Annotated in this window: 49 protein-coding genes and 1 pseudogene (2 of these 50 running past the window's edge); 17 read left to right on the top strand and 33 right to left on the bottom strand. The window is 72.2% G+C overall.

All coding sequences use genetic code 11. The annotated features are described in order from the left end of the window. A protein-coding gene (locus ACQEVZ_RS31230) for a DUF4190 domain-containing protein (RefSeq protein ID WP_344501768.1) crosses the window boundary here: on the top strand, positions 1 to 257 show its 3' portion. Its footprint begins 331 nt before the window's first position; only the last 257 of its 588 coding nucleotides appear in the window; the start codon falls outside the window, past its left edge; its stop codon occupies positions 255 to 257. A 67-nt stretch (positions 258 to 324) separates the two neighbouring features. Here the strand turns inward: ACQEVZ_RS31230 and ACQEVZ_RS31225 are convergent, their stop codons facing one another. The 5 genes from ACQEVZ_RS31225 to ACQEVZ_RS31205 all read right to left on the bottom strand — a co-directional run bounded on the left by ACQEVZ_RS31225 (position 325) and on the right by ACQEVZ_RS31205 (position 6,294). Next, positions 325 to 1,605 carry an IS110 family transposase gene (locus ACQEVZ_RS31225; protein ID WP_433370761.1) on the bottom strand — a complete coding sequence of 427 codons (1,281 nt, stop codon included), beginning with the start codon at positions 1,603 to 1,605 and terminating at the stop codon, positions 325 to 327. A gap of 499 nt (positions 1,606 to 2,104) precedes the next feature. Then, complete coding sequence (locus ACQEVZ_RS31220) at positions 2,105 to 3,406, bottom strand: cell division protein PerM (protein ID WP_433373063.1); 1,302 nt, start codon at positions 3,404 to 3,406, stop codon at positions 2,105 to 2,107. 63 nt (positions 3,407 to 3,469) lie between these two features. Continuing rightward, positions 3,470 to 4,357, bottom strand: a complete 888-nt coding sequence (gene sucD, locus ACQEVZ_RS31215) for a succinate--CoA ligase subunit alpha (RefSeq protein ID WP_344501770.1) — start codon at positions 4,355 to 4,357, stop codon at positions 3,470 to 3,472. Positions 4,358 to 4,362: 5 nt separating this feature from the next. Continuing rightward, entirely contained in the window at positions 4,363 to 5,538 is a 1,176-nt protein-coding gene (gene sucC / locus ACQEVZ_RS31210; protein WP_360557971.1) for an ADP-forming succinate--CoA ligase subunit beta, read from the bottom strand. A 351-nt stretch (positions 5,539 to 5,889) separates the two neighbouring features. Further along, complete coding sequence (locus tag ACQEVZ_RS31205; protein WP_344501772.1) at positions 5,890 to 6,294, bottom strand: cobalamin B12-binding domain-containing protein; 405 nt, start codon at positions 6,292 to 6,294, stop codon at positions 5,890 to 5,892. Between the two features lie 259 nt (positions 6,295 to 6,553). On the opposite strand from ACQEVZ_RS31205, the gene ACQEVZ_RS31200 reads away from it, so the two are divergent. Further along, positions 6,554 to 7,240, top strand: coding sequence for a M23 family metallopeptidase (locus ACQEVZ_RS31200; protein ID WP_433373058.1), 687 nt, complete (start codon positions 6,554 to 6,556; stop codon positions 7,238 to 7,240). A gap of 977 nt (positions 7,241 to 8,217) precedes the next feature. On the opposite strand, the gene pcrA is transcribed toward ACQEVZ_RS31200, so the two are convergent. Then, positions 8,218 to 10,629, bottom strand: a complete 2,412-nt coding sequence (gene pcrA / locus ACQEVZ_RS31195) for a DNA helicase PcrA (protein WP_344501774.1) — start codon at positions 10,627 to 10,629, stop codon at positions 8,218 to 8,220. A 161-nt stretch (positions 10,630 to 10,790) separates the two neighbouring features. Between pcrA and ACQEVZ_RS31190 the strand changes: the two genes are divergently transcribed. Both ACQEVZ_RS31190 and ACQEVZ_RS31185 read left to right on the top strand, forming a co-directional pair. Next, positions 10,791 to 11,153, top strand: coding sequence for a chorismate mutase (locus ACQEVZ_RS31190; RefSeq protein ID WP_344501913.1), 363 nt, complete (start codon positions 10,791 to 10,793; stop codon positions 11,151 to 11,153). 204 nt (positions 11,154 to 11,357) lie between these two features. Beyond that, positions 11,358 to 12,074, top strand: a complete 717-nt coding sequence (locus ACQEVZ_RS31185; protein ID WP_344501775.1) for a PIG-L deacetylase family protein — start codon at positions 11,358 to 11,360, stop codon at positions 12,072 to 12,074. Between the two features lie 112 nt (positions 12,075 to 12,186). On the opposite strand, the gene ACQEVZ_RS31180 is transcribed toward ACQEVZ_RS31185, so the two are convergent. The 4 genes from ACQEVZ_RS31180 to ACQEVZ_RS31165 all read right to left on the bottom strand — a co-directional run bounded on the left by ACQEVZ_RS31180 (position 12,187) and on the right by ACQEVZ_RS31165 (position 15,953). Continuing rightward, on the bottom strand, positions 12,187 to 13,293 hold the full coding sequence (locus tag ACQEVZ_RS31180) for a thioester domain-containing protein (protein WP_433373053.1): 1,107 nt from the start codon (positions 13,291 to 13,293) through the stop codon (positions 12,187 to 12,189). A 131-nt stretch (positions 13,294 to 13,424) separates the two neighbouring features. Beyond that, positions 13,425 to 14,078 (bottom strand): response regulator transcription factor, encoded by a 654-nt coding sequence (locus ACQEVZ_RS31175; protein ID WP_360557964.1) that lies wholly within the window; start codon positions 14,076 to 14,078, stop codon positions 13,425 to 13,427. Beyond that, positions 14,078 to 15,304 (bottom strand): PspC domain-containing protein, encoded by a 1,227-nt coding sequence (locus ACQEVZ_RS31170; RefSeq protein WP_344501778.1) that lies wholly within the window; start codon positions 15,302 to 15,304, stop codon positions 14,078 to 14,080. The genes ACQEVZ_RS31175 and ACQEVZ_RS31170 overlap by 1 nt, the downstream gene beginning before the upstream one ends. A gap of 262 nt (positions 15,305 to 15,566) precedes the next feature. Next, entirely contained in the window at positions 15,567 to 15,953 is a 387-nt protein-coding gene (locus ACQEVZ_RS31165; RefSeq protein WP_433373048.1) for a hypothetical protein, read from the bottom strand. A gap of 160 nt (positions 15,954 to 16,113) precedes the next feature. On the opposite strand from ACQEVZ_RS31165, the gene ACQEVZ_RS31160 reads away from it, so the two are divergent. The 3 genes from ACQEVZ_RS31160 (at position 16,114) to ACQEVZ_RS31150 (ending at position 19,236) form a co-directional block, all read left to right on the top strand. Continuing rightward, complete coding sequence (locus ACQEVZ_RS31160) at positions 16,114 to 17,619, top strand: PspC domain-containing protein (protein WP_433373045.1); 1,506 nt, start codon at positions 16,114 to 16,116, stop codon at positions 17,617 to 17,619. Continuing rightward, on the top strand, positions 17,616 to 17,885 hold the full coding sequence (locus ACQEVZ_RS31155) for a hypothetical protein (RefSeq protein ID WP_344501780.1): 270 nt from the start codon (positions 17,616 to 17,618) through the stop codon (positions 17,883 to 17,885). The genes ACQEVZ_RS31160 and ACQEVZ_RS31155 overlap by 4 nt, the downstream gene beginning before the upstream one ends. Before the next feature lie 82 nt (positions 17,886 to 17,967). Further along, on the top strand, positions 17,968 to 19,236 hold the full coding sequence (locus ACQEVZ_RS31150; protein ID WP_344501781.1) for a phosphatidylserine decarboxylase: 1,269 nt from the start codon (positions 17,968 to 17,970) through the stop codon (positions 19,234 to 19,236). A gap of 560 nt (positions 19,237 to 19,796) precedes the next feature. Here ACQEVZ_RS31150 and ACQEVZ_RS31145 read toward each other — a convergent pair. From ACQEVZ_RS31145 to ACQEVZ_RS31125, 5 genes are all read right to left on the bottom strand, one after another. Then, positions 19,797 to 20,756 (bottom strand): CDP-alcohol phosphatidyltransferase family protein, encoded by a 960-nt coding sequence (locus tag ACQEVZ_RS31145; protein WP_433377097.1) that lies wholly within the window; start codon positions 20,754 to 20,756, stop codon positions 19,797 to 19,799. Positions 20,757 to 21,046: 290 nt separating this feature from the next. Then, positions 21,047 to 21,775 carry an NUDIX hydrolase gene (locus ACQEVZ_RS31140; RefSeq protein WP_433373041.1) on the bottom strand — a complete coding sequence of 243 codons (729 nt, stop codon included), beginning with the start codon at positions 21,773 to 21,775 and terminating at the stop codon, positions 21,047 to 21,049. A gap of 99 nt (positions 21,776 to 21,874) precedes the next feature. Continuing rightward, positions 21,875 to 22,810, bottom strand: coding sequence for an NUDIX domain-containing protein (locus ACQEVZ_RS31135; RefSeq protein WP_344501783.1), 936 nt, complete (start codon positions 22,808 to 22,810; stop codon positions 21,875 to 21,877). A gap of 61 nt (positions 22,811 to 22,871) precedes the next feature. Beyond that, entirely contained in the window at positions 22,872 to 24,425 is a 1,554-nt protein-coding gene (guaA, locus tag ACQEVZ_RS31130) for a glutamine-hydrolyzing GMP synthase (protein WP_433373037.1), read from the bottom strand. A gap of 94 nt (positions 24,426 to 24,519) precedes the next feature. Next, positions 24,520 to 26,205 (bottom strand): FAD-dependent oxidoreductase, encoded by a 1,686-nt coding sequence (locus ACQEVZ_RS31125; RefSeq protein WP_433373034.1) that lies wholly within the window; start codon positions 26,203 to 26,205, stop codon positions 24,520 to 24,522. Positions 26,206 to 26,322: 117 nt separating this feature from the next. Between ACQEVZ_RS31125 and ACQEVZ_RS31120 the strand changes: the two genes are divergently transcribed. After that, positions 26,323 to 27,555, top strand: a complete 1,233-nt coding sequence (locus ACQEVZ_RS31120; RefSeq protein WP_433373031.1) for a hypothetical protein — start codon at positions 26,323 to 26,325, stop codon at positions 27,553 to 27,555. Here ACQEVZ_RS31120 and ACQEVZ_RS31115 read toward each other — a convergent pair. Further along, complete coding sequence (locus ACQEVZ_RS31115) at positions 27,533 to 28,792, bottom strand: ABC transporter substrate-binding protein (protein WP_433373028.1); 1,260 nt, start codon at positions 28,790 to 28,792, stop codon at positions 27,533 to 27,535. The genes ACQEVZ_RS31120 and ACQEVZ_RS31115 overlap by 23 nt on opposite strands. Positions 28,793 to 28,994: 202 nt before the next feature. On the opposite strand from ACQEVZ_RS31115, the gene ACQEVZ_RS31110 reads away from it, so the two are divergent. Beyond that, positions 28,995 to 32,252, top strand: coding sequence for a nitrate- and nitrite sensing domain-containing protein (locus ACQEVZ_RS31110; protein WP_433373025.1), 3,258 nt, complete (start codon positions 28,995 to 28,997; stop codon positions 32,250 to 32,252). Beyond that, positions 32,249 to 32,668 (top strand): roadblock/LC7 domain-containing protein, encoded by a 420-nt coding sequence (locus tag ACQEVZ_RS31105; RefSeq protein ID WP_425552176.1) that lies wholly within the window; start codon positions 32,249 to 32,251, stop codon positions 32,666 to 32,668. Before ACQEVZ_RS31110 ends, ACQEVZ_RS31105 begins: the two co-directional genes overlap by 4 nt. Before the next feature lie 120 nt (positions 32,669 to 32,788). Here the strand turns inward: ACQEVZ_RS31105 and ACQEVZ_RS31100 are convergent, their stop codons facing one another. Then, the gene (locus ACQEVZ_RS31100; RefSeq protein ID WP_344501789.1) at positions 32,789 to 33,907 is read right to left on the bottom strand and encodes a GuaB3 family IMP dehydrogenase-related protein; all 1,119 of its coding nucleotides are present in this window, start codon (positions 33,905 to 33,907) and stop codon (positions 32,789 to 32,791) included. 39 nt (positions 33,908 to 33,946) lie between these two features. Then, positions 33,947 to 35,467, bottom strand: a complete 1,521-nt coding sequence (guaB, locus tag ACQEVZ_RS31095; protein ID WP_433377095.1) for an IMP dehydrogenase — start codon at positions 35,465 to 35,467, stop codon at positions 33,947 to 33,949. A 155-nt stretch (positions 35,468 to 35,622) separates the two neighbouring features. Between guaB and ACQEVZ_RS31090 the strand changes: the two genes are divergently transcribed. Continuing rightward, positions 35,623 to 36,015, top strand: coding sequence for a DUF5319 domain-containing protein (locus tag ACQEVZ_RS31090; RefSeq protein ID WP_327008183.1), 393 nt, complete (start codon positions 35,623 to 35,625; stop codon positions 36,013 to 36,015). A 64-nt stretch (positions 36,016 to 36,079) separates the two neighbouring features. Here ACQEVZ_RS31090 and ACQEVZ_RS31085 read toward each other — a convergent pair whose 3' ends face one another. Beyond that, positions 36,080 to 36,841: a helix-turn-helix domain-containing protein gene (locus ACQEVZ_RS31085; protein ID WP_344501790.1), complete on the bottom strand. Its 762-nt coding sequence runs from the start codon at positions 36,839 to 36,841 to the stop codon at positions 36,080 to 36,082. A 180-nt stretch (positions 36,842 to 37,021) separates the two neighbouring features. Here ACQEVZ_RS31085 and ACQEVZ_RS31080 point away from each other — a divergent pair. Continuing rightward, positions 37,022 to 37,360, top strand: a pseudogene (locus tag ACQEVZ_RS31080) (WhiB family transcriptional regulator); the annotation flags it as partial. A gap of 175 nt (positions 37,361 to 37,535) precedes the next feature. On the opposite strand, the gene ACQEVZ_RS31075 reads toward ACQEVZ_RS31080, so the two are convergent. The 3 genes from ACQEVZ_RS31075 to groES form a co-directional block, all read right to left on the bottom strand. After that, complete coding sequence (locus tag ACQEVZ_RS31075) at positions 37,536 to 39,035, bottom strand: molybdopterin-dependent oxidoreductase (RefSeq protein WP_433373018.1); 1,500 nt, start codon at positions 39,033 to 39,035, stop codon at positions 37,536 to 37,538. 105 nt (positions 39,036 to 39,140) lie between these two features. Further along, on the bottom strand, positions 39,141 to 40,787 hold the full coding sequence (gene groL / locus ACQEVZ_RS31070) for a chaperonin GroEL (protein WP_433373015.1): 1,647 nt from the start codon (positions 40,785 to 40,787) through the stop codon (positions 39,141 to 39,143). Positions 40,788 to 40,879: 92 nt separating this feature from the next. After that, positions 40,880 to 41,194 (bottom strand): co-chaperone GroES, encoded by a 315-nt coding sequence (gene groES, locus ACQEVZ_RS31065; RefSeq protein WP_203845131.1) that lies wholly within the window; start codon positions 41,192 to 41,194, stop codon positions 40,880 to 40,882. Positions 41,195 to 41,425: 231 nt separating this feature from the next. On the opposite strand from groES, the gene ACQEVZ_RS31060 reads away from it, so the two are divergent. Beyond that, positions 41,426 to 42,199: a hypothetical protein gene (locus ACQEVZ_RS31060; RefSeq protein WP_433373011.1), complete on the top strand. Its 774-nt coding sequence runs from the start codon at positions 41,426 to 41,428 to the stop codon at positions 42,197 to 42,199. A gap of 4 nt (positions 42,200 to 42,203) precedes the next feature. Next, positions 42,204 to 43,352, top strand: a complete 1,149-nt coding sequence (locus ACQEVZ_RS31055) for a class I SAM-dependent methyltransferase (protein ID WP_433373008.1) — start codon at positions 42,204 to 42,206, stop codon at positions 43,350 to 43,352. On the opposite strand, the gene ACQEVZ_RS31050 is transcribed toward ACQEVZ_RS31055, so the two are convergent. Then, a complete protein-coding gene (locus ACQEVZ_RS31050) occupies positions 43,346 to 44,092 on the bottom strand; it encodes a hypothetical protein (RefSeq protein ID WP_344501794.1) in 747 nt (248 codons plus the stop codon). The genes ACQEVZ_RS31055 and ACQEVZ_RS31050 overlap by 7 nt on opposite strands. Positions 44,093 to 44,109: 17 nt before the next feature. On the opposite strand from ACQEVZ_RS31050, the gene ybaK reads away from it, so the two are divergent. Both ybaK and ACQEVZ_RS31040 read left to right on the top strand, forming a co-directional pair. Beyond that, positions 44,110 to 44,589: a Cys-tRNA(Pro) deacylase gene (ybaK, locus tag ACQEVZ_RS31045; protein ID WP_344501795.1), complete on the top strand. Its 480-nt coding sequence runs from the start codon at positions 44,110 to 44,112 to the stop codon at positions 44,587 to 44,589. Positions 44,590 to 44,591: 2 nt separating this feature from the next. Then, entirely contained in the window at positions 44,592 to 44,915 is a 324-nt protein-coding gene (locus tag ACQEVZ_RS31040; protein WP_344501796.1) for a DUF1707 SHOCT-like domain-containing protein, read from the top strand. A gap of 4 nt (positions 44,916 to 44,919) precedes the next feature. Here the strand turns inward: ACQEVZ_RS31040 and ACQEVZ_RS31035 are convergent, their stop codons facing one another. From ACQEVZ_RS31035 to tsaB, 6 genes are all read right to left on the bottom strand, one after another. Then, positions 44,920 to 46,665 (bottom strand): ABC transporter ATP-binding protein, encoded by a 1,746-nt coding sequence (locus ACQEVZ_RS31035; protein WP_433373002.1) that lies wholly within the window; start codon positions 46,663 to 46,665, stop codon positions 44,920 to 44,922. After that, positions 46,665 to 48,371 carry an ABC transporter transmembrane domain-containing protein gene (locus ACQEVZ_RS31030; protein ID WP_433372999.1) on the bottom strand — a complete coding sequence of 569 codons (1,707 nt, stop codon included), beginning with the start codon at positions 48,369 to 48,371 and terminating at the stop codon, positions 46,665 to 46,667. The genes ACQEVZ_RS31035 and ACQEVZ_RS31030 overlap by 1 nt, the downstream gene beginning before the upstream one ends. 78 nt (positions 48,372 to 48,449) lie before the next feature. Continuing rightward, positions 48,450 to 48,707, bottom strand: a complete 258-nt coding sequence (locus tag ACQEVZ_RS31025; RefSeq protein ID WP_344501918.1) for a hypothetical protein — start codon at positions 48,705 to 48,707, stop codon at positions 48,450 to 48,452. 1,151 nt (positions 48,708 to 49,858) lie between these two features. Beyond that, positions 49,859 to 50,902, bottom strand: a complete 1,044-nt coding sequence (gene tsaD, locus ACQEVZ_RS31020) for a tRNA (adenosine(37)-N6)-threonylcarbamoyltransferase complex transferase subunit TsaD (protein ID WP_433372996.1) — start codon at positions 50,900 to 50,902, stop codon at positions 49,859 to 49,861. Further along, the gene (gene rimI / locus ACQEVZ_RS31015) at positions 50,892 to 51,335 is read right to left on the bottom strand and encodes a ribosomal protein S18-alanine N-acetyltransferase (protein WP_433372993.1); all 444 of its coding nucleotides are present in this window, start codon (positions 51,333 to 51,335) and stop codon (positions 50,892 to 50,894) included. Before rimI ends, tsaD begins: the two co-directional genes overlap by 11 nt. After that, a complete protein-coding gene (tsaB, locus tag ACQEVZ_RS31010) occupies positions 51,332 to 51,994 on the bottom strand; it encodes a tRNA (adenosine(37)-N6)-threonylcarbamoyltransferase complex dimerization subunit type 1 TsaB (protein WP_433372990.1) in 663 nt (220 codons plus the stop codon). The genes rimI and tsaB overlap by 4 nt, the downstream gene beginning before the upstream one ends. Before the next feature lie 124 nt (positions 51,995 to 52,118). Here tsaB and ACQEVZ_RS31005 point away from each other — a divergent pair, with 124 nt between their 5' ends. Beyond that, a complete protein-coding gene (locus tag ACQEVZ_RS31005) occupies positions 52,119 to 54,173 on the top strand; it encodes an Hsp70 family protein (RefSeq protein ID WP_344501802.1) in 2,055 nt (684 codons plus the stop codon). 14 nt (positions 54,174 to 54,187) lie between these two features. On the opposite strand, the gene tsaE is transcribed toward ACQEVZ_RS31005, so the two are convergent. The 4 genes from tsaE to ACQEVZ_RS30985 all read right to left on the bottom strand — a co-directional run. After that, a complete protein-coding gene (gene tsaE / locus ACQEVZ_RS31000; RefSeq protein ID WP_354890835.1) occupies positions 54,188 to 54,682 on the bottom strand; it encodes a tRNA (adenosine(37)-N6)-threonylcarbamoyltransferase complex ATPase subunit type 1 TsaE in 495 nt (164 codons plus the stop codon). Further along, the gene (locus tag ACQEVZ_RS30995) at positions 54,679 to 55,764 is read right to left on the bottom strand and encodes an alpha/beta fold hydrolase (protein WP_344501804.1); all 1,086 of its coding nucleotides are present in this window, start codon (positions 55,762 to 55,764) and stop codon (positions 54,679 to 54,681) included. The genes tsaE and ACQEVZ_RS30995 overlap by 4 nt, the downstream gene beginning before the upstream one ends. Next, positions 55,761 to 56,891 carry an alanine racemase gene (gene alr / locus ACQEVZ_RS30990; RefSeq protein ID WP_433372985.1) on the bottom strand — a complete coding sequence of 377 codons (1,131 nt, stop codon included), beginning with the start codon at positions 56,889 to 56,891 and terminating at the stop codon, positions 55,761 to 55,763. Before alr ends, ACQEVZ_RS30995 begins: the two co-directional genes overlap by 4 nt. A 113-nt stretch (positions 56,892 to 57,004) precedes the next feature. After that, a protein-coding gene (locus ACQEVZ_RS30985) for an NAD(P)H-hydrate dehydratase (protein WP_433372982.1) crosses the window boundary here: on the bottom strand, positions 57,005 to 57,062 show its 3' portion. 1,376 nt of this gene lie beyond the right edge of the window; only the last 58 of its 1,434 coding nucleotides appear in the window; its start codon lies beyond the right edge, outside the window — the gene reads right to left on this strand; its stop codon occupies positions 57,005 to 57,007.

The following is a 57,062-nucleotide window of genomic DNA, read 5'->3' as shown; positions in this document are numbered from 1 at the left end:
ACACGCTCGGCCTCGTCTCGATGATCCTCGGCATCGTGTCGATCCCGTTCGCCTGCTGCTACATCGGCCTCCTGCTCGGCGCCGCGGCGATCGTGCTCGGCTACCTCGGCCAGCAGAAGGTCAAGCAGGGCCTGGCCAACAACGGCGGCATGGCCCTCGCCGGCATCATCACCGGCGCCGTCGGCGTCGTGATCGAGATCGCCATCTGGGTGCTGTACTTCGCGGGCGCGGCGAGCGGCTGGTTCTACACCTACTAGTCCGAAAACTGAGGGTGAGTGGGCGTGCGGCAGCTCCCGGCGATGCCGGGACCTGCCGTATGTTGCTTCACGCTGCTTGTGGTTGGGGTCGTTCGGCGGTGACGGTGTAGCCGAGGGCTTCGAGTTGGCGGATGTGGTTGCGGGCTCGTCGCTCGGGGTTGATCCGGCTGTCGTAGAAGTCGGCGCCGAGGTCATGGAAGGTGGCCTGGGCGTCGCCGAGGATGTGCCAGATGACGATGAGGGTCGACCGGCCGATAGCGACGATGGCCCGTTTCGCGCCGCGTCTTCGGGCGATGCGACGGTAGCGTTCACCGAGGAAGGTCGGGGTCCGGGCGGCGCTGACCGCGGCCTGGCCGAGGGTGCGGGCCAGGTAGGGGTTGCCGTGTCCGGTGGCGCTGCTGCCTTTCTTGCGGCCGGCGGATTCGTTGACCTTGGGTGAAAACCTGGCCCAGGAGGCCAGGTGGGCCGGGGTCGGGAAGCGGCTCATGTCGGTCCCGATCTCCGCGATGATCGCCCGGGCGGCGATCGCGCCGACACCGGGGATCTGCTCAAGCCGGGTCGCCGCTTGCGCGAAAGGGGCGATGCGGACCTCGATCTGGGCGTCGACGTCGGCGATGTCGGCCTCGATCGCGTCGATCCGGGTGAGCATCTTGGCCAGCAGGAACGCGTGATGTTCGCTGAACCGGCCGACGAACGCTTCCTCCAGCGTGCCGATCTTGCGGCGGAGGGTCGAGCGGGCCAGCTGCGCCAGCCGGCCCGGATCGCGTTCACCGGCGATCAGTGCAGCCATCATGGCCCGGCCCGAGACACCGAAGATGTCCGAGGCGACCACCGACAGCTTGATCTGCGCGTCCTCCAGCAGCTTCTCGGCCCGGTTCTTCTCCGCTGTCTGCGCAGCGACGAGATCGACCCGGTACCGGGTCAGGTCCCGCAGCATCCGAATTTCCGGCGGTGGCACGAAACTGGGCCGCAGCATCTGCCGTTCGGCGACCTTGCACAACCACACCGCATCCAACCGGTCGGTCTTGGGCCGTCCCGGCAGATGCTTGACGTCACGGGCGTTGACCAGCCACGTCTGGAACCCGGCCGCCTCGAGGAGGTAGAACACCGGCTTCCAGTAGTCGCTGGTCGCCTCCATCACCACCCGCGTCACACCGAGCTGCCGCAGCCGGTCGGCCATCCGCAGCAACGACCTCGTCATGGTCGAGTAGGTGTCGACCTCCTGCAGCCGCCGACCCGGCCTGGCCGGGTCGGGCAGCCGGGCGCAGCACACGAGCGTGGCCTTACCAATGTCCAGCGCGGCGATCCGCTCGATGATCTCCTCGCGCTCCTGCGTCTCCTCCAACACGTGGCCCTCCCTGCCCACGCCGAACCGTGCCAAGGCGTCGCCCGCGGCGGCCACTGAGGGACAGCGAATCTAGTCCTCGTGCTCGAAGCAACAGTGAAGGGCCCATCAGCGTGACCACCAGCATCCGACTAGCCCACGGCCTGGAACGAACCAAGAAGACACGACGTCAGCGGGCGACCCCACCACGGCACCACCAACCACCCACACACCGCAAGAGACGAATGCAGTTTTCAGCCCGGAACGGGCCGCCAACCGGCGAACGGGACTAGCCCACCCCCTGCGCACGACGCAATCGCCCGGTCCGCTGTCCGCAGCGACCGGGCTGTTTGCGTTTTTTCATCTTGTACCGGTAGCGCGACGCCCGACTCAGGGCGCTTCGCCGAATGGGCGGCCGGGACCTGCCGGCCGGTGCTGCTGATCCGCGTGCCGCACAGGGGAGCTCACACGTCGCCGGCTCGTCCGGGCGGCAACTCGTACCGGCGACGGCAACCGGAAACGGTCAGGGGCTACCCTGCCGGACCCGCAACGCGATCTTCGTGGCGGCCGTGGCGAGGACTGTGCCGATCGTCACCATCAGCATCGCGACGAACGCCACCTCCCCCGCCCGCGGGCCGACCACCTCCAGCCCGCCGGCGCCGACCGACCCGCTCGCCGCGACGGACATCAGCCCGAGCAGCAGCCCCGCGACCGGTCCGGCGAGGGCCGCCGCGCCGAGCAGCGGCAGCCAGCCGCGCCCGGTGTCGCTGCGCAGCGACCGGCGGGCCAGCAGCCAGCCCGCCACCAGCGCCGCGGCGAGGGGCAGGCCGAGCAGCAGCGGCGCCCAGCCGGTCGCGGGCGTGGACGGCAGCCCGGCGAGCAGTGGCACCGCGGGCAGCCGGCCCATCGACACCTCGGCGGCGCTGATCGTCGTCTCCGCGCCGATGTTGAACCCGGGGCCGACGAGGTAGCTGGCGCTCCACGCCGCGACGTCCGGGATGTAGAAGCCGCACAGGACGACGAGCCCGACCTGCCCCGCCACGCCGGTGTGATAGTCGTCGATGATCTGGCCGGCGTCGCTCGCGCTGACCGCGATCGCCATCCCCGCGACCGCCGCGCCCGCGCCGAGGATCAGCAGCGCCGCGACGGCACCGGTGCGGGTCGCGTCGCGCAGGACGCCCGGCAGCCGGCCGGCGAGCCGGGCGATCGCGCGGGCCTCGACGAACGCGCCGAGCCCGCCCGCCACCAGCCCGAACCCGGCGAACGTGAACCCGGCGCCGACGACTGAGACGTCCACGCCCTTGTGACCGGCGACGATCGCGACGATGGCGCCGAGCAGCCCGTACACGACGGCGATGCACCCGGCGGCCCGCGCGGCGGGCCAGGGGCTCCACGCACCGCCGGGCTGGCGGGCCCGGGCACCGACGGCGCGGGCGGTGTGCACGCCGGCCCGGTAGACGCGCCAGACGGCGACGGCGGTCAGCCCGAGCGGCGCCAGGGAGAGCGGGCCGATCCCGGTGTCCAGCGCGACCCAGTGGGCGAGCAGCCAGCCGGCCGCGCCGACGCGCAGGATCTGCATAAGGGGCGCGCCGGAGCTGTCCACGGCGTGCAGGAGCCACACCACGACGAGGGTCGGCACGAGCGTCACCACCGCAGCCCACAGCGTGGTGACGGTGGCGGCGAGGATCAGTGGGGCACGCCGGGCAGGGCGCCGCCCCGGGGGCCGGCCCCGGGTGGAGCGCCGCTGGATCGGCAGGCGGACGGTCTCCCGCTCGGCCAGCCGGGTCTGCGCCCTTTCGTCTGGTTCCTCTGGGGTGGTGGGCATCGCTCTTAACTCTGTCAAAGACAGGACGGCCGGTCACTCACCCCGGCCGTCCTGAATTTGCTTTTACAGTGCCTTGACGAGGTCCCGCATCAGGTTGGCGGTCTCGGTGGGGGTCTTGCCGACGCGGACGCCGGCGGCCTCCAGGGCGAGCTTCTTGGCGTCGGCGGTGCCCGCCGAGCCGGAGATGATCGCGCCGGCGTGGCCCATGGTCTTGCCGGGCGGCGCGGTGAAGCCGGCGATGTAGCCGACGACCGGCTTGCGCACGTTGGCCTTGATGAAGTCGGCCGCGCGCTCCTCGGCGTCGCCGCCGATCTCGCCGATCATGACGATCGCCGCGGTCTCCGGGTCGGCCTCGAACGCGGCGAGCGCGTCGATGTGCGTGGTGCCGATGACCGGGTCGCCGCCGATGCCGATGCACGTCGAGAAGCCGATGTCGCGCAGCTCGTACATCATCTGGTAGGTCAGCGTGCCCGACTTGCTCACCAGGCCGATCTTGCCGGGGCCGGTGATGTCGGCGGGGATGATGCCCGCGTTGGACTTGCCGGGGCTGGCGATGCCGGGGCAGTTCGGCCCGATGACGCGGGTCTTGCTGCCGCTGGACTGCAGGTGCGCCCAGAAGTTCGCGGTGTCGTGCACCGGCACGCCCTCGGTGATCACCACGGCGAGCGGGATCTGCGCGTCGATCGCCTCGAGCGTCGCGGACTTGGTGCCCGCCGGCGGGACGAAGATGACGCTCGTGTCGGCGCCCGTCTGCTCGATCGCCTCGGCGACGCTGGCGAAGACCGGCAGCTTCGTGCCGTCGAAGTCGACCTGCGTGCCGGCCTTGCGCGGGTTGACGCCGCCGACCACGTTCGTGCCCGCGGCGAGCATCCGCCGGGTGTGCTTGGAGCCCTCGGCACCGGTCATGCCCTGGACGATGACCTTGCTGGACTCGGTCAGCCATACCGCCATGGTCGTTACACCCCACTCGCTGCGAGCTCGGCGGCGCGGCGGGCCGCCCCGTCCATCGTGTCGACCCGCTCGATCAGCGGGTTGGCGGCGTCGTCGAGGATCCGGCGACCCTCCTCGGCGTTGTTGCCGTCGAGGCGGACCACGAGCGGCTTCGACACCGTCTCACCGCGGTCCGTGAGCAGCTGCAGGGCCTGCACGATGCCGTTGGCGACCGCGTCGCAGGCGGTGATGCCGCCGAAGACGTTGACGAACACGCTCTTCACGTCCGGGTCGCCGAGCACGATCTCGAGACCGTCGGCCATGACCTGGGCGCTGGCGCCGCCGCCGATGTCGAGGAAGTTGGCGGGCTTGCTGCCGAGGCCCTCGCCGGCGTACGCGACGACGTCGAGCGTCGACATGACCAGGCCCGCGCCGTTGCCGATGATGCCGACGTTGCCTTCGAGCTTCACGTAGTTGAGGTTCTTGGCCTTGGCCGCCTGCTCGAGCGGGTCGGCGGCGGCCTTGTCCTCGAGCGCCTCGTGGTCCGCGTGGCGGAAGCCCGCGTTCTCGTCGAGGGTCACCTTCGCGTCGAGGCACAACACCGTGCCGTCGGTGGTCTTCGCGAGCGGGTTGACCTCGACCAGCGTGGCGTCCTCGGCGATGAACGCCTGCCACAGCTTGACCGCGATCGCCACGACCTGGTCGGCGACCTCGGCGGGGAACTTCGCCTGCTCGACGATCGCGCGGGCGGTGGCCTCGTCGACGCCCTTGACCGCGTCGATCGCGACCTTGGCGACCTTCTCCGGCGCGTCGTGCGCGACGGTCTCGATCTCCATGCCACCGGCGACGCTGGCGATGCACAGGAACGTGCGGTTCGCCCGGTCCAGCAGGTACGAGAAGTAGTACTCCTCGGCGATGTCGGCGGTGGTCGTGACCATCACCTTGTGGACCGTGTGGCCCTTGATGTCCATGCCGAGGATGTTGGTGGCGTGGCTGGTCGCCTCGTCGGCGCCCTCGGCGAGCTTCACGCCGCCGGCCTTGCCCCGACCGCCGACCTTCACCTGGGCTTTGATGACAACCCGGCCGCCGAGTTCCTCGGCGATCGCACGGGCCTCTTCAGGGGTCTCGGCGACGCCGCCGCCGAGCACAGGCAACCCGTGCTTGGCGAAGAGGGCGCGCCCCTGGTACTCGTACAGGTCCACAGTGGTCCCGTTCCGTCAACCGTGCCGCCTGCCCCATCGCGAGGACGGCTCAACGCTCGCAGCCTAACCAGGTCTGAACAGGCTGCGACTTGGCGGGTGCGGGGTGTGCCCGATTCCACAGCCGCTCCCTCTTTAGAGGGACGCCGCCCGGCGCGCGTAACCGGGCCCGGCGGCCGTCGTTGAGTGCAGTGTCGGCCCGCCTGCATGGGTAGGGCCGGCACCAAAAACGGCCGATGCCCTGTCGGTCGAGGGGTGGCGGCGGGGCATCGTGCGATAGAGGGGCCGGACGTGTGAGGGGTGCGTCCGGCCTCTCCCCCTTTTTCCGCACCATTTCCGATTGAATGCCGTCAATCAGGCATGCGCCGGTGCGATGTGCTCGCGGGCCCATTCCACGATCGACTGCGTGGTCGCTCCCGGCGTGAAGATCTTCCTGACGCCGAGCCGCTCCAGCTCCGGCAGGTCGTCGTCGGGAATGATGCCGCCGCCGAACACGAGGATGTCGTCGGCGCCGCGCTCGGCGAGCAGCTCGATGACCTTCCGGAACAGGGTCATGTGCGCCCCCGACAGGACCGACAGGCCGACCGCGTCGGCGTCCTCCTGGATGGCGGTCTCCACGATCTGCTCCGGCGTCTGGTGCAGGCCCGTGTAGATGACCTCCATCCCGGCGTCCCGGAGTGCCCGGGCGACGATCTTGACGCCTCGGTCGTGCCCGTCCAGGCCGGGCTTGGCGATGACGACGCGGGTCCGCGCGCTCATCCTCACGGTCCTTCCCGTTGGAGGCACCGCTCCGTTGCGGCGCACGCCTGGCCCGAAGGTACCGCATGGAGCGCCCGCAACGACCTTGCGGACCCCGGGTTACGCACAACCAACCGCCCGGGCACTCATTGACCTTCGGGCCTGTCGTGGCTTGTGGCGCGTATTCCGTATTGGCTACGGTGGCCTGCGGTTCAGCCATTGCACTCGAATGACGTCTCCGTCATTTCCGTCTTTTTCCAGAATTGCGGGGTGTGCGTATATGGACGACGCCCAGGCGCCTTACGCGTACCGCGGCCATCACCGCGCCCAGTCGGCGCACACCCGCTATGCGGCCGTGCTCACCACCGCCGTCGTGGGCGCCGGCATTGTCGCGCTCGGCGTGTCCACCGCCCTCCCCGAGCCGCGCAACGACCTCTCCCTGGAGGCGAGCGGCAACTTCGACGACGTCAGCGTGCGGGGCACCGCCTCCGACGACCGCGCCAGCCGCTCGCGGACCGGCAGCCCCATGACGACCGTGAACATGCCGGCCCCCGACGTGTGGATCCTTCCCATCCAGCGGTACACGCTGACCTCGTTCTACGGCGAGCGCTGGGGCCGCCTCCACCCCGGCGTCGACCTGGGCGCCCCGCAGGGCACCCCCTTCAACGCCGTCGCCGCCGGCAAGGTCATCCTCTGCCGCTGGAACGGCGGCTACGGCTACAACGTCATGATCGACCACGGCGACGGCATCGTCACCGTGTACGGCCACGCCTCCAAGCTCCTGTGCAAGGAAGGCCAGGTCGTGCGGGCCGGCGACAGGATCGCCCTCACCGGCAACACCGGCCACTCGTTCGGCGCCCACCTGCACTTCGAGGTCCGCGAGCACGACAAGCCGGTCGAGCCGCTCGCCTTCATGCGCAAACACGGCGTCGACATCCAGAAGCACACCGAAGACATCTACGGCTGAGGCGGCAATTCTCCAATTCCCCCCACCGCTGCCGCGGCGGGGCCCGGCGGGGATGCTCACCCGCACCCCAATGCGCCGCTCCGCGACGCACTGCCCGCGCCGAGACGCGAGGCAGGCCAAGCAGCGCATACGCGCCGCATCCGGTGGCCGCCCAACCCGGACGACCAGCACACGACGTCGATCACGACGGCATTGATCCACAGACGGATCTGGCTGTCCAGACGACCAGAATCGTCATTCGATCACGGGGAACGGCGGCACGGTCGCCCCGCCGACGGAACGCCGATCCGCCACCGCTCGGCACCCTCCACAGACGTTGGCCAATGCCCGACTTTGCGGCCTTGCGCATCGACGCTGCGCGATCCACCCCTAATTCAGAGATCAACATGTGGGTGGATTGCGCAATGTCGATCCCCCAAAGGGGGCATTCCAGGGCATTGACCAACGTCTGCGCGCGGCCAACCGGCCGATGGTCGCCCGTGCCGCGCCTGTGAAGTGGCGACACCACTGCCACTGGGCCAAGAACGAGGATCACCGACGGCCGCTTCCCGCAGGCGAGGACAGCCGGGACTGATTAACCGATCGATCGGCGCGGCGATGGGACCGAGCCGGGCTGAACCAATCAAGAGGTCAGGCCACTAGGGGCAGAGCCAGGCCGGCCAAGAGACAGGTCTGGCCAGACAGACCTGGACCAAGTCAGCGCCGCCCCCAGACCGGACCCGAGCCCGACCGGGGCCGAGGCAACCCGGGCCAAACCGGGCCCGAGCCGAATCCGAGACCGACCGGAGCCGAGCCGCACCCCAGTCGAGCCGAGCCGAGCCGGACCCGAGCCGAGCCGAGCCGAGCCGAGCCGAGGCCGAGGCCGAGCGAACCGAACCCGAGGCGGACCCGAGCCGCACCGGGGCTGAGGCGGACCGGGCCGCAGCGGGGTCAGGCTGGGGCGCTTCCAGTCCCGGGCTGGCAGCGGTGGGTGGGTGTCAGAGTTTGTCGATGGGGGCGTGGCGCAGGACGATCCACATGACCTGGTCGCCGAAGTCGACCTGGGCCTGGGTGCGGGGGCCGGTGCCTTCGACGGCGAGGACGCGGCCGAGGCCGTAGCGCTGGTGGTTGACGCGGTCGCCGACGGTGAGAGACGGGATGTCGCGGGAGAGCTCGCTGGCGGTGGAGAGCTTGGAGGCGTCCAGGCCGAGCTTGGCGGCGAGCTGGGCGGCCTTCGGGGTGCCGCCGACGAAGGAGGACGTGCGGGACTGGGCTGGGCCGGTGTTGCGGCCGCCGTGGCCGCCGCCGCCGGACCAGCTGGTGTACGCGGCGTCGGTGCGCTCCCAGCGGACCAGCTCGGGTGGGAGCTCCTCCAGGAAGCGGGACGGCGGGTTGTAGGCGGGCTGGCCCCAGGCGGAGCGGGTGACGGCGCGGGAGATGTAGAGGCGCTGGCGGGCCCGGGTGATGCCGACATACGCCAGGCGGCGCTCCTCCTCCAGCTCCTTGCGGTCGCTCATGGAGCGCTGGTGGGGGAAGACGCTGTCCTCGAGGCCGGTGAGGAAGACCACGGGGAACTCGAGGCCCTTGGCGGTGTGCAGGGTCATGAGGGTGACGACGCCGGTGTGGTCGGGGTCGTCGTCGGGGATCTGGTCGGCGTCGGCGACGAGGGAGACCTGCTCCAGGAAGCCGGCGACGGTGGCGGGCGGGGCGGCGGTGGCGTCGCCCTGCTCGGCGGCGACGGCGATGGTGGCCTCGGCGCGCTCGGTGTATTCGCGGGCGACGCTGACGAGCTCCTGCAGGTTCTCGACGCGGCCGGCCTCCTGCGGGTCGGTGCTCTCCTCCAGCTCGCCGAGGTAGCCGGAGCGCTCGATGGCGGCCTCGAGGACCTCCTCGGGCAGCGCGGTCTCGGCGAGGGTGCGCAGCTCGTCCAGCAGCGCGACGAAGTCGCCGATGGCGTTGACGGCGCGGGTGGAGATGCCGGGGGCCTCCGCGGCGCGGCGCAGGGCGGCGCCGAAGGAGATTCGCTCGCGGGACGCGAGGGCCTCGACGCAGGCCTCGGCGCGGTCGCCGATGCCGCGGCGCGGGGTGTTGAGGACCCGCCGGATGCTGACGGTGTCGTCCTCGTTGACCACGGCGCGCAGGTACGCGAGGGCGTCGCGGACCTCCTTGCGCTCGTAGAACCGGACGCCGCCGACGACCTTGTACGGCAGGCCGAAGCGGATGAACATCTCCTCGAACACACGGGACTGCGCGTTGGTGCGGTAGAAGACGGCGACGTCGGCGGGGCGGACGCCGGCATTGTCGGACAGCCGGTCGATCTCGCGGGCGACCCAGTCGGCCTCGGCGTGCTCGGTGTCGGCGACATAGCCGACGATCTGCTCGCCGGCGCCCTGGTCGCTCCACAGGCGCTTGGGCTTGCGCTCCGTGTTGCGCCCGATGACAGCGTTGGCGGCGGACAGGATCGTCTGGGTGGAGCGGTAGTTCTGCTCCAGGAGGATGGTGCGGGCGTTGGGATAGTCGCGCTCGAACTCGAGGATGTTGCGGATCGTGGCGCCGCGGAACGCATAGATCGACTGGTCGGCGTCGCCGACGACGCACAGCTCGCCGGTGCTGCCGACGAGCTCCTTCACCAGCATGTACTGCGCCTGGTTGGTGTCCTGGTACTCATCGACGAGCACGTGCCGGAAGCGGCGGCGATAGGTCTCGGCGACCTCGGGATGGCTCTGCAGCAGGTGCACCACCCGCATGATCAGGTCGTCGAAGTCGAGGGCGTGGGCCTCGGTGAGCCGCTGCTGATAGAGCGTGTACGCCTCGGCGAGGGCGCGCTCGGCCGGCCCGACCGCCCTGGCCGCGAACGTCTCGGGGTCGACCAGCTCGTTCTTAAGGTTGGAGACCTGGGCGGCGAGGCCGCGGGCCGGATAACGCTTCGGGTCGAGGTCGAGCTCGCGGATGACGAGCTGCATGAGCCGGCGCGAGTCGTCGGCGTCATAGATCGAGAACGTCGACTTGAGGCCGGCGTGGCCGTGCTCGGCGCGCAGGATGCGCACGCAGGCGGAGTGGAACGTGGACACCCACATCAGCCGGGCGCGCCCGCCGACGAGGTTGGCGACGCGCTCCTTCATCTCGCCGGCGGCCTTGTTGGTGAACGTGATCGCGATGATCTCGCCGGGATGCACGTGCCGCGCCGCGAGCAGATAGGCGATCCTGCTGGTCAGCACCTTGGTCTTGCCGGAGCCGGCGCCGGCCACGATGAGCAGCGGGGCGCCCTCGTGGATCACGGCGTCGCGCTGAGGGCCGTTGAGCCCCTCGAGCAGCGACTGCGGGTCACGGCCGCGGGACGGCTGGGCCGGGGCGGCGGGAGCGGTCACGCCGGCCGGCTCTGACTGGGGAAGATCGAAGAGAGCATGCATCGCACCGGCGAGTCTATGCCGCACCACTGACAGAAAACCGGCGGAGGACTTCACGTCGCTCAGAAGACCGTGCCATACTCGGTGACGTGATCGAGCAGGCGCGTCCGTACTTTTTTTACGGCTCCGGGAGTCCGGCAGCCGTAGGTCGCGCCTGAACGCTGATACCTACCGACGCCCCGGGCTCCCGAGCCCGGGGCGTTCCGCGTTCCCGGGGCGGGACCAGAGCCAGAGCTGACAAGGACGAGAGAATGGCCGCCATCACCATGGAACAGCAGCCCGCCGCCGACGAGCACATCGCCGGCCTGCGCAACCGGATCGACGAGATCGACGCGGCGCTGGTCGCGCTCTGGAAGGAGCGGGCCGCGATCTCCCGCGAGGTCGGCGCGACCCGCGTCGCCGCCGGCGGCACGCGTCTGGTGCTGTCGCGCGAGCGGGAGATCCTGGAGCGCTTCTCCGCGGAGCTCGGCGCCGACGGCACCCAGCTGGCCCTGCTCATCCTGCGCGCCGGCCGCGGACCCCTGTAGCCCTCGCACGGACCGCCGAGGTTTCGCGTCCTGGCGTTTGCGGCGTCTGTACCGCCGGAGCCGGCCGGACCGGCGGCGACACGTGGGCCGGCCGACGCAGTGCGGCGTCGTCGGCCCCGATACGGGCAGACCCACTCGCGCCGCCGACCGCGGACCGTGCGGGTGGTTCGCCGGTACCGGCGAAGAAACGGTAAACAGGAAGTCATGAGCTTCCCGAGATCAGCCACCCCGCTTCAGGACGTGCGGCGGGTCCTGTGTGTGTTCGCCCACCCCGACGACGTCGACTTCGGCTGCGCCGGCACCGTCGCCGGCTGGGTCGACGCCGGACTCGAGGTGGGGTATCTGCTGGTGACGCGCGGCGACGCCGGCGGCTTCGACGACACCCCGCGCGCCATGATGCCGGCGCTGCGGGAGGCGGAGCAGCGCGCGGCGGCCGCGGTCGTCGGGGTGGATCACGTCGAGTTCCTCGACGGCTACCGCGACGGCGTGCTCACGGCGTCGATCGACCTGCGGCGCGACATCACCGCGGCGATCCGCCGGTTCCGCCCCGACCGGGTCCTGACCAACTCGCCGCTGCGGCGCTGGGACCGGATCGCCGGGCCGAGCCACCCCGATCATCTGGCGGCCGGGGAGGCGACGACGTGCGCGGTGTACCCGGACGCGCGCAACCCGTTCACGTTCACGGAGCTCGACCTGCCCGCGTGGACCGTCCGCGAGATCTGGTACTCGGGCGGACCGGACCCGGACCACCTGGTCGACATCACCGACACGTACGAGCGGAAGCTCAAGGCACTCAGGGCGCACGTGTCGCAGACGTCGCACCTGGAGGACCTGGACGGCATGCTGCGGGCCCGCCTCGCCGCCACGTCGGGGACGCCGGGCCGCCTCGCCGAGGCCTTCTCCGTGTTCCACACGGCCTGAAGAAGCACGGCCCGAAGAAGCACGGCCTGAAGAAGCACGGCCTGACGAGCACCGCCTGAAACGCGGCGTGCCCGGCCTTCCGAGGAAGACCGGGCACGCGACGTGACAGGAACTAGGCGGTGAAGCGGACCTGCCGGCGGCGGCGGACCACCAGCAGCAGGGCGACGCCACCCGCGACGAGCAGCACGCCGGCGGTGATCGCACCGGTGAGCTTCACACCCGTGACCGGCAGCTCCGGCGGGGCCGGGTTCACGGTGACCGTGGCCTTCGCCTCGAGCTCGGTGCCGGCGACGCCCGCCAGGATCAGCTTCTGCGTCTTGTTCGGGTCCTTCGAGGTGACGAACATGCGGCCGATCGGCACGGAGCCGCTGCCCTTGGCGTCGATCGTCACGGTGCCCACGGCGTCGGCGACGACGTAGAACTTGCCGCCGTTCGGCAGGGACGTGACGGCCTTGCCGTCCGCGTCGACGAGCTTGCCGCCGGTGGCCGTGAGGTCGGCCTCGCCACCACCGGAGACGATGGTGAACGGGCCGATCTTCTTGCCGACCACGCCGGCCAGGGTGGCCGGGTTGATCTCGAGCTTCGGCTGCGGGTCGGCGGCCGGGTTCTTCGACGCCTTCACGAGGTACTCGCTGACGGCGACGATGACGGCGTACTGCTCCGGCGTGTTGCCCGTGTTGAAGCCCTCGTTGTTGTCGCGGAGCGCGAAGATGTCACCGTCGGTGATCGTCCAGATGGCGCTCTGCGTGCCGGCGTAGACCAGCTTGGTGAGCAGCGTGGCGTCGATGCCGGCCGGCTTGGTGCCCTTCGCTGCCGCGAGGAGCGCGTCGGGGCCGACGGTCGGGTACGCGTGGGTCAGCACCCACTGCACCTGGCCCAGCTCCTCCGCCGTCGGCGAGGAGTTCTTGTTGCTCGCCCACGGCGCCTCGACGTAGTTCGCGTCGGTGATGTCGCGGGCGAAGTCGATGCAGTACGCGATGACGGGCTCGGACGCACCGGCGACCTTCAGGCCGAGGCGCGGCGCGGCGGTCTCGTTGCCGTTGGGGTTGGTCTTGGTGTCCTTCGAGTTGATGACCTTGATCGCCGAAGCTTTGTCATCGATGAAGACCTGCGTGCCGGTGACGGTGTCGGCGTAGGCGGCGCCGGCGCCGCTGAGCGCGACGGCACCTCCGACGAGCACCGCTGCGGCCAGACCGGCCAGACGGGTGGTGTGTGACACGGTGACTGGACCACCTTTGACGAGAATCAGGGGACGCTCGTTTGTAGCGGTCGGAGACCCCTCCTGTCACCTCCTGCGCAACAGCAGCCACACCAGTCACACCAGTTTGTCCGGAAATCCCGGGAAAAAAATCAGACCAGACGGCGATCCGCGGCCCAGCGGGACAGCTCATACCGGTTCGACATCTGCAGCTTGCGGAGCACGTTGGACACGTGCGTCTCGACCGTCTTGATCGAGATGTAGAGCTCCTTGGCGATCTCCTTGTACGCGTAACCGCGCGCCAGCAGCCGCAGGACCTCGCGCTCGCGGTTGGTCAGCTGGTCGAGCTCCGGGTCGGCGACCGGCGCGTCGGGGCGCGCGGCGAACGCGTCGAGCACGAAGCCGGCCAGGCGCGGGCTGAAGACGGCGTCGCCGTCGGCGACCCGGCGGATCGCGTCGGCGAGCTCGTCCGGCGAGATGGTCTTGGTGACATACCCCCGCGCGCCGGCCCGGATCAGCCCGATGACGTCCTCGGCGGCGTCGGAGACCGACAGCGCCAGGAACTTCACCTGCGGCCGCGCGCGGCGCATCGCGTCGAGGACGGCCCGGCCGCCGCCGTCGGGCATGTGCACGTCCAGCAGCACCACGTCGGGCTCCAGCGCGCTGATCTTCTGCACCGCCTCCGCGACCCCGCTGGCCTCACCGATCACGTCGACGTGCACGCCGAGCTCGGCGCGGACCCCCGCCCGGAACATGGCGTGGTCGTCGACCAGGAACACCCGCAGGCGCTGGGTCTCGTCAGTCATCACTTCTCCGTATCGATGGGCAGGCTCAACCGCACCTCGGTGCCGTCGCCCGGTGTGCTGCGGATCTCCGCCTTGCCCCCGTGCCGCCGCATGCGGGCCAGGATCGAGCCTCGCACGCCGTGCCGGTCGGACTCGACGGCGGTGAGCTCGAAGCCGACGCCCCGGTCGCGGACGAACACGCTCACGCAGTCGGGCTCGACCTCCGCGTAGAGCGAGACGGTCTGGACCTTGGCGTGCTTGGCCGCGTTGACCAGGGCCTCGCGGGCGGCGGCGACGATCGCCCCGACCCGCTCGTCGACGTCGACGTCACCGACGACGACGGTCTCGACCGCGATCGCGAACGTGTCCTCGACCTCGGCCGACGCCTCCTCCAGCGCGGCGCTGAACTTCTCCGTCGGCGACGCGGTGGGCTTGTACAGCCAGTTTCGCAAGGTCCGCTCCTGCCCGCGGGCGAGGCGCTGGACCTCCTTCAGATCGCCGGCGTTGCGCTGGATCAGGGCCAGGGTGTGCAGCACCTGGTCGTGGATCATCGCGGCCAGCTCGGCCCGCTCCTGCTCGCGCACCCGCGCCTCGCGCTCCGTGCTGAGCTGCGTGAACATGCGGTAGAGCAGCGGGGCCAGGGCGAGGCCGACGCCGGCGAGGGCGACCGCGGCGAAGCCGAGGCCGTAACCGATCGAGGCGAGCGTGGCGCCGGAGATCGGCACCCCCACCACGAACGCGCCGATGATGCCGACGATGACGAGCAGGCCGCCGCCGATGAACCGGACCAGGTAGGACTTGCGGTTGTTGTCCATCACGGCGCCGAGCCAGGGCATCCCGGGCACGGTCGCCGACCAGCGCTCGCGCCGCTTCGGGTCGGCCTGGTGCCAGATGATGCCGGCGCCGAGCGCGATGACGGCGGCCAGCCAGCCGATCACCGCCTGGATGCCGTCGCTGGGGCCGGCCATCAGCACCAGCAGCACCATGCCGACGCCGAGCGCGAGGAACGAGAAGAGCTGGTTGACGTTGCGCCGGCCCGACCGCACATGCGGCGGCATCGGCAGCACCGCCCAGAACGCCGCGTAGAGCAGCGCGCCGAGCCCGTTGAAGGCCGCGAGCAGCACGAACGCCACCCGCACCAGCACCACGGAGGCGCCGAGGTGCGCGGCGATGCCGGCGGCGACCCCCGCGACGACCCGGTCCGCGGGCTCGCGGTAGAGGCGGCGGACGGGCACTGGGCTGGTCATCGGACTCGTTTCGGCTCGCGGTCGGAACTGGGTTCCACCAGATCGTCACACGCCGACCGACGCCCGGACCACTCCGAGCCGCCCCGGAACCGGCAAATCAGGGTGGTGTCAGGGTCGATGCCTGAGGCGCGGAGTGCTCCGGGTCGGCGACGATCGGTGGCATGACGAACCCGCCTGCCGCCGACGAGCCGGCGGCCGCAAGAGCACGTGCAGAAGATCAAGAGCCGGATGGTGTACGAGTGGCGCCCAGCTACGCGGCGGACTACCTGCCCGACGGGTCCGACGACGCCGCCGCCGATGCCGCCACTGCCGCCTCCGACGCCGCCACGTCGCAGGACGCCCCTGCCGCACCCGCCAGCGTGTCGCCCGCCAGCGTGTCGCCCGCCAGCGTGTCGCCCGCCAGCGTGTCGCCCGCCAGCGTGTCGCCCGCCAGCGTGTCGCCCGCCAGCGTGTCGCCCGCCAGCGTGTCGCCCGCCAGCGTGTCGCCCGCCAGCGTGTCGCCCGCCAGCGTGTCGCCCGCCGGCGGCGCCGCCGGGGATCCTGCCTGGGAGGCGGCGACCGTGCCCGCGGAGCCGAAGCTTGATCTGACCAAGGTGGAGCGGGAGGAGCCCGCGTCGGAGGACTTCGAGCCGCCGTCCGGTGGCTTCACGCCCGCCGGTGCCGGACCGGCCGGCCCGCCGCCACCCGGCCCTCCTCCCACCGGCGGCGCCGGTGGTCCTGGTGGTCCTGGTGGTTCCGGTGGTCCTGGTGGTCCTGGTGGTCCCGGTGGGCCCGGTGGTCCTGGGGCGTTCGGAACGGCGGCCGGAGGGGTGCCGCCGTTCGGATTCAGCCGCAGCAACCTCGTGCGGCCGCAGCACGGCCGGTACGTCGCCGGGGTGTGCGCCGCGATCGGCCGGGCCACGAACACCGACCCGACGCTGTGGCGGGTCATCTTCGCCGTGCTCACGCTCGCCGGCGGGGTCAGCATCGTCGCGTACCTGCTGGGCTGGCTCCTGCTGCCCGCCGAGGGCGACACCGGCTCCCCGCTGGAGGCGCTGCTCGGCCGGGGCAGGTCGACCACGTCCGCCCCGGTCGCGATCGTGATCGGCGTCGGCGCGGTGCTGGCGTTCCTGCTGGTCATGTCCCGCAACGTCGGCGCGGCCGCGGTCGGGCTCGCGGTGGTCATCGGGGTGGTGGCGCTGCTCGTCCGCGGGCAGGGCAACCTGCCGCCCGGGCCGCAGCCGGACCAACCGGGCGGCCCGCTGGGGGGCGGCCGGCCCTGGATGCCGCCGATGCCGCCGATGCCGCCGACGCCGCCCGGGCCGTTCGTGCCGGGCCCGGCGGCCGCCGCGCCGTTCCCGCCGTCGGTGCCGCCGTTCCAGTCCGCCGGACCGTCGTACACCGGGCGCGGCGGCGGATCGGTCGGCAAGACGCCGGGCGTACACCCGGCGTGGCTGCAACACCAGACCGCCGTGACCCAGCCCGTCCCGGCCGCCGCTCCGGCGACGCCGGCACCCGCCCGGCCGTCCGGGCCGCCGGCACCGCTCGTGCCACCGCTGCCGCCGTTGCCACCGCTGCCGCCGACCGGTTACCGGCCGCCGTTCGCGCCGCACGGGCCGTTCAGCGGGAGCAGCCCCTACGCGGCGTCGCTCGGCTACCCGGCGGGGGCGCCCGCGTCGCCGTACCCGGGGCTCGCCCCGCAGCCGCCCAAGCCCCCGAAGCCGCCGAAGCCGCGCTCCCGCCTCGGCCGGGTCATCTTCTCGCTGATCTGCCTGTCGCTCGGCGTGCTCGCCGTGCTCGAGGTGACCACGTTCGACCTCCTGGTCAGCACGTACTTCGCGGTGCCGCTCGCGATCGTCGCGCTCGGCCTGATCGTGGGCGCGTGGTTCGGCCGGGCCCGGCTCATGATCCTGCTCGGCGTCGTGCTGAGCCTCGCCCTCGCCATCTCGACCGCGTCGACGATGGACGGCCCGAGCAGGAAGGACGTCGAGAACATCAACATCAACCCGATGTCCGTCACCGAGCTCGACAGCGACTACCGCACCGACTTCGGCAACATCCACGCCGACCTCCGCCAGGTGGACTTCGCCGGCCAGGACGTCAACATCAGCTTCCGCGTCGGGTACGGCGGCAACATGCAGATCATCCTGCCGAAGAACGTGGACGTGTACGTCGACGTCCGGGTCGAGGGCGGCGACTGCCGCGTCCTGGGGCGCGAGTGCGGCGGGTTCAACCAGACCAACGAGTTCACCGACCTCGGCACCGACGGCGCCGGCGGCGGCAAGCTGCACCTCGACCTCGACCTTCGCTACGGCAACCTGGAGGTGACCCGGTGAAGCCGCACCGCACCGATGGCCTCTCCCTCACGTTCGGCCTGATCTTCCTCGGCATCGTCATCGTCTGGCTCTTCAACCAGGCGGTCTCGGTCAATCTCAACGCCGGCTGGATCGTCGCCGTCGGACTGATCGTCTTCGGCCTGCTGGGGCTGCTCGGGGCGCTGCGCTCCGACAAGTCCGACAAGCCGTCCAGTTCGGTGCCCGCCACGTCGGCGCCGCCGGCTTCTTCGGCGCCTCCCGCGTACGACCCGGACGACGCGGACTAGTCACGGAATATGCTGGGCCGGCGGGGCGCGTTCCCCCGCCGGCCTTTTCGTTTGCATGTATTGCTTGAGGAGCCCTTCAGACATGACCCAATTTCCCGTTGGCGGCGCGTCCGGCGTCTCCCGCCGCCCGATCCAGATCGGTGACCGCGCCGCCCGGGTCCTCGCCTCCGAGCTCGCCCGTCACGGCGGGCCCAAGACCGGCCTCCTGGTCGGCGCCGCGGCCGGCTCCGCCACGCTCGCGGCGGCGATCGACGCGCTGCTGCCCGACGACCGCCTGACCATCGTCGCCACGTCCGGCGCCTCGGCGGCCGCAGGGGCCGTCGCGGCACTCCGGGAGCACGTCGAGCGGCAGGGGCGCTGGGTGTCCGACCGGACCCGCGTCGTCGAGTCGCTCACCGAGGCGGAGCCCGCCGACGTGGTGATCCTGGCCGAGCCCCTCGCGGGCAGCGCCGACGACGCCCGGGCCGTCCTCGCCGGCCTGACCAAGCTGGTCACCACCGGCGGCGTCCTCACGGTCGTCGTCCCGGCGACCCGCCTGCCGAGCGGCGCCGCCGACGAGGTGGAGCGCCAGGCCGCGCTGTACGGCGTGGGCAGCGACCTCGTCCTGCGCAACGTGCCGCCGGTCCGCGTGCACCGCCTCCGGCACACCCCGGCCCACCACGCCGCGGCGCACAACCTGCTGCCGGCGCTGCGCCCCTCCAGCGTCCCCCTCACCCGGGGCATGCACATCGACTCCAACGGCGTCGCCGCCGCCGGCATCGCGCTCGGCCTCGCCGCCCTGGCCAAGGCCGCCCGGCCGAAGTCGAAGCTGTGGCTGGTCCCGGCCCTGGCCGCCGCGCCCGTCGCCGCGTTCTTCCGCGACCCGCAGCGCGACGTCCCCGAGGACGCGAGCGCCGTGGTCGCCGCCAGCGACGGCAAGGTCCTCGGCGTCGAGCGCCTGCACGACAAGCGCTTCGGCGACATCGAGTTCCTCCGCATCGCGGTCTTCCTGTCCGTCCTCGACGTCCACGTCAACCGCGCCCCGGTCGCGGGCAAGGTCGTCGACTACTTCGTCGAGGACGGCGGCTACGCGGCCGCGATGAAGCCGGAGGCCGAGCACAACGTCGCGGCGTACACGCTGCTGGAGACCGCCCACGGCCCCGTCGCCGTCGTCCAGCGCACGGGCCTGATCGCCCGCCGCATCGTGCAGCGCGCCCCGGTCGGCTCCCTGCTCGCCAAGGGTGAGCGCTTCGGCCTGATCCGCTTCGGCTCCCGCACCGACGTCTACCTGCCCGCCGACAAGGCCACCCCCGCGGTCGCCCCCGGCGACCGCGTCGTCGGCGGCTCGACGGTCATCGCCACCTGGCTCTGAGCCCGTCCTCGCCGGGGCCGGTGGAGATCACACTCCACCGGCCCCCGGCACGGCGCACCCACCCACGAACCGGTAGCCCCGCGCACGGCGCCAACCACGCGCTCACCCAGCTCCCGGCACACCTGTTCCCAGCACCCCGCCCCACTCGGCAAACGCTGGTCAATACCCGGCTTTACGGCTTTTGCGCCACAGAGCCTGCGCGATCCACCCTCAAGTTGCTCTCCAAAACCGGGGGCGGATCGCGCAACGTCTATCCGCGCGGCACCGAGCGCGGCAGTTGAGCCAAGGGCAGCCAAGCACCCCGCGCACGGCGGCGGCCGCACGGTCGCCCACCTTCCGGCACACCTGTTCCCGGCGCTCCACGCCACTCGGCAGACGTTGGTCAATGCCCGGGTCTGCGGCCTTTGCACCGGATGATGCGTCGTCCGCCCTTGAGTTGATCTCTGGAACCAAAGGTGGATCGCGCGGCGTCTGGCCGGTTGCAGTGTTGGGCCACGGGAAATAGCGAAGCGCCCCGCGTCCGGGGAGCCGGAGGCGGGGCGCTGCGAGGTGCGGGAAGGTCAGACGGCGGCGTGGCGGCGCTGGCGGAGCCAGAGGATCGGGCCGCTCACCAGGTACGCCAGGACCACGGCTACGAACGTCAGGCGGAAGTCCACCAGAGCACCGACCACCGGCAGGGCGAAGAGCCACGGCGGCAGCTTCGCCAGGCGGGCGAGCTTCGCATACGGGAAGCTGGACACCATCGCCAGGCCGAGCAGCGCGACGCCGGCCACGCGGAATGCCGGGGGCATCTCCGGGGCGATCAGCGTGGCGAGGGCGAGCACCGCCGCGCACATGGTGGTCGGCACGCCGCAGAAGAAGCGGCCGTCCTTCGGGGAGACGTTGAAGCGGGCCAGGCGGATCGCGGCGCAGGCGGCCACGAGCCCGCAGGCGGGCACGAGCGCGGCGGCCGGGGCCGAGTCGCTCAGCCAGGCATAGACGACGACGGGCGCGGCCAGGCCGAAGGAGCACATGTCGGCGAGGGAGTCCATCTGCGCGCCGAACGGGCTGGCGACGCCGAGGCGGCGGGCCAGGAAGCCGTCCAGGCCGTCGAAGACGACGCAGGCGATCAGCAGGGTGGCGGCGATGCGGACGTCGCCGTGGTTCACGGCGACGAAGATCGCGCACAGGCCCAGCAGGAGGCTGCTGATGGTGCAGGCGTTGGCCAGGGCGAAGCGGATGCGGCGGCCGACGGTGCGCTCGCCCGGCAGCAGCGGGATGCTGAAGCTCGACGCCTCTTCCGTACCCAGGGAGACCGACGGGACGGCGGGGCTGACCGGCGCGACAGACACCACGTCTCGTGACAGTCCGTCACGGCGGCGCATACGCAGGCGCGGGAGCCGGACCCTGCCCTCGCGGGTTTCGGTCTCGGCGGGCGGCGGCATGAGCAGCGAGGTGGCGCCGGCGACGTTGCCGTCACCGCGACGACCGACCCGCCCGGCGAAGAGCACCTGGCGGGCGAGCGAACCGCTGCGTCGCAGCCGGCCCGCCCACTGTCTGCTGCCACCGGGGCGCGGACTGTCCGTGGTGCGTCGTCGCTGCCAAGGTGCTCTCGGCACTGATCCTCCATGCAGGAACGGGGTTCCCACGGTCGCATTCCAGGGCCCTTTGCCCCACTGTGTCCGTCTTCGCGAGACTGCCTCGCGATCTACACCATCGCATATCGTGTCGCGCTTGGCGATGGCTCAGATAGGAACCAGCCTAGAAACATGCTCGTCGGGTGCTGATGCCGGACTACTCAGCGTAGTACCAAATTCACCTGTAATTTATCTTAACGACCACGATCACTGTCCCGTCGCGGGAGTGAGGCGGCCCACTGGACCACCTCCGTGAGCTGAAGGCCGGGCAGCTCGGCCCGGTCGAACCAGGCCGCGGCCGCGGTCGATCCGCCGGCGGCCTCGGTCACTCTGGGTGTGGTCGGCGAGGGCACCAGGACGCGGTAGAGCGCCCGTACGGCGTGCCAGTTGATCGGGTAACCCTCGGGGCCGATCGCGCCCGGGTTGCGCCGGTGGGTGACCCCGAGCAGCTCGGTGATCTCCCCGTGCTGGGCGGTCTCCTCGACGAGCTCGCGCAGCAGCGCCTCGCCGGGCTGCTCGCCGGGGTCGGTGCCGCCGCCCGGCAGGTGCCACTTGCCGGCGCCGGGGTAGCCGGGGGCGATCTGGGTGAGCAGCACCCTATCGGCGGGATCGGTGACGAAGCCGTACGCGGCGAAGCGCTGCCCGGTCGGCAGCCCGTTGGGATCGGGCCGCTCGGTGAAGTCGCCGACGGCCGCGCCGGGGGCCGGGGCGACCTCGAAGACCACCCGGTCCTCGTGCAGGTCGGGCGTGATGACGGCGTGCACGTCGAGCACCGAGAGCACCACGACGGACAGGTCGGCCTGCTCGACGAAGTGCCGGACCATCGCGGTCGCGGGGCTCTCGCCGTGCCGGACCGGTCCGCCGACGTCGTCGGTCCCTCCGGGTCGACGGCCGTAGACGGTGATCACCCGGGCTGCGCACATGGCGCCAAGCCTAGAACGCGCCCACCGCAGCGCAGGCCCGGGCAACACCGCGCAGCACGAAAACCAGAGCAAACCAAAGCAAACCAGAGCAAACCAGAGCTAGCGGAGGCCCGCCCCGCGCAGCGCCTCCTCGGTGACCTCCGTCAGCTGCAGCTCGTCGAGGTCCTCGGGGTCGAACCAGCGGGCCTCGGCGGTCGAGCCGCCGACGTCGTGGATCACGGGACGGCTGGAGCGCGGCACCTGGACGCGGTAGAACGCGCGGACGCCGTGCCAGTCGATCGGGTACCCCTCGGGCCCGAGCTGGGCCGCGTCCCGGTGCGACGCCACCCCGAGCAGCTCGACGATGTGGCCCTCCTGCCCGGTCTCCTCGACCAGCTCGCGGATGAGCGCCACGCCGGGCTGCTCGCCGAAGTCGGTCCCGCCGCCGGGGAGGTGCCAGGAGCCGCCGCCCGGGTACCCGTCGGAGATGCGGGTCAGCAGGACCCGGTTGCGCCGGTCGGTGCAGACGGCGTAGGCGGCGAAGCGCTGGGCGCGGTGCAGGCCGTCGGGGCCGGGCACGGCGTAGAAGGACGGCACCTCGGGCACACCGTCGGGGCGCAGGTCGACCGCGGCCTCCCGCAGGCCGAGCGCGTCGGCGGTGAAGCGGCGCAGCGGCAGCTGCTCGGCCTCCTCGCGGGTGACCCAGCGGGCCAGGTCGGTGGGCTGGCCGACGCGGTCGCGCAGCGCGCCGCCGCGCACGGTGACCTCGTAGATGAGGCGGTCGGTGTGGATGGTCAGGCCGCGGTCGGGCAGCGCCCGCATGTCGGCGAGCACGTCGCGCAGCCGGGCGACGGCGACGGACAGGCCGGTCTCCGCGGCGGTCTCCCGCACGACGGTGTCGACCGGCTGCTCACCGTGGTCGACGGCGCCGCCGGGCAGCGACCAGACTCCGGGCGTGCCGGCCTTCGCCGACGCCCGGACCAGCAGGAACTCGTCGGAGTCGGCGATGACGCAGTAGGCCGCGATGCGCCGCAGCGGCTGTAACGCAGGAGTCACGACAATAAATTGTCCGGCATTTCCGCCCAGGAGCAAGGGAGACCCACAGGAGGAAAAACATTCACTCCCATTCAATGGTGCCCGGCGGCTTGGACGTCACGTCCACGACCACGCGGTTGACCTCGCGAACCTCGTTGGTGATCCGGGTGGAGATCTTCGCGATCAGCTCGTGCGGCAGCCGGGACCAGTCGGCCGTCATCGCGTCGTCGCTGGAGACGGGGCGCAACACGATCGGGTGACCATACGTGCGGCCGTCGCCCTGGACGCCGACGCTGCGGACGTCGGCGAGCAGCACGACCGGGAACTGCCAGACCGACCGGTCAAGGCCGGCGGCGGTGAGCTCCTCACGGGCGATCAGGTCGGCGGCGCGCAGGATGGCGAGCCGCTCCTCGTCGACGGCGCCGATGATCCGGATCGACAGGCCGGGCCCGGGGAACGGGTGCCGCATGACGATCTCCTCGGGCAGGCCGAGCGCGGCGCCGATCGCGCGCACCTCGTCCTTGAAGAGCGTCCGCAGCGGCTCGACCAGCGCGAACTGCAGGTCGTCGGGGAGGCCGCCGACGTTGTGGTGCGACTTGATGTTGGCGGTGCCGGTGCCGCCGCCGGACTCGACCACGTCGGGGTAGAGGGTGCCCTGGACGAGGAACTCGACGTGCTCCTCCGCGTCCAGGTCGCGGGCGGCCTGCTCGAAGACCCGGATGAACTCCCGGCCGACGATCTTGCGCTTCTGCTCCGGGTCGGTCACGCCGGCGAGGGCACCGAGGAAGCGCGCGGAGGCGTCGACGACCTTCAGGTTGATGCCGGTGGCGGCGACGTAGTCCTTCTCGACCTGCTCGGCCTCGCCGGCGCGCAGCAGGCCGTGGTCGACGAAGACGCAGGTCAGCTGGTCGCCGACGGCCTTGTGCACGAGGGCCGCGGCGACGGCGGAGTCGACGCCGCCGGACAGCGCGCACAGCACGCGCTTGCTGCCGACGCGGGCGCGGATCGCCTCGACCTGCTCCTCGATGATGTTGTTGGACGTCCAGGTGGGCTCGATGCCGGCGATGCCGTACAGGAACCGGCGCAGCACCTCCTGGCCGTGCGGGGTGTGCGCGACCTCCGGGTGGAACTGCACGCCGGCGAGCCGCCGCGACACGTCCTCGAACGCGGCGACCGGCGCGGCCGGCGAGCCCGCGGTGACCGTGAAGCCGGCCGGGGCGGCGGTGACGCAGTCGCCGTGGCTCATCCACACCGACTGGGCGTCGGGCAGGTCGCGCAGCAGCACGCCGCCGCTCCCGGCGATGCTCAGCGGGGTGCCGCCGAACTCGCGCAGCCCCGTGTGGCTCGCCTCGCCGCGCAGCGCGACCGCCATCGCCTGGAAGCCGTAGCAGATGCCGAAGACCGGCACACCGGCGTCGAACAGGGCGGGGTCGACCTGCGGGGCGCCCTCCTCGTAGACCGAGGAGGGGCCGCCGGACAGGATGATCGCGGCGGGGCGCTTGGCGAGCATGTCCGCGACCGGCATCGAGTGCGGGACGATCTCGGAATACACGTGCGCCTCGCGCACCCTGCGGGCGATCAGCTGCGCGTATTGGGCACCGAAGTCGACGACGAGAACCGGCGGCGGCGTGGTCATGCGTCGAGCCTAGTCGGCGCCCCGGGGTGACCTGCGCCTCACTGCCGCTCTTTTCAGCCTTGGCCGCGTCGGTACCGCGGTGCCGCGCACTTCGTCACGAATGGTGCTCCTGTCGCCGTCGCGGCGCCGGCACGGCGGTGACGCGCAACGCCGCCGGCGCGCCGGCCGGGACGGCGGGGTTGGCCGGCGGGACGGGTGGCACCGGGACGTAGGTCTCGCCGAGCGGCGGCCGGGGGTCCTCCTCGCCGCGGTTGGGCCACATGGACATGGCCCGCTCCGCCTGGGCGGTGATCGTCAGGGACGGGTTGACGCCCAGGTTGGCGCTGACCGCGGCGCCGTCGACCACGTGCAGGCCGGGGTGGCCGTAGACGCGGTGGTAGGCGTCCACCACCCCGTGCTCCGGCGAGTCGCCGATCGGCGCGCCGCCGAGGATGTGCGCGGTGACCGGGATGTTGAAGACCTCGGTCCAGCTGCCGCCGGGCATGCCGCCGATCTCCTCGGCCAGCAGCCGGACGGCGTGGTTGCCGGACGGGATCCAGGCCGGGTTGGGCTCGCCGTGGCCCTGCGACGTGGTGAGCTTGCGCCGGCCGGTCCAGCCGCGGCGGAGCCGGACGTTGAGCGAGTTGTCCAGCGACTGCATGACCAGGGCGATCACCGTCTTGTGCGACCAGCGCCGCACGGAGAGCACCCGGGTGTGCCGGATCGGGTGCCGGAAGAACGCCCCGAACCAGCGCAGCGGCCGCAGCGGCCCGCCGTCGGTGAGGACGGTCTGCAGCAGCCCCATGGCGTTGGAGCCGGGGCCGTACCGGACGGGCTCGATGTGCGTGTGCGCGTCGGGGTGGAACGAGCTGGTGATCGCCACGCCGTCGGTGAAGTCGACGTCCTTGCGCAGCGAGCGGGCGCCGAGGATGGACTCGGAGTTGGTGCGGGTGAGCGTGCCGACCTTCGTCGACAGCCCGGGCAGCTGCCCGTCGGCGCGCATCCGCAGCAGCAGCTCCTGGGTGCCGAGGGCGCCGGCGGCGAACACGACCTGCGCCGCGTGGAACGCCCGGCGGTCCCGCCGCCGCCCGGTCCCGCGGGTGTCGATGCGATAGCCGCCGTCCTCAGGTCGTACCGACGCCACCGTCGTCAACTGGTGGACCTCGGCGCCGAGCCGCTCGGCCAGGTGCAGATAGTTCTTCACCAGGGTGTTCTTCGCGCCGACCCGGCAGCCGGTCATGCATGAGCCACAGTGCTCGCAGCCGTGACGCAGCGGTCCGGCCCCGCCGAAGTACGGGTCGACGCCCGACTTGCCGAAGTACACCCCCACGGGGGTCTGGTGGAAGGTGTCGCCGACGCCCATCCGCTCGGCGACGGCCTTGATCGCCAGGTCGGCCCGGGTCATGCGGTGGTAGACGCTGACGCCGAGCATGCGCTCGGCCTGGTCGTAGAAGGGCGCGAGCTCGGCGCGCCAGTCGGCGATGCCGCGCCACTGCGGGTCGTCGTAGAACTGCTCGAGCGGCCGGTAGAGGGTGTTGGCGTAGATCAGCGACCCGCCGCCGACGCCGGCGCCGGACAGCACCAGCACGTTGCGCAGCAGCTTGAGCCGCTGGACGCCGAAGCAGCGCAGGGCCGGTGCCCACAGGAAGCGCTTGGCGTCCCACGACGTCTTGGGGAACTCGTCGTCGGCGAAGCGCCGACCGGCCTCCAGGACCGCGACCGAGTAGCCCTTCTCGGCGAGGCGGAGCGCGGTCACGCTGCCGCCGAAGCCCGAACCGATGACCACCACGTCATATCGCACGCCTCATGGTGACTCACCAGTAAGTTACTGGGAAGTACCCAGTTTCGCATCGGCCGGCGTCAGTCCCGCCGGAGCGCCTCCCCCAGCTACCGGGCGGGGTGCGGCACACTGAGGCGCATGGCGAGACTTCCCGGCGGGCTGGCCGCCTGGCGTGGCCGCCGGCTGCTGCGCGGTGCCGGCCCGGCGCCCATGAAGGAGCACTGGGGCCCCGACACCGCCAAGGTGACCGCCGCCCGCCACACGGTCCTGCACTCGCTCGTGACCGAGGCGGCGAAGTACGCGGACGCGACCCCACCGGTCGCGGTCACCCTCGCCGGGTCCGGCACCGTCCGGTACACCGGCGGCGTGCTGCGCGTCGGGCTGCCCCTGGTGTGGGGGCTGCCCGCCGACCACCTGCGCATCGTCCTGGCGCACGAGCTGGCGCTGCCGGACACGAAGCACCCCGAGCTGGTCCGCGGCCTGCTCGGGGTGGCGGCGGACGCCAAGGTGCACGCCGCGACGGGTCCGCTGCGGGTCGCGGTGGAGCAGGTCCGTGACGCGGCGGCGATCGCCGCGGGCGGTGGCGGGCTGTCCGGCGTCGAGGACGCGGCCGCGGCGCTGCTGCGGGCCGCGACGATCGAGGCGGCGTTCGCCGCGTTCGCCGCGGCCGAGGGCCGCCACCTGCTCACCCCTGGCAGTGCCGCCGAACCGGCCGCCGAACCGGTGCCGGTGCGGATCTCGGACCTGCACGCCGGCTGGCGGCTGCGCCTGTCGCGGTGGGGCGCGCCCGCGGTCGACGGCGGCGCGCTGCTCGACGAGGTGCCGCTGCGGCACCCCGGGCTCGCCGCCGAGCTGCGCGCCATCGGCGAGGTGCCCCGGCCCGGGCTGGCGGGCGACGCCGTCGACGTGGAAACCCTGACCGCCGAGGAGGAGCGCACGCTCGCCGCCGAGGTGATCGGGGGCGACGGGGAGTGGACGCGCTTCGAGCAGCTGCCGGTCGAGGTGTACGGCGCGGAGGTCGAGCGCCAGGCCCGCGAATACGTGCGGGCGGTGCGGGCCGTGCTCGGCCGCGACCCGGACGACCGTGACGAGCTCGCCGGCACGCTGCTGCGCCGGCCGGTCGACGTGGAGCGGGCCCGGCGCGGCGAGACCGCCGCCGACGACCAGCCGGCGCCGCCGTGGATGGGTGTCGTGCTGCTGTCCGTGCTCGTCGAGCACACGCTGCTGCGGCAGGGCTGGCGGCGGGAGCACCCCCTGGTGGCCCGGCGCCTGGTCGCGCCCGGCGGCGAGGTGCTCGACCTGAACGAGCTGTACCAGAAGCCCGACGAGCTGCGGCGGCTGCTCGCGGCTACAGGCTCAGCGTCGGGGTAGCCGCCAGCTCGACGGGGTGGATCACCAGGTAGCCGTTGGGGGCGTGCTGCTCGACGACGCAGGCGCCGAGCTGGTTGTAGCCGGCGCCGTCGAACCGGATCCCGTTCCACGGCATGACGATCTGGGTCGCCGGCAGCGAGAACTGCTGCACCGCGTTGCGGATCGTCGGCGGGCTCAGGTCGGTGGTGACGGTGTTCATCGCCAGCGCGAGCAGCATCGTCGCGGTGAACGCGGCCGCCGCGACCTCGGTCAGCTTGGCGTGGAACGCCTGCTCGTACATGCCGCCGACGACCCTCGCGACGGGGTTGCGCCCCGCGAAGTCCCCGGACCAGCCCGTGGCCCGCAGCACCTGGTTGTTGCCCTTGACCGTGTCGAGCGCCCCGACGCCGGGGCCGAGCGCGATGACCGGCGCCTTGCCCTTGAGCCGGCCTGCGAGCTCCACCGCGGCCGCCGCGTCCTGCGCGTTGAGCACGAAGGCGAGGACGGCGTCGCCCTTCTCGACGAAGCTGCTGTCGCCAGCGCCGCCGGACTCCAGGGCGATCTGCTGCTTGCCGCCGATCTCGTAGCCGGCGGCGAGGCTGAGGTCCTCGATCGAGGCGCGCACGTTGGCGAGCTCCTCGCCGACGGTGCCGCTGGCCTTGCCCATCGCGGTGATGACCCGCTTGAACTCGTCGCCGGTGTCGCGCTCCCGGTACAGCAGCGCCAGCGCGGTCGAGATCGCCTGCCGGTCGCTGGGCTGGATGCGGAAGTGCGCCGCCCGGTTGAGGTCGGCGAACGTGTCCGCGGTGCTCAGCGCGTCGACGAGCGCGACGCCGATGGTGTCGGTCTCGCGGCCGGCGGGGGCGGCGACGTCCAGGGTGTCGGCCAGGACGAGCCCGACGGCGCCGTCGTGCACGAGCCGCGACGCCTCCTTCTCGACCTTCTCCGGCGCGCTGTCGCTGTTGCCGACGACGAGCGTGAGCTTCGTGCCGTTGCGCAGGCCGGCACCGGCGGCCAGCGGCAGGGGCAGCTTCAGGTCCGTGACGTCGTTGTTGACCAGCTCGATCGCGAGCTTCGCGCCGAGCTGCGCCTGCTGGCCGATCGCGGCGTTCGGCCCGGTCGTGGAGACCAGCAGGCCGATCGCGACCGACGCCGGCGGCTTCGGCGCGGGGTTGCCCTTGCTCGTGCAGGCGGTCAGAAGCAGCGCGGTGACCACGGCGAACGCGGCCACGGCGGGCCGGCGGCCGAGGGTGTGCACGACAGGAAGCTCCTTGGGACACGCGGCTGGTCGGACGGTGCGTATCCTTCCCGTCTGGTCGATGCGTTTCAACCCCGAAGTCGAATGCCAAGTAATGTGACCTGGACCACAATGCCGTGGTTGGACAGATGTCGCAACCCTGGTTTGATAAGGCTCGCACGCTGCTCAGGCAGCGCGATGACGCATGCGAAAGGTGTGAGGGGTGCAGACCTTCGCTTCGCCACCTTCATCGAGGGCTCCCGCCGTCGTCATGAAGGTGAACAGCCACCGGCGCCGCAGGCCAGGGGAGCCGCAGCGGCGCAGCGCGTCGCTGTTCCGGGTCCGCGACTGGCGCGTGCCGACCAAGCTCGCCGCCGTCCTCGTGCTGCCCGCCGTGGCCTTCCTTGTCATCGCCGGCGTCCAGATCAACGCCTCCGTCCAGGACGCCTCCAAGCTCGACCAGTTCGCCCAAGGGGTCAAGGTCGGCCGCCAATTGACCAATCTGATCCACTACCTGCAGCTGGAAAGGGACCGAACGGCCGGAGTTCTCGCCAAATCGACCACCGTCCAAGCGCCGAGTGGGTCGACTTCGAGCAACCAGGAGCTGGCCGCGAACTACGCCGCCACCGACGCGGCCCTCGCCGCCTTCTCCAACGCCGCCCGCCCGCTGCTGGCCAACCCGATCTTCAACCAGTCGCAGAACCGGGTCGCCGCCGACTTCGCCGACCTGCAGCTGGTCCGCGAGGGCGTCAAGCAGCGGTGGCTGCGCCAGGACGCGGTCTTCGACCAGTACTCCTCCACCATCCAGCACCTGTTCGGGCTCGTCCCCGACCGCCCCGACATCGGCGGCGACTCCCAGTCGGTCACCGAGGTCGCCTCCCTCATGGACCTCGCCCAGGCCAAGGAGCTCAAGGACCAGCTGCGCGGGCGGATCTTCGCGGCCGCCAGCGCCGGCAAGTTCGCCCCTGACGACTTCGAGACGTTCTCCGAGATCCAGGCGCGGCAGGTGGCCGCCGTCGAGCGCTTCCGCGACTCCGCCAGCCCGCGGCACCTGGCCCTCTACGACCGCAACCTGCGCCAGACCGCCGTCGGCACCGTCGCCCGCCTCCAGCAGCAGGTCATCTCCCGCGCCCGGGGCGCCGCCGTCGGCGTGACCCCCGAGGAGTGGTGGCTCGCCAGCACCAGCGAGCTGGACTACATCCGCACCATCGAGCAGGAGCTGCTCGAGGACGCGATCGAGGGCGCCGCCAACCGCAGTGCCTCGCAGCGCACCGACGCCATCGTCGCCACCTCCGTGATCGTCCTGGTCATGCTGATCGCGCTGCTGCTGTCGTGGCTCATCGGCCGGTCGATGGCGCGCTCGCTGCGGCAGCTGCGGGCCCAGGCGCTCGACGTGGCGCAGCACCGCCTCCCCGAGGCCATCCAACGCCTGCGGACCCTCCCCCGCGGCGAGACCGTCACCGTCGACACCACCACCAGGGTCCGCTCCACCGACGAGATCGGTGAGGTCGCCGACGCGTTCACCGCCGTGCACCGTAGCGCCGTCAGCCTCGCCGTCGAGCAGGCCGTCATGCGGCGCAACGTCAACTCGATGTTCGTCAACCTGGCCCGCCGCTCGCAGACCCTGGTCGAGCGCCAGCTACAGCTGCTCGACCAGCTGGAGTCCGCCGAGACCGACCCCGACCAGCTGGCGAACCTCTTCCGCCTGGACCACCTCGCCACCCGCATGCGCCGCAACGACGAGAACCTCCTCGTCCTCGCCGGCAGCGAGGCCACCCGGCGCTGGGCGCAGCCCGTGTCCCTCTCCGCGGTGACGCTCGCGGCGATGGCGGAGATCGAGCAGTACGCGCGGATCCGGCACGACGTCGCCACCGACATCTTCGTCGTCGGGCACGCCGTCTCCGACATCGTCCACCTGCTCGCCGAGCTGCTCGAGAACGCGACCACGTTCTCGCCGCCCGACACGGTCGTCACCGTGTCCGGCTGGCCCTCGAAGCAGACCCGCGAGGCCACGATCGTCATCGAGGACCGCGGGCTCGGCATGACCGAGTCCGGGCTCGTCGAAGCCAACGACCGCGTGTCGGCGCCGATCGCCATCGACGTGGCCGCGTCCGAGCGGATGGGTCTCGTCGTCGTCGGCCACCTGGCCGCGCGGCACGGCGTCCAGGTCCGGCTCGACGCCTCCGACGAGGGCGTCACCGCCTACGTGACCCTGCCCGCCCGCCTCCTGGCCGCTCCGCCGGAGGGCGCCGGGCTGTACCACGGCAGCGGCAACCGCATCGCCGGCATGTCGCGGCTGCCGATCGCCGCTGACGAGGCACGGCCCGTGCCCGCGATGGTCTCCGCCGAGGACGCGCCGACGGCCGTGCTGCCGGCGCTGCCCGGGCGGCCGAGCGGGGCCGGCACCGCCGGGTCGCCGGCCGAAGGGGACGTGCCGGCCGTCGCGGCGCCGCCGCTGCCTGCGGGGCCGGTCGCCCTGCCGACCTGGCCGGTCGCCGCCTCCGCCGCCGCGGGCGCTGCTACCGCCGATGCTGCCGCGGGCGCCGAGCCGGTGCCGGCGTCGGTTTCGGGGGCGCCCGTGTCCGGCGTGCCTGTCTCTGGTGCGCCCGTCTCCGGCGTGCCTGTCTCTGGTGCGCCCGTCTCCGGTGTACCGGTCTCCGGCATGCCGGTGTCCGGGATGCCGGTGTCCGGGATGCCACTGCGCGCGGCGCCCGTGTCGGGGGTGCCGGTCTCGAGCATGCCCGTGTCGGGTGCGTCGGTCTCCGGTGTCCCGGCGTCGGGCGTCCCGGCGTCGGGCGTCCCGGCGTCGAGCTTCGGACTTCAGAGCCCCGGCGTGCCTGTCGCAGGGCTTCCCGCTTCGGGCGGTCCGGCCGGCCCTGTCTCCGGCGGGCCCGGACCGCAGGTGCCGGGACCGCGTGTGCCCGTGGCCGGCAACGGCGCGGGCTCTGGTGTGGGCTCTGGTGTGGGCTCTGGTGCGCCCGTCTCCGGGGTGCCGGGGGCCGGCGGTGGCCCGGCGGGTCCCGCCTCGGGGCCGCCCGCGCAGCGGACCGCGAACGGTGGCCCCGCCGCGGGCGCGCAGCGGCGCGGGCCGAGCCGGGCCGAGGACATCATCGGCGCGGCCGCGCGGGGCAACACCGCGCCGCCCGCCAAGGGCACCCGCTGGTGGTCGCGGGGCGGCGCGGGTGACGCGCCGGCGTCGTCGGCCCCGGCGGTCCCGGCGCAGCGGACCCCGGTGACCGCGGGCACGAGCGCCAGCGGCCTGCCGATCAGGGTGCCGCTGGCACAGCTGCCGGGTGACACTGGGCAGGCGGAGACCAGACCTGACGCGACCCAGCCGATCCAGGTCTCGTCGCACACCGAGCCGGACCCCGCGAGCGTCAGCAGCATGCTCACCCGGTTCTACAGTGGCGTGCACCGGGCCGCGAACGAGGACGAGGTACCCACGGTGCCGATCAACGATCATCGAGGGAGCACGGCGTGACCCTGAGCCAACAAGCACGGGACCTGAGCTGGTTGATCAACGCCTTCACCGAACGGGTGCCGGGCATCGCGCACGCGGTGGTGGTGTCCTCCGACGGCCTGCTGGTCGCCGTGTCGGACCATCTGCCGCGCGACAGCGCGGACCAGCTGGCCGCCGTCACCTCGGGCCTGGTGAGCGTCACCAGCGGCGCCGCCCGCATCTTCGACGGCGACGAGGTCAAGCAGACCGTGGTCGAGATGGGCCAGGGCTTCTTCCTGGTCATGACGATCCGCGACGGCTCGATCCTGGCCGTGCTCGCCGGCCGCGAGGCGGACATCGGCGTCGTCGGCTACGAGATGGCCCGCCTGGCCAAGCAGGCCGGCGAGATGCTCACCCCGGCGCTGCGGGCCGAGCTCCAGCAGGCCCTCCCCCGCTGACCCTTCTCGCGTGACCCGGAAGACGCCTCTTCCGGGTCACGGGAGCCGGGCGCTCCCCGGGAGGATGCGAAACGGCCCGGACCCCGAGGCGGGGCCGGGCCGTCAGGCGTCGCGCGCCGGTCAGCGGTCGAGGACCAGGCCGACCTTCTGGAACTCCTTCAGGTCGCGGTAGCCGCACTTGGCCATCGCGCGCCGGAGGCCGCCGAACAGGTTGAGGACGCCGTCGGGGTCCTCGGACGGGCCGTACAGGACCTTCTCGAGGTCGCCGAGGGACTCCTCCGCGGAGCCGAACGAGCCGCGGGGCAGCTTCGGGTGGCTGGCGGCGGAGTGCCACCAGGCGCCGCCGGCCGGGGAGGACTCACTGCGCGACAGGGGCTCACCGACCATGACGGCGTCGGCGCCGCAGCCGAGCGCCTTGGCGATGTCCCCGGACGTCTGCAGGTTGCCGTCGGCGATGATGTGGACATACCGGCCGCCGGTCTCGTCGAGGTAGTCGCGGCGGGCGTCGGCGGCGTCGGCGATGGCGGTGGCCATCGGGACGCGGATGCCGAGGACCCGGTCGGTCGTCGACCACTCGTCGGCGCCGATGCCGACGATCACGCCGGCCGCGCCGGTGCGCATGAGGTGCAGCGCGGTCTGGTAGTTGGTGCAGCCGCCGACGATGACCGGCAGGTCCAGGTCGGCGATGAACTCCTTGAGGTTCAGCGGCTCGTCGGTCGTCGACACGTGCTCGGCGGAGACGAGGGTGCCCTGGATGACCAGCAGGTCGACGCCGGCGTCGAGGATGACGGGCGCGAGGGCGAGGGTGTGCTGCGGGGAGACTCGGACGGCGACCGTGACGCCGCCGTCGCGGATCTCCTTGACCCGCTCGCCGATGAGCTCGGGCTTGATGGGCTCCGCGTACACCTCCTGGAGGCGCCTGGTGGCCCGGGAGTCTTCGTCCAGCCCGGACAGCTCCTCAAGGATCTTGCTCGGGTCGCTGTAGCGGGTCCAGAGGCCCTCGACGTTGAGCACGCCGAGCCCGCCGAGGCGGCCGAGCTCGACGGCGGTCGCCGGGCTCATGATGGCGTCGGAGGGGTGCGCCACGCACGGGATCTTGAACGGGTACGCGTCGAGCTGCCAGTTGGTCGACACGTCATCGACGTCACGGGTGCGCCGTGTCGGGACGATCGCGATGTCGTCCAGGTGGTAGCCACGCCGGGCGCTCTTGCTCAGCCCGATCTCGACCACGTCACGCATTTGCCGCTCCTGCCATTGTTTAAGCCCTGCTAGGGGTGTCTACCGCGAGTGGTAGTTGGGTGCCTCGACGGTCATCTGGATGTCGTGCGGGTGGCTCTCCTTGAGCCCGGCCGCGGTGATCCGGATGAGCTGGCCCCGCTCGTGCATGTCGGGGACGGTGGCGGCGCCGACGAAGCCCATGCCGGAGCGCAGCCCGCCGACGAGCTGGTGGGCGACCGCGGCGAGGGGGCCACGGTAGGGCACCTGGCCCTCGATGCCCTCGGGGACGAGCTTGTCGTCGGACAGGACGTCGTCCTGGAAGTAGCGGTCCTTGGAGTAGGACCGGGCCTGGCCACGGGACTGCATCGCGCCGAGCGAGCCCATGCCCCGGTAGGACTTGAACTGCTTGCCGTTGATGAAGATCAGGTCGCCGGGGCTCTCCTCGCAGCCGGCGAGGAGGCTGCCGAGCATGACGGTGCTGGCGCCGGCCACGATCGCCTTGGCGATGTCGCCGGAATACTGCATGCCACCATCGCCGATGACCGGCACGCCGAGCGGCGCGCAGGCCCGGGCGGCCTCCATGATCGCGGTGATCTGCGGCACGCCGACGCCCGCGACGACGCGGGTGGTGCAGATGGAGCCGGGGCCGACGCCCACCTTGACCGCGTCGGCGCCCGCCTCGGCGAGGGCCCTCGCGCCGGCATACGTGGCGACGTTGCCGCCGACGACGTCGACGGTGGTCTCCTTCTTCAGCCGGGCGACCATCTCGACGACCTGCCGGTTGTGCCCGTGCGCGGTGTCGACCATGACGATGTCGAGGCCGGCGTCGATGAGGGTGCGGGCCCGCTTGTAGGCGTCGTCGCCGACCCCGACGGCGGCGGCGACGCGGAGCCGGCCGGCGTCGTCCTTCGTGGCGTGCGGGAACTTCTCGCTCTTGGAGAAGTCCTTGACCGTGATCAGGCCGCGGAGCTTGCCGGAGCCGTCGACGATGGGCAGCTTCTCGACCTTGTGCTTGCGCAGCAGCGCGAGCGCCTCGTCCTTGCTGACCCCGACGGGCGCGGTGTAGAGCGGGGCGACGGTCATGATCTCGCGGACGGGCGTGGCCGGGTCGGAGACGAAGCGCATGTCCCGGTTGGTGACGATGCCGACGAGCTGGCCGGCGCCGTCGACGACCGGGACGCCGGAGATCCGGTATCGCCCGCAGAGCTTGTCGACCTCGCCGAGGGTGTCGTCGGGCGAGCAGGTCACCGGGTTGGTGACCATCCCGGCCTCGGACCGCTTCACCAGGTCGACCTGCTGCGCCTGGTCGTCGATCGACAGGTTGCGGTGCAGCGTGCCGATGCCGCCCTGGCGCGCCATGGCGATCGCCATCCTGGCCTCGGTCACCGTGTCCATCGCGCTGGAGACCAGCGGGATGCGCAGGGTGATGTTGCGGGTGACGTGGCTCGACGTGTCGACGGCGCTCGGCACGACGTCGGACTCGCCCGGAAGCAGCAGCACGTCGTCGAAGGTCAGGCCCAAAGGCAGCTCGGAGCTGCCGGAAGGACGTGACAGCACGTCAGGTCGCGGCGAGAAATCCATGAAGCGCATCCCAGCTCTCGGTCTCCGGCGGGTGCGTCTCATCGTACTTCCGCCCCGACGGCGCACCCCCTCCGCCATAGCCGGACGTGCCCTGGCTTACTACCGCTCCGCACACCGAGCCCCACACATGCCGGTATTAGGGCTACCGTTGAGGCGTGCACGAAGAGCCCATCGACCCGTTCGCCGGTGACCCGGCCGATCCTTCGGCCGAGCTCGACGACAGCGGTGCCGACGACCCGTTGACCGCCGCCGAGCGCCAGGACGTTCTCGAGGACCTTGCCGACCTCGAGATCTACCAGGCGCTGCTCACGGCGATCGGTGTCCGTGGGCTCGTCATCGAGTGTGAGGACTGCCACGAGCCGCATTACTTCGACTGGGACCTGCTGCGGGGAAACCTGAAGCACCTGCTCACGTCGGGCCGGCCGCGGGTGCACGAGCCGGCTTTCGACCCGGACCCGGACCATTACGTCACATGGGAGTACGCGCGGGGTTACGCTGACGGGGTCCACGACGCACTCGCGAGCGCCACGGACGACAACGAAGGCTGAGTCCGCGGGCACCTTCGTTTAGGTTTGCCGCGCGCGGGGTACCGACGCGGCATGGCACGCGACGCTAGCTCACCAACCCGGCACGGAAGGCCGCCGCTACGGCGTGTGCCCGGTCGCGTGCTCCCAGTTTCCGGAACAGCCGGCGAGCGTGCGTCTTGACCGTGTCCTCGGAGACGAAGAGCTCCCGGCCGATCTCGGCGTTGCTCTTGCCGTCCGCCATGCCGCGCAGCACCTGCAGCTCGCGCTCGGTGAGCTCGACGCGCCGCCGCGGCGGTTCGCCGGGCATGTCGCCGCGCTGCTGCGGCACGCCGGCGCCCACGATGCGGGCGTTGGGCACCCCGACCGCCGTCCTCGCCGCACCGGGCAGCCCCCGGCCCGCCGGAAGCATCCCGCCGGGCGTCTGGGCCGGCGTGCCGACCCGCGCGGGCAGGACCGGCTCGCCGTTGCTGCCGCGGCCGACCTGGCTCAGCACCAGCAGCACCGCCTTCGCGAGCGTCGTGACCGGGTCCGCCGTGTCGACCCGGATGACCGCCCTGGCACCGGCCGCGATCGCCGCCGCCGCCGCGCGGGGCTCCTCCGTGCCGAAGAAGACCACCGTCGAGCCCGGCGACACCGCCAGGACGCGGCGGGAGAACTCCGCGCTGTCGGGCCGGGCGAGGGTCGGGTCGGCCAGCACCAGGTCCGCGGGCTGCTCACTCAGGCGGGCCAGGGCCTCGACCATCGTGACGGCGGTCCGCACCGCGTGTGCCACTCCGAGCCTGGCCGCGGCCGCGGCGACCGTCTGTGCCGCGACCTGTGTTCGCACACACACCAAAATCGTACGCACCGTCGTGCTCCTCTCTCTCAAAGAGAGAAACACGAAATGGCGAGATCTAGACGTGGTTTCGCCGCGATTGGCCTACGAGAAATTGACCGACGACATCCCGTTACCTGCGGCGGTCTCGCGCGTTGTACAGGGTTTGTGCCACTCGCGAATTCCGGCCCGCAAGCTAGGAAGGAGGGGCGAATGACGAATGTGACTCGACTGCCCGGCCCGATCGCGGACATGTGGGACTGGCAACGTCTCGGCCTGTGCCGCGGGCGGGACAGCGCGCAGTTCTTCCACCCGGACGGCGAGCGTGGCGCGTCACGCGGCCGGCGTGAGGCGGCGGCGAAGAACGTGTGCCGGGCGTGCCCGGTCCGGGCGCAGTGCGCCGCGCAGGCCCTGGCGACCCGCGAGCCGTACGGCGTGTGGGGCGGCTTCAGCGAGGGCGAGCGCCTGCGGCTGCTGGCCGTCGGCTGGGAGGACTGCGCCGTGCGGGGCCAGGAGAAGGTCGACGTGTCGCGCCTGGAGGCGAAGCTCGGGCTGCGTCCTTCGCCGCCGCCCATCCAGCTGCGCACGATCCGCACCCACCCGGCGCCCAGCGTGCCGTCCCAGCGGCGCCGCGCCGGCACCGACCGCGCCCGCCCCGCCGCCCGGTAACGGCGGGGAGCGAGTCTCCAAGTACGAGCCGCCGGCCGCGCCGGCGGGCATGTGCAGGTCAGCGCACCTCGACCTGCACCGAGTGCCATCCGGTGGCGCCGTCGGGGTCCGGCGGCGCCACGGCGTCTGTCTGGGTGTCGCCGCCGTTGTCGGTGGCGCGGACGGTCAGCCGGTGCTTGCCGGGCGTCGCGGTCCACGGCAGCGTCCACTGCCGCCAGGTGTCGATCGACGGCACGGCGGCGAGCTTCGCCTGCTGCCAGGGGCCGTCGTCGACGCGGACCTCGACCTTGGAGATGCCGCGGTGCTGGGCCCAGGCGACCCCGGCGATGACGACCTGGCCGGCCGCGGGCCGGCCGCCGTCGCGGGGTGTGTCGATCCGCGACTGCGTCTTGACCGGCCCTTCCCGGGCCCAGCCGCGATTGATCCAGTACGCGTCGAAGTCGGCGAACGACGTCAGTTCCAGCTCGGCGAGCCATTTCGTGGCCGACACATATCCGTACAGGCCGGGCACCACCATTCGAACGGGAAATCCGTGCTCGATCGGGAGCGGTTCGCCGTTCATCGCGATCGCGAGCATCGCGTCCCGCCCGTCGCGCAGCAGCGCGGTCGGGGTGCCGGCCGTCCATCCGTCGACGGACCTGCTGACCACCTGGTCGGCGCCGGCCTTCGGGCGGACCTCGTCGAGCAGGTCGGCGATCCGCACGCCCTGCCACTTCGCGTTGCCGATCAGGCCGCCGCCGACGTCGTTGGAGACGCAGGCGAGCGTCACGTACCGCTCGATCATCGGCCGCCTGAGCAGTTCCTCGAACGTGAGGGTCAGCGGCTTCTCGACCCGGCCGTGGATGCGCAGCGTCCAGTCCTGCGACGACACCTGCGGCACGACGAGCGTCGTGTCGATGAGGTAGAAATCCTTGTTCGGCGTCACGAACGGCGCCAGATCCGGCAGATTGGCGTCCGCCGAGGACGGCAGCGGCGCGACCGTGTCGGGCGGGACGGGAATCCGCACGGTCGCCCGGTCGGCCTCGACGTTGCGGCGGGTCGCCCACCAGCGGGCGGTGAAGCCGGCGACGAACGCGGCCGCGAGCGTGCCCCCGGCGGCGCGCAGGAAGAAGCGGCGCTGCTCATACGACTCGATCGGCGGCCGGACCAGCAGCCACCGCAGCACGCCCGCGCCGGCGAGCGCCCCGGCGACGGTCGGCACGAACGCGTACCAGGGCGCGTCGTGGCGGGTCATCGCCGCCAGGACGCCGATCACGGCGAACAGGCCGATCCCGGCATACCCGTACATCATCCGGCGCAGCGACAGGATCCCGACGACCGCCGCGAAGACGGCGAGGATCAGCAGCGTCCCGGCCTGCAGCGCGATCTTGTCGTACGTGTAGAAGACCGCGACCGCGAAGTCCTTCACGGGTGCGGGCACCGCGTCGATCACGACCCCGCCGACGGAAACGAGCGGGGAGGTGGTCGCGCCGGTCAGGATCGAGACGACCTCGGCGACGCCGAGCGCCACCCCTGCGGCGGCCATGCCGGCGAGCGCGCCGTTCCGTTTGCTGAGCACGGCTCCAGTCTGCGCCGCGCACCACCACCCACCAAGGGCGGTAATCGATCCATAAGGAAGAAGGGCCCGGTCACAGGACCGGGCCCTTCTTCCGACGCTCAGAACTCAGAAGCCCGGGCCGTGCGAGTGGCCGTGGCCGTGCCCGTGGCCGTGACCGCCACCGGCGGCGGGCTCGGGGGCGACCGGCTTGTCCACGACCAGGCTCTCGGTCGTGAGCAGCAGGCCGGCGATCGAGGCGGCGTTGGAGACCGCGCTGTGGGTCACCTTCACCGGGTCGACGATGCCGGACTTGACCAGGTCGACGTATTCGCCGGTGGCGGCGTCGAGGCCGTGGCCGAAGTCGAGCGCGGCGACCTTGCCGACGACGACGTAACCGTCGAAGCCGGCGTTCTGCGCGATCCAGCGCAGCGGCTCGACGAGCGCCTTGCGCACGATCGAGACGCCGACCTTCTCCTCGCCGGTCAGGCCGAGGTCGCCGTCGAGGACCGGGAGCACCTGGGCCAGGGCGGCGCCGCCGCCGGGGACGATGCCCTCCTGGACCGCGGCCTTGGTCGCGGAGATCGCGTCCTCGATGCGGTGCTTGCGCTCCTTCATCTCGACCTCGGTGGCGGCGCCGGCCTTGATGACCGCGACCCCACCGGCGAGCTTGGCGACCCGCTCGTTGAGCTTCTCCTTGTCCCAGTCGGAGTCGGAGGCCTCGATCTCCTTGCGGAGCTGCTCGACCCGCCCGGAGACCTCGCTCTGCTCGCCGGCGCCGTCGACGATCGTGGTGAGCTCCTTGCCCACGACGACGCGCCGGGCCTTGCCGAGGACCTCGGTGCCGACCGACTCGAGCTTGTAGCCCAGCTCGGGGGCGACGAGCTCGGCGCCGGTGAGGATCGAGATGTCCTGGAGCATCGCCTTGCGCCGGTCACCGAAGCCGGGCGCCTTGACCGCGACGACCTTGAAGGTCTTGCGGATGGCGTTGACCACCAGGGTCGACAGGGCCTGGCCCTCGACGTCCTCGGCGATGATCAGCAGCGGCTTGTTGTCCTTGACGATCTGCTCCAGCAGCGGCAGCAGCTCCTCGATGGCGGCGATCTTCTGGGTGGTGACGAGGACGTAGGTGTCCTCGAGCACCGCCTCCTGCGACTCCACGTCGGTCACGAAGTGCGGGGAGATGTAGCCCTTGTCGAACTGCATGCCCTCGGTGACCTCGAGCTCGGTCGTGAGGGTCGAGCCCTCCTCGACCGTGATGACGCCGTCGCGGCCGACGCGCTCCATCGCGGAGGCGATCAGGTCGCCGATGGTGGCGTCCTGCGCGGAGATGGTGGCGACCTGGGCGATCTCGGTGTGGCTGGCGACCGGGGTCGCCTTCTCCTTGAGCGCCTTGACGACGGCGGCCGTCGCCTGGTCGATGCCGCGCTTGATGCCCGCCGGGTTGGTGCCGGCGGTCACGTTGCGCAGGCCCTCGCGGACCAGCGCCTGGGCCAGCACGGTGGCGGTGGTGGTGCCGTCGCCGGCGACGTCGTTGGTCTTGGTGGCGACCTCTTTGACCAGCTGGGCGCCGAGGTTCTCATAGGGGTTGGCGAGCTCGATCTCTTTCGCGATCGTCACGCCGTCGTTGGTGATCGTCGGGGCACCGAACTTCTTGTCCAGGACGACGTTGCGACCGCGCGGGCCGAGCGTGACCTTGACCGTGTCGGCCAGGTGGTTGACGCCGTGCTCCAGCAGGTGCCGCGCATCGTCGGAGAAGCTCAGGATCTTCGCCATGCGTGTGATGTCCCTTCAAAGCGACACCGCCCCGGCCGCAGCGCTCCTGCGCACGGATCCGGGGCGGTGGCCACTGATCTACTTGGTCTGGGTCACTTCTCGATGACCGCGAGGACGTCACGGGCGGAGAGCACGAGGTACTCCTGGCCGCCCCACTTGACCTCGGTGCCGCCGTACTTCGAGTAGATGACGGTGTCGCCGACCTTGACGTCGATCGGGACCCGGTTGCCCTTGTCGTCGATGCGACCGGGGCCCACAGCCTGGACGGTGCCCTCCTGGGGCTTCTCCTTGGCGGTGTCCGGGATGACGATGCCCGAGGCGGTGGTCGTCTCAGCCTCGTTGGCCTGGACCAGGATGCGGTCCTCGAGCGGCTTGATCGCAACCTTCGTCGCGGTAGTCACGGGCATACCCTCCTGGGGTATCGATTTCTTACGCTATCGAGTGCCCGGTGAAGCCGTCGTCGCGGGTGCCGGCTCCAGCCGGTTGGCTGGCACTCTCATGTCGAGGGTGCTAATCGGAGGTTATGTCGCTGGCTAGCACTCCGTCAAGGAGAGTGCCAAACACGCCACGAAATCACCCGTCGTCGGCTACGCGACGGACAGCGGCCCGACATCACATACCGATCTACGCTCACCTGTATGAAGAGGCTGCTCGGCACGTTGATCGTCGCGACCCTGGCCATGGGGTCCCTCGCCGCCTGCGGCAAGAAGGACGGCGGCGACGTTGCCGCGGAGGCCAGCAACGGCCCCTCGAACTCGGCCGAGTTCGGCGAGGGCCCCGGCGGCGCCTCGGCGTCGCCCGGCGGTGGGGGCACCGGCGGGACCGGCGGCACCCAGGATCCGGTCGCGGACAAGAGCGCCGCCGGACCCACCTATCCGGGTGACGCCAAGGGCTACTGCCAGGCCGCCGTGTCCGCCTGGACCAAGAACGACATGAACCGGATCAAGCAGCTCGCGAGCAGCGGCGCCGTGTCCAACTTCCAGTACATCGAGAAGGGCGCCGACCACAACTGGAAGTACGTGAAGAAGGACGGCTCCGAGTGCGTCCTGCGCAACGACCACGGCGACCAGCTCCAGGTCACGATCGACGAGCACAACCTGGGCAAGCCGCAGGCCATCACCGACGTCGTCATCGAGAAGACCGAGTACCCGTCGGACGCGTCCAGCTACGTGCAGAGCTTCGTCAACGCCTGGTACAACGGCAACACCGCCCGGATGGCCAGCTACTCCAGCCAGTCGATCGCCGGCAGCTACGGCGGCAAGAAGGCGCCGCCGAACTGGACCGAGGGCCAGCCCAAGGAGGACAAGGGCGACTACTGGCTCGTGCACGGTTCGTCGAACGCCGGCGACAGCTATACCTTCAAGGTTCGCAAGAGCCTCGGCAAGGCCGGGGGCATCCTAGGGATTTCATAGACGCATGCTCGAACAGGCGATCCAGGCCGCGGCCGCACTCCCTGACGGCGACCCGCTCGCCGCCGCGTCGGCGCTGCGGGCGGCCGGCTTCCCACCCGACCTCGCCGCCGCCGCGCTCACCCAGGTGGCGCTGCGGCGCAAGGCGGTCACGAAGTTCGGCGCCGACGCGGCGGTGATGCACTTCACCCGCGCCGGCCTCGAGCAGGCGACCAGGGCTCCCGTCGCGGCCCGGCGGGCGGCCCGGCTCGCCGCCGCGGGCGCCACCCGGGTCGCGGACCTCGGCTGCGGCATCGGTGCCGACACGATCGCCTTCGCCCGCGCCGGGCTGCGCGTACACGCGGTCGACGCCTCGCCGGAGACGGCCTCGACGGCGTCGGCCAACGTCCACGCGTTGGGGTTGGCGGCCGGTGTACTGGTGGAGGCCCGCGACGCGACCGAGGTGCCCCTCGACGAGGTGGACGCCGTGTTCTGCGACCCCGCCAGGCGCACGTCCGGCGGGCGGCGGGTGTTCGACCCCCGCGCCTACTCGCCGCCGTGGGACTTCGTGGTCGGCCTGGCGGCGCGGGTGCCGATGACGGTGCTGAAGCTCGCGCCCGGCATCGACCACGCGCTGCTGCCGCCCGGCGCGGAAGGGGAATGGGTCTCGGTCGACGGTGACGTGGTCGAGGCCGCCGCCTGGTGCGGCCCCCTCGCGGCCGCTCCCCGCCGCGCGACCCTGTTCCAGGGATCACAGGTCTTCTCGCTGACCGGTTCCGGCACGACCGCCGCACCTGTCGGACAGGTCGGAAATTTCGTGTACGACCCTGACGGGGCGGTGGTGCGGTCGCATCTCGTCGCGGAGTTCGCCGCCACGGTCGACGGCGTCATCGCCGACCCGACCATCGCCTACGTCTACACCGCCTCCGCCGTGCCGACCCCGTTCGGGCGCTGCTACGAGGTGCTCGACCAGCTGCCGGTGGCCCTGAAGCGGCTCCGGGCGGCGCTGCGCGCCCTCGACGTCGGCTCCCTGACGATCCTGAAACGCGGCTCGGCCCTGGACGTGGAGAAGCTGCGCAGGTCGCTGCGCCTGTCTGGCACCCGGCCCGCGGTGATCGCGCTGACCAGGGTCGCCGGCGCCCCCGCCGTCCTCCTGCTGCGGCCCGTCGCTCAGTAGAGCTGCTGCCCCAGGCGCCGCTGGAGGTCGATGAGGACGTCGTCGGCGAGGTCCTCCGGCGGGCGGCGGCCCAGCTGCTCCGTGAGCATCCGCCCCGACTCCCGGCACATGTCCCACGTCACGCGCTCGTGCAGCCACCGCAGCCACTCGACGACGTCGTTGATGAAGAACGCGACGATCTGCTCCGACCCCCGGACCCGCCGCTCCTCCGCCATCACCGTCAGCGCCGCCGCCAGCCGCCGCCGCGGGAAGTCGTGCCCGGCGAGCGCGTCGGCGAACACGTCCGCCCGGTGCCGCGGCGCGGTCGGCGCGACCGTCAGCTTCGGGAACGGCGGATCGCCCGACGTCCACACCTGCGCGCTGCGCGGCACGAACTCCGGCTCCAGCACCACGTCGATCCGCGACGCGTGCCCCGGGTCGTCGACGGCGACGAGCACCCGCGGCTCCACCGAGCTGACCTTCGTCACGAACCGCGACAGCCCCGTCGCCTCCTCCACGCAGAACCGCGCGTCCGGCAGGTCCAGCACCCCGTCGAACACCAGCCGCCCGACCCGCGGCCCCGCCCCCTGCCACAACCTGACCCTGACCAGCCCGACCTGCGGCCTGGCCGCCACCCGCACGTGCCGGTCCGTCGCCGTGATCGGCCCGTCGCCGTCGAACACGGACATGTCCCGGCCGCTGGTGGCGCCCAGGAAGATGTGCCCGAAGCCCAGGTACATCTGGACGGCACCGATCTGCATCTCGCTATTGTGGGCCAGTGGCGAGCAAGGGCACCCCGGCGACCGCACTGTTGGCGCGGCAGAAGATCGTGTTCACTCCACACACGTATGAGGTCGACCCCCGGGCCGCCTCCTACGGCGAGGCCGCCGCGGCCGCCCTCGGCGTCGCGCCCGACCGCCTCTTCAAGACCCTCGTCACCACCGTCGACGGGCAGCTCACGGTCGGTGTCGTGCCCGTCTCCGCGTCCCTGGACCTGAAGGCCCTGGCCGCCGCCGTCGGCGGCAAACGCGCCGCGATGGCCGAGCCCGCCGCCGCCGAACGCGCCACCGGCTACGTGACCGGCGGCATCTCCCCCGTCGGCCAGCGCTCCCGGCTTCCGATCGTCATCGACGCCTCGGTGTCCGGACTGTCCACGATGTACGTCTCGGGCGGCCGGCGCGGCCTGCAGATCGAGCTCGCCCCCGACGACCTCGTCAAGGTCACCGGCGCCGTCCTCGCCCCCATCGCGACCCACTGACCATGCCCCCGCCGGACGAGGCCCGCCCGCACGCACCGGCCATGCGTGCCTCCGACGAGGACCGCCGGCGGGTGATCGACGCGCTCCAGCACCACACCCAGGCCGGCCGCCTCACCCTGGACGAGTTCGCCGACCGCTGCGACACCGTCCTCGCCGCGAAGACCCTCGCCGAGCTGCGCGCCGCCACCCACGACCTGCCGGCGCTCCCGCCGGCACCGACGCCGGCGCCCGCGGGCACGTCGAACGACCGGCACGTGCTGTGGGTGTTCGCGATCGCGCTGGTCGCGGCCGTCCTGCTGGGCATCGTCTACGCCGCGTTCCACTGACCCCCTACGCCGTGGGCTGGTGGGTGGTGCCGTGCCAGGACCGCCACAGGGCGGCGTAGGCACCGCCGGCGACCACCAGGTCGTCGTGGGTGCCGAGCTCGGTGATCCGGCCGTCCTCGACGACGGCGACCCGGTCCGCGTCGTGGGCGGAGAACAGCCGGTGCGCGATGGCGATGACGGTCCGCCCGTGCAGCGCGCCCGCCAGTGAACGCTCCAGGTGGCGGGCGGCACGGGGGTCGATGAGGGACGTCGCCTCGTCCAGGACCAGCGTGTGCGGGTCGGCGAGGACGAGCCGGGCCAGGGCGAGCTGCTGCGCCTGGGCCGGGGACAGCGGCGGCTCGCCGAGGACGGTGTCGAGGCCGGCGGGCAGGGCGTCGACCCAGTCGAGGGCGTCGACGGTGGCGAGCGCGTGCCGGAGTTCCGCGGTCGTCGCGGACGGGCGGGCGAGGACGAGGTTGTCGCGGACGGTCCCGAGGAAGACGTGGTGCTCCTGTGTGACGAGGGCGACATGCCGGCGCAGCGACGACAGCGGCAGGTCCGACAGCGGGACGCCGCCGATGGTGACGGTGCCGCCGCCCGGCGGGTAGATGCCGGCGAGGAGCCGGCCGAGGGTGGACTTGCCGGCGCCGGACGGGCCGACGATCGCGAGCCGTTCCCCGGGCCGGACCTCCAGGTCGATGCCGTGCAGGACGTCACGGCCGTCGACGTACGCGTACCGCACCCCTCGCGCGACGATCCGCTCGTCGGCGGGGACCGCGGCGGCACCGGTGGCGGGGACCGGCACCGACTGGACGCCGACGATCCGGGCGAACGAGGCGAACCCGACCTGCAGGTGGTCGAACCACGACAGGACCCGGTCGAGGGGGTCGATGAGCGCCAGGAAGTACAGGACGGCCGCGGTGACCTGACCGACCGTCGCCCACCCCTCCGCGACGAACCACCCGCCGGCGACGAGCGTGACCGCGCCCGGCAGCGCGTAGCCGAACTCCGTCAGCGGGAACCAGACGGTGCGCAGCTTCAGCGTGTACATGTTCCGGTCGTACAGGCCGCGCAGATGCTCCTGGGTGCGCTCGACCCGGCGCCGCCGCAGCCGCAGGACGTCCACGGTCCGGGCGCCCTCGACGGTCTCGGCGAGCCCGTCGGTCAGCTCGGCGAACGCGGCGCTGGACGCGAGGTATCCGGCCGGCGCCCACCGGAAGTACCAGCGCGAAGCACCCCACAGGATCGGCACGGCGACGAGGGCCGGCAGCAGCAACAGCGGCGACACGAGCGCGACGGCGCCGATCGTCAGGATGACCTGCAGGATGCCGACGACGACCTCCGGCACGGCGAACCGGACCGTGTCCGAGGTCCCCTCGACGTCACGGGACGCGCGGGTGAGCAGGTCGCCGGTGCCGGCACGCTCCACCGTGGACGGCGGGACGGCGAGGACCCGGTCGACGAACTCCTCCCGCAGCGTCGCGAGGACCTGTTCGCCGAGGCGGGCGGAGGCGAGTCTGGCGTAGCGAACCAGTACCGACACGGCGACGACGAAACCGGTGATGGTGAGCGCGATCCGGTCGACGGTCCAGGTGGTGGTGCCGGCGGAGGTCTTCTCGACCAGGTCGCCCAGCAGGCGCGGGGTGACGAGGCCGGCGACCGCGGCGCTGACGTGCAGGGTGACGACCAGCGCCAGCATCCGCGGGTGCTCGCGGACGAGCCGCCGCAGGTACGCGCGGACCTCGGCGCCGGAGGCGACGGGCAGCAGCATCAGGCGTCCTCCTCCCTGGTGACGGTCGCGCTGTACGCGGGGCAGGTGGCGAGCAGCTCGCGGTGGGTGCCGGTGGCGGCGACCCGGCCGGTGGCGTCGACGAACGCGACCACGTCGGCCCGGTCCAGCAGCAGCGGGCTGGTGGTGCACACGACGGTGGTCCTGCCGGCGCGGGCGGCCGGCAGGCGCCGCGCGATGAGGGCCTCGGTGTGGGTGTCGACGGCGCTGGTGGGTTCGACGAGCACCAGGACCGGCGGGTCGAGGGCGAGCACGCGGGCGAGCCGCAGCCGCTGCTGCTGCCCGCCGGAGAAGTCGCGCCCCCGCTCGGCGACCTCCGTGTCGAGCCCGTCGGGGAGCGCGTCGACGATGTCCTGCGCCGCGGCCGTTTCCAGCGCGCCCAGCACTGCGGTGTCGCTCTTGGTGGTCTGGTGGCCGCCCAGTTCGTCGCGGAGCCGGCCACGGAAGAGCCGGTCGTCGTTGTCGGCGACGACCACGTGCGACCTGACGTCGTCGATCCGCATGGTCCGCAGCGGCACGCCGAGCAGCCTCGCCTCCGACCCGGGGTCGAGCAGGCCGATCCGGTCGGCGATGGCCGCGGCGTGCTCGGGGCGGGCGGCGGCGATGGCGGTGAGCCGGCCGTGGCCCGCGGTGAAGCCCGACCCGGGGTCTTCGAGGTCGCCGTCGTGCGGCGCCTCCGGACGGGCGGGGTCGTGCAGCTCGGGCTCGACGCGCAGCAGCGACACGACCCGGCCGGCGGCGACGTGCCCGCGGGTCACCTTCTCCGCGACCTCGGTGAGCGTCCGCAGCGGGCTGACGAGGAACGCCGCGTACGCGTAGAACGCGACCAGCTCACCCGGCGTGATCTTGCCCGCGACGGCGAACCTGGCGCCGAGCCACGTGACCAGCGCGACGAACAGCCCCGGCAGCAGGATCTGGGCGCCTTCGAGGAGCGTCTCGACCTTCGCGACCCGGATGCCGGCGGCGCGCACCTGCTGCGACTCGGTCCTGTACCGCCCCGACACGACATCCTCACCGCCGATGCCGCGCAGGATCCGCAGCCCCGACACGATGTCGGCGGCGCGGCCGGTGAGCGCGCCGGCGAGCTCCCGCTGCGCGCGGCGACGCTGGTGCAGCGGCTTGAGCAGCAGCCCGACGACGGCCACGAGCAGCGGCACGCCGATGACGACGACGAGCCCGAGCGGCACCGACACGTCGAGCAGCAGCACGGACACGACGACGATCGCGACGACGGCCCCACCACCGCGGGCGGTGACGTCCATCGCATACCCGACATGGTCGAAGTCCGTGGTGCCGATGCTCACGACCTCGCCGGTGGCGACCTTCTTCGGCAGGGTCGCCCCGAGCCGCGTCGCGTGCCGGGCGGTGACCTGCATGGTCCGGAACCCGGCGGACAGGAAGTTCGTGACGGCGAACCGGTGCCGCATGATGCCGCTGACCGCGGTCACCGTCCCGAGCCCGAGCAGCGCCCCGCCCGCCGCGCCCAGCGCACCCCGGTCATGGCTGGTCAACGCGTCGACCCCCGCACCGAGCGCCGCCGGCACGAGCGCCTGACTCACCATCCAGACGATCCCGAGCGCGATCCCCGCGATGATCGTCGGCAGCTGGTGCCGCAGCACCCATAGCAGAAACCGCGCGGCGGACCTGCTGTCAGGCTCCCCCGGCTCGTCGATCGGCAACCGTTTCATGGCCCGCCGACGGTAACCCGGAAGACCGGTCGGACGCCTTACATTTTCCGCCCGCCGGACCGCCCCCGCGGCCCGTCCTCAGCGGTCGACCTCGGTGAAGTCCCACGCCTGCGGCCGCCGCGACACGAGATGCGACGGCGGGTCCGCGAACTCCTCAGGCGTGCTCCCCCGCCACTTCGCGATCACCACCAGCCGATGGTCCGTCGACGAGTACACCTCACTGCTGATGTGCAACGGATGCACCTCGACCTTGGGCAGCATCGCCTCACACACCCACGACAGCAGCTCGTCGAACGCCTCCGGGTGCGCCCGGACCTCCCACATGCGCACGATCACGGCGCTGGACTCTACTCCCATGCCACTCCCACCGTCCTTCCCGCTCCTGCCCACCATGCCACCCCACCGACCGCCCCCTGCGAGCCGCCTGCTCTGACTGGCCGGCCGCTGCGGCGGACTGGTTGCTCTGGCTGGTCGGCCCACTTCTGCGGACCGGCTGCTCCAGTGGGTCACGCCTCTTCTGCCAGCCGACCGCCCCGGCTGGGCGGGCGATTCCTTCCCACCGGCCGCTCAACTGGTCCATCACTTCTGCCGGCCGACCGCTCCGATTGGTCGGGCTACTCCTGACCAGCTGACCGCTCTGGCTCGCAGCCGCTCCCAGCGGCCGCCGACTCCCACCGGTCCAAACTTCCGCCGCCCGGCCACTCCCACCGTCCACGTCGAGCCGCTCCCACAGATCAGCAGCTCCCGCCGATTCGCCACTCCCGCTGGCCGGCCAACCCCGCTGTTCAAGCTGCTCCCACCGGTCAACGACTCCCACCGATCGGCGACGCAGGCGGCTTCCACCGATCGGTCAGCTCACCGCTCTGCCACTCCCGCTGTCCAAGTCGAGTCGCTCCCACCGGTCTGCCCACCCCCGCCGGTCCGCCACTACCGCTGTTCAACCTGCACCCCGGCGGCCGACAACTCCCGCCAGTCCAGCACTGCCGCTGTTCGAGCTGCACCCGCCGGTCGGCCACTCCTGCTGTTCGTGCTCCTCCCGCCGAACGGCCGCCCCCATCGAACAGCCACTCCACCAAACGGCTCCTCCCGCCGAACAGCCGCTCCCGGCGAACGGTGGATTCCGCTGTGCAGATCGAACGGCCGCTCCCGCCAAACGGGCTCCCCGCCGAACAGCCACTCCCGTCGAACAACTCCTCCCGCCAGACGGCCACTCCCGTCGAACGGTGAATTCCGGCGGGCGGTCGCTTCCGCTGTGAGGTCGGACGGCCGCTCCCGCCAAACGGCTCCCCCGCCGGACGGCCGCCGTCGAACGGTGGATTCCGGCGGGCGGTGGATTCCGCCGTGCAGGTCGAACGGCCGCTCCCACCGAACGACTCCGCCCGCCGAACAGCCGCTCCCGCCAACGGCCGCTCCAACGCAAACGGCTCCGGCCGGCGGGCGGCCGTGCTCGTAGGGCGGTGGATTCCGCTGTGCAGGGGTGCTGGTGGTCAGGCGGTGACGAGGGTGATCGGCATCGCGGAGTCGGTGGGCAGGGCGAGCCGGCCCGGGGTGGTGCCGGCGGCGACGAGGTGGGAGCCGAGGGCGGCGACCATGGCGCCGTTGTCGGTGCAGAGGTTGGGGCGCGGGACGCGCAGCGTGATGCCGTGCTTGTCGCAGCGCTCCTGGGCGAGGGCGCGGATGCGGGAGTTGGCGGCGACGCCGCCGCCGATGACGAGGGTCCGCACGCCGCCGGCGAGGCAGGCGTCGACGGCCTTGGCGGTGAGCACGTCGCAGACCGCCTCCTGGAAGCTGGCGGCGACGTCGTTGACGGGGACCGGCTCGCCGGTGCGCTGCCGGGCCTCGACCCAGCGGGCGACCGCGGTCTTCAGGCCCGAGAACGAGAAGTCGAACCGGTGCTCGACCAGGTCCCGGGCGGCGGTCAGCCCACGCGGGAACGGAATGACGATCTGCCCATCGCGGGCGGCGCGGTCGATCGGCGGGCCACCCGGGAACGGCAGCCCGAGCAGCCGCGCGACCTTGTCGAACGCCTCCCCCGCGGCGTCGTCGATGGTGGCGCCGAGCGGCTCGACCCGGCCGGCGAGGTCGTCGACCCGCAGCAGCGACGAGTGGCCGCCGGAGACGAGGAGCGCGATCGCCGGCTCGGGCAGCGGGCCGTGCTCGAGGGTGTCGACGGCGACGTGCGCGGCGAGGTGGTTGACGCCATAGATCGGTTTGCCGGCGGCGAGCGCATACGCCTTGGCTGCGGCGACACCGACGAGCAGCGCACCGGCGAGCCCGGGCCCGGCGGTGACGGCGATCGCGTCGACGTCGCCGAGCGTGATCCCCGCGGTGTCGAGGGCGCGCTGGACGGTCGGGACCATCGCCTCGAAGTGCGCGCGGCTGGCGACCTCGGGGACGACCCCGCCGAACCGCGCGTGCTCCTCCACGCTGGACGCGACCTCGTCGGCGAGCAGCGTGTGCCCGCGGACGATGCCGACGCCCGTCTCGTCGCAGGACGTCTCGATGCCGAGGACGAGGGGCTCAGTCTTCACGTCTCATCACCAACGCATCCGTGTTGCTCGGCTGGTAGTAGCCCTTGCGGACGCCGACACCCTCGAACCCGTAGCCGGCATACAGCTTCTGCGCGGGCAGGTTGTCGACGGCGACCTCGAGCAGCACCTGCTGGATGCCGTGCCGGGCCGCCTCGTCGAGCAGCGCCTCGAGCAGCCGCCGACCGATGCCCTGCCGCTGCGCGTCCTTGCGGACCCCGACATTCTGGATCCACGCCTCGTCGGGCGGGGCGAGGGCCAGCCCGGCATAGCCGACGACCCGATCACCGTCGAGGGCCACGAGATAGTGGTGACCGTTGGCCAGCTCATTCCAGAACATGCCCGCGGACCAACGCTCCTCGCCGAACAGCTCGTCCTCGATCGGCAGCAGCGACTCGATGTGAAACCAGCGGAGCCCGACCAGCTGCACGCTCACCGCAGCGCCGGCTTCCGCTCGCCGGGCGCGACGGCGTCGGGCCTGCGCAGGTAGAGCGGGACGAGCGCCTCGCCGGGCGCCTTGGCCAGGACCCGGTCGGCGGCCAGCTCGGCGAGCGCCCGAGCGGACGGGTACAGCAGCGGCAGCACCGGCAGGCCGAGCACATCGGCATACTTCCCGGCCCCGTCACCCGCCGCCGCGTCGACGACAAGGCCTCCACCGGCGGCCACCGCGGCGGGCTTGTCGACGGCCGGGCCGGTGACGCGGGTGCCGTCGTGATAGACGGCCCAATAGATCTCCTTGCGGCGGGCGTCGGTGGCGACGAGGACGCGGCCGGGGAGAGGGTGGCCGATGCCGTCGAGGGAGCAGACGCCATAGACCGGGACGTCGAGGGCGTGGGCGAGGGCGGCGGCGGTGACCATGCCGGCGCGCAGGCCGGTGAACGGGCCGGGGCCGGTGCCGGCGACGACCGCGGCCAGGTCGCCGGGCGCCACCTGACCTTCGGCGAGGACCGCATGGATCTGCGGGGCGAGCAGCTCACCGTGGGCCTTGCCGTCGACGGTGACGCGCTCGGCGACGACGGTGACCGCGAGCTCGTCGACGCGGACGAGCGCGGCCGTCACCGCGGGCGTCGAGGAGTCCACCACCATCACCAGCACGCCGCCAACTCTACCGACCGGGTCCGACACTTCCCGCGGTCGTCGTCCGCGTCAGTTAACAGGCCCGCAACGAGCCAGGCCTAGCATCGGCCGACATCGACCCGCGCGCGGCAGGGAGAGCGGTATGACTGAGCCGGTCCTGGTCGTGGACCTGGGGTCCTGGGCACTGTCCGCCGCCGTCGTCACGCGGGACCAGTTGCATCTCGTGCGGGATCCGGCGACCGGCGCCGCCCGCTGGCCCGGCGGTGCGAGCCTCGACCCGGCGAGCAAGCGGCTGGTCGCCGGGGAGCAGCTCAGGAACCAGCACCCCCGGCACTACGTCGACGGGGTGCGGCGGGCCGTCGACGCGAACGCCCCGATCTGGCTCGGCGACCAGCTGGTCAACGGCGCCGAGCTGGTCGCGGCGGCGCTCGACGCGGTCGTCCAGGAGGCGCGGCGGCAGCACGGCGACGTCAGGCGGCTCGCGGTGACGGTGCCGGCGGCGTACCGGACGCACGACCCGCGCAGGGAGATGCTGGTGACGGCCGCGGCGGTCGCCGGGTTCCCGGACGTGGAGCTGGTGCACGACCCGTCGGCGGCGGTCGCCGACCCGTTGGCGCAGCTGGACCTGCCTGACGGCGCGTACGTGCTGGTCTGCGACCTCGGGGCGACCTGGAGCGCCACGCTGACGCAGGTGCAGCGCGGGATGGCGGTGCCGTTGAGCCAGGAGAGCTCCGGCAGCGGGCGCGACCTCGACGTGGTGCTCGCCGCGGACCTGCGCGCCACCCTGGCGGAGTGGGTGGAGCCCGCGTTCGCGGCCGGCGGCGACACCAGCGTGCGGGCCAACTTCCACGCCCTCGACATCGTGCGCAGGCTCAAGCATCGGTTGAGCGAGGCGCCGGAGGCGACGGACCAGGTCGAGCCGGGAGCTCCGCCGTACACCATCCGCCGGAACCTCCTGGAGCAGCTGACCGAACCGGCGAACCGATGGCTGATCGCCAGCTGCCGGGCGGTGGTCGCGCGCGCCGGGATCGTGCCGGCGGAGCTGGCGGCCGTGGTGCTCGACGGCGGCTGCTCGCACCTGCCGGGGGTGGCGCAGGCGCTGCACGCGGGGCTCGGCCGTCCGGTGACACGGCCGCCGGAGCCGGAGCTGGCGGTGCTGCGCGGCGCGGCCCGGCTGGCCGGCGACAGGGGGACGCGGACGCTGCCGGCGGACCCCGCGCCGTGGCGGGTCGAGCCGCTCGCGTGGACGGTCCCCGGCGGGCGGGGGCGGCTGGTGCGCTGGCTGGCGAAGGAGGGCGAGCCGTATCCGGCGGGCGCGCCGCTCGCGCAGGTCCGCACCGCCGACGACCGGGTCTTCGACCTCACCGCTGGACGCACCGGCGGGGTGCTGCTGGAGCACCGCGTGCCGGTCGGCGGCATGGTGGTGTCGGGCGCGGCCGCGGCGCACGTGCGGATCGTGCCGACCGCCGAACGGTTCCAGCTCGCGAAGCGGCACCACCTGCGGGTCGCGGGCGACTGGCTGCTGATGCCGGACCGCCGGATGCTGGTCGAGTGGTCGCGGACCGGCGAGTACGTGAAGGTCCGCGCGGTCGACAGCGGTGCGCTGGTCACGGAGCTGCGCCCCGGTCGCGGCGCGGGCCGCCCGCAGCACGGGCAGGTGGCGCTCGGCCCCAACCAGCAGCTGTCGCTGGTCACCTGGGACGCCGACGGGCACTTCGCCGTGTGGGACGTCCTGTCGGGGCGCATGACCAGCAGCTTCTCCGACGGGCACCGGCCCGACGCGGTCCTCGTCAACGAGGGCGAGTGGCGGCTCGTCGCGTCCGGTGAGGGTGCGGCGAGCGTCGGCCGGTACCGGCGGGACGTGGCCACCGTGTGGGACCTGGCGACCGGGGCGCGGCTCGACCGGATCGTCGGGGAGGACCTGATGCGGCGGTTCGCCGGCTACACGGGCACGAGCCGCGCGGACGCGTTCGCGACCGAGATGGCGAGCCCCGACGGGCGGCTGCGGGCCGCGGTGCTCGACGGCTCGGTGTGCGTGCGGGACGTCGAGACGGAGGCGGAGGTGTTCCGCGCGGACCTGTCGCCGGCGCGGCAGGTCCGGACCGCGTTCTGCCACCAGGGGCGGCACCTGCTGGCCCGCCGGACCGACGACGAAGGCACATCGATCGACGTCTGGGAAGTCCTGCAGCCCGCCTAGGCTTCAGCGCTGCTTCATGGCGTTTTCTTCGCCGGTACGAGATGTGCCACCCGGGCGGGCCAGCCGGCGCCGTGCGGGACGACGGTGACGGTGCGCGTGTCGTCGTCGTGGCGGGTCAGGCGCAGCTCGAGGTGGTCGTCGGCGAGGTGCTCGACGAACCCCTCGCCCCATTCGACGAGCGTCACCGAGTCCTCGACGGTGGCGTCGAGGTCGAGGGCGTCGAGCTCCCCGATGGGATCCTTGACGTCGCCGAGGCGGTACGCGTCGACGTGCACCATCGCGGGGCGCCCGGCGACGACGGGACGGTGCACGCGGGCGATCACGAACGTGGGCGACGTCACCGCGCCCTGCACGTCCAGCCCTTTGCCGATCCCCTGCGCGAGCGCCGTCTTGCCGGCGCCGAGCGGTCCGGTGAGCAGCACGATGTCCCCGGCGTGGAGGACCGCGGCGAGCTTCCGCCCGAACTCGTGCGTGTCGGCGGCTGTCGGCAGCTGTACCGCTTGCGTCACCGGTCCTGGACCCTTTTCAGGAACGTCTCGATGGCGTCGTTGACCTCTTCGGCGTGCTCGAGCATCACGACGTGCCCGCCGTCGGCGACGACGACCAGCTCCGCCTCCGGCAGCACCGCGGCGATCTCGCGGGTGTGGGTGAGCGGGGTGAGCACGTCCCGGTCGCCGCAGACGAGCAGCACCGGCACCTTGCGCAGCGGCCCGAGAACCAGCAGCCGGGCGTGGGTGTAGAGGGTCCGCAGGTACCGCGCGATCACGTCCGTCGACGTGGTGGTGTTCATCTTCTCGACGTACGAGACGAGGGCGGGGCTCGGGCGGGCGGTGCCGAAGCCGTACCGGCGGGTCAGCAGCCACGCGAGGTCGGTGGACGCCCGCCGGGCGCGGTCGACGACACCGGAGCTGATCGGTCCGGCGATGCCGACGACCGGCAGCAGCGGCCGCTTGAACTTCGCGACCACCTCCGGCAGGCCGAACGTGACCTGGTCCAGCTTGCCGGCGGACGTGGAGATCAGCACGACGGCGTCGACCCGCGACTCGAACAGCTCCGGGACCTGCTCGGCCAGCGCCATGATGGTCATGCCGCCCATGGAGTGGCCGATCAGGACGACCCGGCCGGTCGGGGCGGCCGCCTGCAGGACCGCGCGGAGCCCCGCGCCGAGGGCGTCGAGGGAGTACTCGCCCTTGCGGAGCTTCCCGGAGCGGCCGTGGCCGGGCTGGTCGTAGAAGATCATGCGGTGCTTGCCCTCCAGCGCCCTGCGCTGGAAGTGGAACGTGCCCATGTCGAGGCAGAACCCGTGCACGAACACCAGCGTGGGCGCGTCGTCCGGCCCGTCCTCCGGCCCGTCCACGATCTCGACGTGCAGCTCGATGCCGTCGTCGGTGGTGACGGTCAGCTCCTCGTCGGAGTCCCAGACGCCGAACTCCTCGTCGGCGTAGACGTCGTCGGCGCTCTTGGACCGGTGCACGAGGTACCGCTCGGTCGCGACCCCTGCGGCGACACCAGCGGCGGCCACACCGAGGATCGCGCCGATGATCCCGACCTTCCGGCGCCGGCTGCTCTTCTCGACCTCGCTACCCGTCATGCGCTCTCTCCCAGGTACACCCGCGGCGTTCTGTTGCTGCCCATCCGCGTGACGATCTCGTAGTTGATCGTGTCGGCGGCCACGGCCCAGTCGTCGGCGGTCGGCTCCCCGCGCGTGCCGGCGCCGAAGAGCACGGCCTCGTCGCCCGCGCGGACGTCGTCGTCGCCGCAGTCCACGACGATCTGGTCCATGCACACCCGTCCGACGACCCGGCGCACCTTCCCGCCGATGTGGACGAGCCCGCGGCTGCTCGCCGAGCGTGGCACCCCGTCGGCGTACCCGACCGGCACCAGCGCCAGGTTGGTGTCCTTGAGAATCTTGTACGTGTGGCCGTACGACACGCCTTCGCCGGCTTGGACGGCCTTCACCAGCGCCACGCGCGCATGGACACTCATCGCGGGCCGCAGGTCAGGCGCGCCACCCGGAATCGGCGAGAGTCCATACGTGGACAAACCCACTCGAACCAGCTCAAAGTGGCTCTCGGGCAGCGTGAGCGCCGCCGCGGAGTTCGCGAAGTGCCGCAGCGGCGGCTCGACCCCCAGCCCGGCCGCCACGTCGAGCGCCTCGTCGAACGCCAGCTGCTGCCGCAGAATCGACGGGTGCCCCGGCTCGTCCGCGCACGCGAAGTGACTCCAGATCGCCGCGATCTCCACCTGCCCGTCGGCCTGCGCCTTCGCCGCCGCCGTGACCAACGCCGGCCAGTCCCCGCGCCCCGCCCCGTTCCGCGACAACCCCGTGTCGATCTTCAGATGCACCGCCGCGACCCGCCGCATCTTCCGCGCCGCGTCCACGATCTCGTCCAGCGCGTCGATCGACGACGCCGACAGGTCCACGTCCGCCGCGACCGCCTCGCCCAGCGGCCGCCCGGGACTGTGCAACCACGAAAGGATCTTCACCCCGCCGCCGGCGCCGTGCTCACGCAGCGCCAGCGCCTCGTCGAGCGTGGCGGTGCCGAGCCAGGTCGCCCCGCCCCGCACAGCGGCCTCCGCGACGCGCAGCATGCCGTGCCCATACGCATCGGCCTTCACGACGCTCATCAGGGCCGTCCCAGGCCGCAGCATCCCCTTGAGGGTCGCCACGTTGTGCCGGATCGCGTCGAGGTCGATCCGGACCTGAGCCTGCCACATGCGCCTAAGCCTAAGCGGTGCCCCCACCACCCGGCTCAACCCCAGTTCCCGGCCGGCGGGCGAACACGCAGCGTGACTGGGATCGGCGTGTCGGGGCAGATTGCCGGAGGGGATCAGGGGTGCAGGGTTGACACCGCCTCGCGGAGGTGGGTGGCGACGTCGGCGGCGGTG

Source organism: Dactylosporangium sp. CA-152071, assembly GCF_050936335.1.
Taxonomy (GTDB): Bacteria; Actinomycetota; Actinomycetes; order Mycobacteriales; family Micromonosporaceae; genus Dactylosporangium; species Dactylosporangium maewongense.
Note: the sequence above shows the minus strand (reverse complement) of the source record. Positions and strands in the feature narration are given on the sequence as shown.

Bases quoted from the DNA above. Each gene is read 5' to 3' on its own strand.
- ACQEVZ_RS31220 (WP_433373063.1), bottom strand. From the start codon at position 3,406: ATGCCCACCACCCCAGAGGAACCAGACGAAAGGGCGCAGACCCGGCTG.
- sucD (WP_344501770.1), bottom strand. From the start codon at position 4,357: ATGGCGGTATGGCTGACCGAGTCCAGCAAGGTCATCGTCCAGGGCATG.
- ACQEVZ_RS31205 (WP_344501772.1), bottom strand. From the start codon at position 6,294: ATGAGCGCGCGGACCCGCGTCGTCATCGCCAAGCCCGGCCTGGACGGG.
- ACQEVZ_RS31200 (WP_433373058.1), top strand. From the start codon at position 6,554: ATGGACGACGCCCAGGCGCCTTACGCGTACCGCGGCCATCACCGCGCC.
- pcrA (WP_344501774.1), bottom strand. From the start codon at position 10,629: ATGCATGCTCTCTTCGATCTTCCCCAGTCAGAGCCGGCCGGCGTGACC.
- ACQEVZ_RS31185 (WP_344501775.1), top strand. From the start codon at position 11,358: ATGAGCTTCCCGAGATCAGCCACCCCGCTTCAGGACGTGCGGCGGGTC.
- ACQEVZ_RS31175 (WP_360557964.1), bottom strand. From the start codon at position 14,078: ATGACTGACGAGACCCAGCGCCTGCGGGTGTTCCTGGTCGACGACCAC.
- ACQEVZ_RS31170 (WP_344501778.1), bottom strand. From the start codon at position 15,304: ATGACCAGCCCAGTGCCCGTCCGCCGCCTCTACCGCGAGCCCGCGGAC.
- ACQEVZ_RS31150 (WP_344501781.1), top strand. From the start codon at position 17,968: ATGACCCAATTTCCCGTTGGCGGCGCGTCCGGCGTCTCCCGCCGCCCG.
- ACQEVZ_RS31140 (WP_433373041.1), bottom strand. From the start codon at position 21,775: ATGTGCGCAGCCCGGGTGATCACCGTCTACGGCCGTCGACCCGGAGGG.
- guaA (WP_433373037.1), bottom strand. From the start codon at position 24,425: ATGACCACGCCGCCGCCGGTTCTCGTCGTCGACTTCGGTGCCCAATAC.
- ACQEVZ_RS31120 (WP_433373031.1), top strand. From the start codon at position 26,323: ATGGCGAGACTTCCCGGCGGGCTGGCCGCCTGGCGTGGCCGCCGGCTG.
- ACQEVZ_RS31100 (WP_344501789.1), bottom strand. From the start codon at position 33,907: ATGCGTGACGTGGTCGAGATCGGGCTGAGCAAGAGCGCCCGGCGTGGC.
- guaB (WP_433377095.1), bottom strand. From the start codon at position 35,467: ATGGATTTCTCGCCGCGACCTGACGTGCTGTCACGTCCTTCCGGCAGC.
- groL (WP_433373015.1), bottom strand. From the start codon at position 40,787: ATGGCGAAGATCCTGAGCTTCTCCGACGATGCGCGGCACCTGCTGGAG.
- groES (WP_203845131.1), bottom strand. From the start codon at position 41,194: ATGCCCGTGACTACCGCGACGAAGGTTGCGATCAAGCCGCTCGAGGAC.
- ACQEVZ_RS31060 (WP_433373011.1), top strand. From the start codon at position 41,426: ATGAAGAGGCTGCTCGGCACGTTGATCGTCGCGACCCTGGCCATGGGG.
- ACQEVZ_RS31055 (WP_433373008.1), top strand. From the start codon at position 42,204: ATGCTCGAACAGGCGATCCAGGCCGCGGCCGCACTCCCTGACGGCGAC.
- ACQEVZ_RS31050 (WP_344501794.1), bottom strand. From the start codon at position 44,092: ATGCAGATCGGTGCCGTCCAGATGTACCTGGGCTTCGGGCACATCTTC.
- ACQEVZ_RS31040 (WP_344501796.1), top strand. From the start codon at position 44,592: ATGCCCCCGCCGGACGAGGCCCGCCCGCACGCACCGGCCATGCGTGCC.
- ACQEVZ_RS31035 (WP_433373002.1), bottom strand. From the start codon at position 46,665: ATGCTGCTGCCCGTCGCCTCCGGCGCCGAGGTCCGCGCGTACCTGCGG.
- ACQEVZ_RS31030 (WP_433372999.1), bottom strand. From the start codon at position 48,371: ATGAAACGGTTGCCGATCGACGAGCCGGGGGAGCCTGACAGCAGGTCC.
- ACQEVZ_RS31005 (WP_344501802.1), top strand. From the start codon at position 52,119: ATGACTGAGCCGGTCCTGGTCGTGGACCTGGGGTCCTGGGCACTGTCC.
- ACQEVZ_RS30995 (WP_344501804.1), bottom strand. From the start codon at position 55,764: ATGACGGGTAGCGAGGTCGAGAAGAGCAGCCGGCGCCGGAAGGTCGGG.
- alr (WP_433372985.1), bottom strand. From the start codon at position 56,891: ATGTGGCAGGCTCAGGTCCGGATCGACCTCGACGCGATCCGGCACAAC.